We start from the raw sequence: 57,671 nt of genomic DNA on the forward strand, positions 1-57,671 counted from the left end.
CGAGCCGCTGCTCGAGGTCTCGACCGACAAGGTCGACACCGAGATCCCCTCGCCGGTGGCCGGGCCCCTGGTGAAGATCCTGGTCGGCGAGGACGAGGCCGCCGAGGTCGGCGCCCAGCTCGCGCTGATCGGCGCCGCGGGTGCGGCCGCCGCCGCGCCGGCTCCGGCCGCCGCACCGGCCCCGGCCGCCGCACCGGCGCCGGTTGCCGCTCCCGCTCCGGTGGCTCCCCCGGCGGCCCCGGCCGCCGCCCCGGCTCCGGTTGCCGCACCGGCCCCCGCCGCTGCTCCGGCGCCGGCTCCGGTTGCCGCACCGGCCCCGGCTGCAGCCCCGGCCCCCGCGGCCGCGGCTGCCCCGGCCGCCGCTGCGCCGGTCGCCGACTCGGGTGACGCCTACGTGACCCCGCTGGTCCGCAAGCTCGCCGCCGAGCAGGGCATCGCCCTCTCCTCGGTCACCGGCTCGGGCGTGGGCGGCCGGATCCGCAAGCAGGACGTGCTCGCCGCTGCCGAGGCCGCCAAGGCCGCTGCCGCCGCGCCGGCCCCCGCCGCTGCCGCCCCGGCCGCGCCGAAGGCCGCCGCCGCGCCGTCCCCGCTGCGCGGCCAGACGGTCAAGATGACCCGGATGCGCAAGGTCATCGGCGACAACATGCTGAAGGCCCTGCACGAGCAGGCCCAGCTGACCAGCGTGGTCGAGGTGGACGTCACCAAGATCATGTCGCTGCGCGGCCGGGCCAAGGACTCCTTCCTCGCCCGCGAGGGCGTGAAGCTGTCCCCGATGCCGTTCTTCGTCAAGGCCGCCGCCCAGGCGCTGAAGAGCCACCCGGTGATCAACGCCCGGATCAACGAGGCCGAGGGCACCGTCAGCTACTTCGACACCGAGAACATCGGTATCGCGGTGGACTCCGAGAAGGGCCTGATGACCCCGGTCATCAAGGGCGCGGGCGACCTGAACATCGCCGGCATCTCGAAGAAGACCGCGGAGCTGGCCACCAAGGTCCGCACCAACAAGATCACCCCGGACGAGCTGTCCGGCGCGACCTTCACCATCAGCAACACCGGTTCGCGCGGCGCCCTGTTCGACACCGTCATCGTCCCGCCGAACCAGGTCGCCATCCTGGGCATCGGCGCGACCGTGAAGCGCCCGGTCGTGATCGAGGCCGACGGCGGCACCGCCATCGGCATCCGCGACATGACCTACCTCTCGCTCTCCTACGACCACCGCCTGGTGGACGGCGCCGACGCCGCCCGCTACCTGGTCGCGGTCAAGGAGATCCTGGAGGCCGGCGAGTTCGAGGTCGAGCTCGGCCTGTAGTCCGTGACTCTCCCGCCCGGGTGACTACGTGAGCCCCGGTCCGCCTCCGCGGACCGGGGCTCGGTCGTTCTGTTGATCGGATAACGTGGCCAGCTCCGGGTGGTTGGGGTGGGAAGCTGCGTGGGGGCGGGAGGCTGCGATGGGCCGGCGCGAGCGCGTCACGGATCTGGTGGTGGTGCTGCCGGGGATCACCGGCAGCCGGCTGTACGACGTCGGCGGGCGGGAGGTCTGGGGCCGGTCCGGCTCGACCCTGCTGCGGGGAATCGCCTCCTTCGGGGCCGCGGTGCAAGGCCTCACCCTGCCGAGCGGCCTGGGGGACGGCCCGGCTCCGGACGGGGTGACGGCGCGCGGGCTGGTGCCGGACCTGCACGCACTGCCCGGGGTCAGCAACCTGGTGGACGGGTACACGGACCTGCTGGGTTGGCTGGAGCAGTCGTTCACCCTGGAGCTGGGCGCCAATTTGCTGGCCTTCGGGTACGACTGGCGGCTCTCCTGCCGCTACAACGCCGGGCGGTTGAAGTCGGTGGTGGAGCGGGCACTGGAGGAGTGGCGGGCCTCGGCGGTCGAGCGCCGTACGGCGAAGCTGGTCTTCGTCTGCCACTCGATGGGCGGTCTGATCGCCCGTCACTACGTGGCCTGTGGCGGCGGGGCCGAGCTGACCCGGCAGCTGATCACCCTGGGCACCCCGCACCGGGGGGCGCTGGACGCACTCGGACACCTGATGGGCGGGATGCGGAAGTTCGGGCTGGACCTGACGGCGTTCGCCCGCTCGCTCCCCTCGCTGCACCAACTGACCCCGGACTACGCGTGCCTGGGAGCCGGGGAGCTCAGCTACGCCCGCGAGCTGCCCGGGTTGCCGGGGATCGACGCCGAACTGCTGCACGACGCCGGACAGTTCCACGCCGAGATCCGCTCCGGCGTGCAGACCGGGTACGAGTTCCGGCCGGTGGTCGGGATACACCAGGCGACGCCGACCACGGCACTGGTCGAGGACGGCGGCCTGGTGCTGCTGGACAGCATCAAGGACCTGGACGAGGGCGGCGACGGGCGGGTCCCGCGACTGTCCGCGGGGGCGGCGGGAACGGCGTTCACCCCGGTGGACAAGCACGGCGCGCTGCAGAACAACCCCGGCGTGCGCGACGCCCTGCTGGGTTGGCTGGCCGCGGAGCCGCCCTCGCACCGGGCGGCCGAGGGGCCCGCGGTGGCCCTGCGGGTCCGCGCGCCGGAGCTGCTGAGGGCGGGCGAGCCGTGCGAGCTGGCGGTGGAGGCCGACGCCGACCAGGACTCGTTGCGCGTGCGCGTGTCGGTGGACGGCGGCCAGGAGCACACCCTGGGCAGCGGGGGCGGCGGCCGGTACTTCCTCGGCCTGGGCGAGTTGGCGCCCGGAGCCCACCGCGTGGTGGTCCGCGCCGAGGGCCGGGCCGGAGCGGTCACCTCGATGGTGCTGGTGATGCCGCGCGAGCGGTGACGGCGGAGCGGCTGGTGGTGCGACTCCGGGTAACCGCCCCTCCCCTTCGCAGGCCGGCTTCACCCATCCCAGCGAGCGCATGGCGCTCCCGCACGGCGCGTAGGCATGCGTTCGAGTGCGCGAGCAGCGATGCTGGGGGGCGTGATGTACGAGACCGACTTCTGGCAGATCATCGACGAGACCCGGGACGCCGCCGAGGGGGACCCGGAGGAGCAGGCTGACCTGCTGGTGGAGCGGCTGGGGCAGCTGACGCCGGACGAGGTGATCGACTTCGCGCGGTTGTTCGAGGCGCGGTTCCAGCGGGCGTACACCAGGGAGCTGTGGGGGGCGGCGCACCTCATGCTGGGCGGGGCGTCGGAGGACACCTTCGACTTCTTCCGCTGCTGGCTGATCGCGCAGGGGCGGGAGGTGTTCGAGGGTGCGGTGCACCATCCGGACGACCTGGCGGACCTGGTCCCCGACTTCGACGAGGAGGAGGACGGGGACGCCGAGGAGTTCGGCTACGCCGCGGACGAGGCGCACGAGCAGCTGACCGGGCTGCCGCTGCCGGACCTGGGGAACAACCAGCCGCGCCAGCCCGAGGGGAGCCCGTTCGACTTCGACGACCCGGCGGTGATGGCCGAGCTGTTCCCCAAGCTCTGGTCGCTGTACGGCGACTGACGGGGCGGGACGCTAGGCGGAGTCGACCGGCACCGCGACCCGCACTCCGGCGACCAGTTGCTCCAACACCTCGGGCTTCGGCGCCCGCGGGTCGTCGTCCACCGAGCCGACCAGCACCGTGCAGCCGTCGGGGCCGGGCAGCGCGACCAGCAGCACGAAGCCCTGGGCGCCCTGCGCGGCGGTGACGTGCCAGCGCACCGCGTACCCGGTGCGCCCGGCCGTGGTGAGCGGACCGCTGACCAGCTCCTGGTGGTCGGCCAGCGGGCCGAACAGCTGCGGGGCGTAGCCGGTCATGGCCTGGCGGGCGACCTGCTGCGGGTCGCGGCCTGGGGTGGGCACGGTGTTGACGGAGAAGTTGCCGCGCACGCAGCCACCGGGGGTGGCGCAGTCGTACGGGGTGGCGACCAGCAGCACCGAGGTGGCCTGGTCGTGCTTCTCGGAGGTCCAGCCGGACGGCAGCGGGACGCTCCAGCCGTGCGCCAGGTCCAGCACCGAACCGCCGTCCGGCGCGAGGGGGGCGGCGGAGCCGGCCGAGCCCGACGGCGGCGCGCCCGACCCCGACCCCGGCGGCGCGGCGGACGGCGCGGGGCCGGGCGTCGCCGGATCGCCCGAGGCCGGCGGCGCCGTGGCACGGGCGGACGGCAGCGGGTGTACCGGCAGCGGCGGGGCGGCGGCGGCCGTCGGGCGGCCACCGCCCTTGAAGGCGGCCACGCAGATCGCGGCCGTCACCATGACCAGCACGAGCGCACCCGCGAGGACCCCCAGGACCGCACCGGTACGCCTGGGCGCAGCGGGGACCGTCGGCACCGGCGGCGCCGCCATCGGCCCCGGCGCCACGAACTGCACGGCCGACACGGGCGGCACGGGCAGAACCGGTGCCGGCACCGGCACCGGGTGGTAGCCGTACCCCATCGGCTCCGGCACCGCCGGGTGCCCGTACGCCGGGGAGGCGTCGGAGAGCGGGCCCGGCGCCGGGTGGGCGGGGACCAGCGGCCGGCGCCGCTGGGTCCAGGCGCGCCCGTCCCAGAACCGCTCGTACCCCGACACGTGGGGGTCCGGGTACCAGCCGGGAGGAGTCGAGTTGCTCACGGCCCCACGGTATCGGTCCGGCCACCGCCCTTGACAGGTCGGGCGAGCCGTGTGGCCCGCCGGGGGCCGACGAACTGTCAGGATGGCCCCATGCGTATCGCAGTCACCGGTTCCACCGGTCTGATCGGCTCCGCCCTCGTCCGCTCGCTGCTGGCCGACGGCCACCAGGTGGTACGCCTGGTCCGCCGCAGCTCCGCGCTCGGCCCGCACCCCGACGGCTCCACCGCGATCGGCTGGAACCCGGCCCGCGGCGAACTCGACCGGGCCGGGCTGGCCGGCGTCGAGGCGGTGGTGCACCTGGCCGGGGCCGGGGTGGCCGACCGGCGCTGGACCGACGCCTACAAGCGCGAGATCCGGGACAGCCGGGTGCTCGCCACCCGCACCCTGGCCACCGCGCTGGCCGAGCTGGCGCAGCCGCCGGCGGTGCTGGTCAGCGCCTCCGCGGTGGGCTACTACGGGCAGACCGGCGACCGGGTGATCGACGAGAGCACGCCGGCCGGGACGGACTTCCTGGCCCGGGTCTGCGTGGACTGGGAGGCGGCGGCGGTCCCGGCCCGCGAGGCCGGGATCCGGGTGGTGCACCCGCGCACCGGGCTGGTGCTGAGCAACCGGGGCGGGGCGGGCGCCCGGCTCTTCCCGCTGTTCAAACTGGGGCTGGGCGGCCGGCTCGGGTCGGGGCGCCAGTACTGGAGCTTCGTCTCGCTCGCCGACGAGGTGGCCGCCCTGCGCTTCCTGCTGACGGCCGATCAGCTGGCCGGGCCGGTCAACCTGGCGGCGCCGAATCCGGTGACCAACGCCGAGCTGACCGCCGCGCTGGGGCGGGTGCTGGGGCGGCCGACGCCGTTCCCGGTGCCGGAGTTCGCGCTGAAGCTGGCGCTGGGCGAGATGGCCGTCGAGGTGGCGGGCAGTCACCGGGCGGTGCCGGCCGCGCTGCTCGCGGCGGGGTTCGAGTTCCGACACCCGGAGGTCGAGCAGGCGCTCCGGGCCGCGCTCGCCGACTGACCCGGGCAGCGCCGACGGGCCGACGCCTCCAGGCCGGCGGAGTCTCCCCCGAGCCGCCCCGCCCGCCCCCGCGCGCAGCCCCGGCGCACCCGGGCGGGCGCCAGGGGCGCACGGCAGGGCGCACGCCTCAGCGGCGTGCCCCCCGGGCGTGCCACCAGCGCAACGCGCCCCCTACGATCCGCGCCTACCCTCCTGCCTGATCAAGGTTCTGACGGGGCATCACCCCCTCGGACCGTCCCGGCACGCCCGCAGCCGTCTGCCGGCCGGAGCTCCGGGACCAGGGAGGGAGCTCGCCCGTGACCCCACAGGACATCACCCGCCGCAGCAGCACCGACGACCCCGACGTGGTCGTGGTGGGCGCGGGCCTGGCCGGCCTGACCGCCGCCCGGGCGCTGACCGACGCCGGCCTTCAGGTTCAGGTGCTGGAGGCGACCGAGCGGATCGGCGGCCGACTGGCCGGCCACCAGCTGGACGGCTACCGGCTGGACCACGGTGGCCTACTGCTCGGCACCGGCTTCCCGGAGCTGGGCCGCCGACTGGACCTGGACAAGCTGCGGCTGTGCCCGCTGACGCCCGGGGCACTGGTGCACAGCGGTGGCCGCCGCTACCGGGTCGGCGACCTGACGCGCCCGCCGGCCCGGCAGGCCACCACCCGCTCGGCCTTCGGCACCCCGCTGGAGAAGGCCCGGCTGGGCGCCACCCTGACCCGGCTGGCCGCCACTCCGGTGGACCGGCTGCTGGCCCGTCAGGAGACCACCACCGCCCGGGCACTGACCGAGCGCGGACTGCCGCCGCGGGTGGTGGACGGTTTCCTGCGCCCACTGCTCGGCGCCCTGCTCGGCGACCCGGCCCTGACCACCAGCAGCCGGATATCCGACCTGGTGCTGCGCAGCTACGCCCGCGGCCGCCTGTCACTGCCGGCCGAGGGCAGCGCGGCGGTGCCGGCCCAGCTGGCCGCGGCGCTGCCGCCCGGGGCGATCCGCACCGGGGTGCGGGTGACGGCGGTCGGCACCGACGGGGTGCAGACCGCCGAGCACGGGCGGATCGCCGCTCGCGCGGTGGTACTGGCCACCGACGCCCGCGCGGCCGCCGAACTGCTGCCCGGTCTGCGGCTGCCCGAGTTCCACCCGGTCACCACCTATTTCCACGCCACCGCCCAGTCGCCGCTGGCCGAGGCCGTGCTGCTGCTGGACGCCGACCGCGGGGCGGGACCGGCCGCGGTCTCCCACTCGCTGGTGCTCAGTCAGGTGCACCCCTCCTACGCCCCGGCGGGGCGCGCGCTGGTGGCCACCACCGTGCTGGGCCGGCGGGCCTTCGGGGCCGGCGGGCCGGCCGGACTGGAGAGCGCGGTACGGGCCCGGCTGACGGAGCTGTACGGGCTCGCCCCGCGCGAGTGGGAGTTCCTGAGCGTGCGCCACCTGCCGGAGGCCGTCCCGGCGATGCCGCCCCCGCACAACCTGCGCCGCTCGGTGCGGGTGCTGGCCGGCCTCTACGTCTGCGGGGACCACCGGGACACCAGCACCACCCAGGGCGCGCTGGTCTCCGGCCGCCGCGCCGCCGAGGCCGTCCTGCGCGACCTCGGGGTCAGCACCAGCCGCGCCGCCCCGGCCCGGGCCGCGGCCTGACCCGCCCGGGCACGGCCGGGACCACCGCACCGGCACGGACGCGGCCCCCGGCCTTCCGCCGGCACCGCGCCTGGCTCACAGCACCCCCGCCTGCCGCGCCGCCTCCTCGAAGGCGCGGGCGGCGGGGTTGCCGCGGTACGGGGCCAGCCGGCGGTGGAAGTCGCGCAGGTACTCCACGGTGCGGGCGGACCGCATCTCGCCGGCCGCCCGCAGCGCCTCGGTGGCGAGTGAGCAGGACTCGTCCACGTCCCCCAGGCCCAGACGGGCGGCGGCCAGCACGATCCGGCAGAACACCCGGCTGCGCGCGTAGGCCGCCGACCGCAGCCGCAGCGACTTCTCCGCGTGCTGGGCGGCCGGGCGCCACTGCTGCAGGTCGCGGTAGCAGTGGGCGAACTCGTCGGCCAGCTGGGCCTCGTCGAAGTGGCGTGCCCAGGAGGGCAGTTCGTCACCCGGGCGGGACAGCGCCAGCGACCGCTCGGCGCGCACCAGGGCGGTGGTGCAGGACCGTGCGTCGCCCAGCACGCCGTGGCCGCGGGCCTCGGCCGCGTGCATCAGGGCCTGCACGGTGGGCGGCCCCGCCGTCCCGACGCCCTGCTGGGCCACCCGGGCCAGCTGGATCGCCTCCCGGCCGTGGCCCAGGTGCACCGCCTGCTGGCTCATGGTGACCAGCACGTAGCCGCCGAGCGCCCGGTCGCCGGCCGCCTGGGAGAGCCGCAGCGCCTGCACGAAGTAGCGCTGGGCCAGGCCGTGCGCGGCGATGTCGAAGCTGGTCCAGCCGGCCAGCCTGGTCAGGTCGGCGACCGCCGCGAACAGCGCCCGGCCGATCTGCTCGCCGTAGCGGCCTCGCAGCATCGGCTCGGCCTCGCTCTCCAGGTAGCGGACCAGCGCCTGCCGGGCATGGCCGCCGCCGTAGGCGTTGTCCAGTGCACGGAACAGGTCGCCGACGGCACGCACGGCGGCGATGTCGCCGCGGCCGACCCGCAGGCCGCCGCGGTGCGGGCGCGGGCGCTCCTCGGGCCGGGACGGCGGCAGCTGGGTGGCCCGGCTGCCGGAGACCAGCGGGCGGCGGGCCTGCGAGGGGACCCGGCCGGACGGGATCGCGTCGGGCCGGTCGCCGAGCTCGGGGCCGGGGTCGAGCCGGGACAGCGGGCCGTCCGGCCCGGCCACGTGGATGCCGGCCGAGCCGTCCCGGGCCACCTGCTCGTCACCGCGGCCGATCAGCCAGTCGCGGCTGGGCACCACCAGGCCGGCCGGGGTGAAGGCGATCCGGCGCAGTTCGGACTGCGGGCCGGTGTCCTTGCGCCACATGCTGGCGACGATGTCCACCGCCTCCTGCGGGGTCTCGGCGAACTCCAGCCCGGCGTAGACCGGGGCGCAGGCGTCCAGGCCGATGTCCTGGGCGGAGAGCCGGCGGCCCAGTCGGCGGGTGAACACCTCGGCGATCAGCGCCGGGGTGGCACCGCGCGGCTGCTGGCCGCGCAGCCAGCGGGTCACGGAGGTCTTGTCGTAGCGCAGGTCCAGGCCGTGCTCCAGGCCTAGTTGGTCGACCCGGCGGGCCAGGCCGGCGTGCGAGAAGCCGGCCTCCTCGATCAGCGCGGCCAGCAGCGGATTCTGCGCGCGGGCCGGATCGAGCGCCGTGGCCTGGGCCGCCGGCCCGTCCGGATGGTGCTCGGCGAGCGCGACGGCGTCCAGCCGCTGCCCGGGCAGGGAGCTGCCGGGGCGCACCGGCTCGCTGAGCGGTCCGGGTTCGCTGTGCCGCCCGTGCGGGTCCAGCGGGTCGAGCGGACCATAGGTCGGGCTGTCGGTTGCAGGCCGTTGGGGCATGTCAGTCAACACCTCTCGGACGCCACGGCCCGGCCCCCCGGTGCCTTGCGCGACGCCCCTGTCGGGAATCGGCGTGAATGTAGCGAGCATTCGGGCGCTATGGGCGGTTCTGGCCTGCCAATCCTCCGAACGGGTGACGAGAGGGCGCCCGATCCGATGAAGACGGGGCGCTCGGGGTTTGGAAATATGCGACCCTTGACGTTTCACGCCTCCATGGGCGCGCGGTACACAGTTCGACCGCAGACTGTGGCGCCGGGCCACACTTCGTGCCCTTCCCGTCGAGCAGCCGGTTCTGACACCATGTCCGGCACCATGAACCACCCCGTGCCACCACCGCACCCGCCCGGGGACCCCGGCGCCGCCGCCGGGCTGCGCCGGCTGCTGGACCTGCTGGCCGGCGGCGCCGCCAGCACCGAGGACTTCCCCGCCGTGGTCGCCGAGGCCCGCCGGAGCGGCGCCGCCCCCGCCGTCCTCGCGGAACTGGACGAGGCCACCTGGCTGGCCCTGCGGGTGCACCGGACGCTGCGTCAGCACCGGCGCCGCGAGACCGAGTTGACCGCACTTTTCGACACCGCCACCGACCTGGCCGCCTCCCGCGACCTGGACGCCGTGCTGCGTGCGATCGTGCGCCGGGCCCGCAGCCTGCTGGGCACGGACACCGCCTACCTGACACTGCCGGACGAGGCGGCCGGCGACACCTACATGCGGGTCACCGACGGCTCGGTCTCGACGCTGTTCCAGAACCTTCGGCTGAGCCTGGGCGACGGCTTGGGCGGCCTGGTCGCCCAGACCTCCCGCCCGTACGCCACCCCCGACTACCGCACCGACGACCGGTTCCGGCACACCGGGCGGATCGACGCGGGAGTGCTGGAGGAGGGCCTGGTGGCGATCCTCGGGGTGCCGCTGCTGCTGGGCCACCGGGTGATCGGGGTGCTGTTCGCCGCCGACCGCTCGCCGCGCACCTTCTCGCCCGAGCAGGTGGCGCTGCTCTGCTCGCTGGCCGCGCACGCCGCGATCGCGCTGGACACCGCCAACGCGCTGGCCGAGACCCGGGCGGCGCTCGGCGAGCTGAACGCCGCCAACACGGTGATCCAGGCGCACGCGGCCGCCGTGCAGCGGGCCGAGCAGGCGCACGACCGGCTCACCGACCTGGTGCTGCGCGGGGCCGACGTGGCCGAGGTGGCCGCCGAGCTGGGCGCGCTGCTGGAGAGCGAGATCGCGGTGTACGACGCCGAGGGCCACCCGCTGGCCGGGCGGCCGGGCCCGCCGCAGCGGCTGGCCGAGGCGGTGGAGCGGTCCCGGGCCGAGGGGCGCTCGGTGCACCACGCCGGCGGCTGGGTCTGCGCGGTGCTGGCCGGCCAGGAGCCGCTGGGGGCGCTGGTGCTGCGCGGCCGGCCCGAGCTGGACGACGCCGACCGGCGGATCTTCGAGCGCGGCTCGGTGGTCACCGCGCTGCTCCTGCTGCTGCGCCGCTCGGTGGCCGAGGCGGAGAACCGGGTCCGCGGCGAGTTGCTCACGGACCTGCTGACCGCCCCCGAGCGGGACCCGGCCGGGCTGCTGGCTCGCGGCCGCCGGCTCGGGGTGGACCTGGCCCGCCGGCACCTGGTGCTGGTGGCCGAGACCGCGCCGGACGGGCGGGCCCGGCTGGCCGGGGCGGCCGCCCAGTACCTGTTCGGGCGCGGGCGCTCGGCCGGCTCGCGCGGGGTGAGCGCCGAGCACGCCGAGGCGGTGGTGCTGCTGCTGCCGGAGGACGGGTCCAGCCCGCCCGAGCAGACCGCCGCTGCCGCCGCCGAGCGGCTGGCCCGGCTGGCCGGGCAGCCGGTCACGGTGGGCGCCGGACGGGTCGCGGCCGGCCCCGTCGATCTGGCGGCCGCGCACGCCGAGGCGGTGCGGTGCGTGCGGGCGCTGCGCGCGCTGGGCCGCACCGGGGACGGCGCCTCGGCCGCCTCGCTGGGCTTCCTGGGCGTGCTGCTGGGCGACGGCCACGACGTGCACGGCTTCGTGGAGCGCACCCTGGGCCCGCTGCTGGCCTACGACCGGCGGCGCGGCACCGAGCTGGTGCGCACCGTGCGCGCCTACTTCGCCTGCGGCGGCAGCCTGACCCGGGCCAAGGACGAGCTGCACGTGCACGTGAACACCGTGGTGCAGCGGCTGGACCGGGTCGAGATCCTGCTCGGCCGGGACTGGAACCACCCGGACCGCTCGCTGGAGCTGCAGCTGGCACTGCGGCTGCAACTGCTCGCGGAGGGCTGACCCGTACCCCGATCGGACACCTGAACGACTGCCGAAGCCTCGGGCGTACAGTGGCAAGGTTGGCCGCGCACGGGCGGCCGGTGGCGAGGAGCAGCGGTGAGCGAGAACGTACGGTTCGTCCGGCTGGGGATCGGCGAGGGCCTGGTTCCCTACCAGGAGGCCTGGGAGGAGCAGCAGCGACTGCACGCCCTGCGGATGGCCGACCAGATCCCGGACACCGTGCTGCTGCTGGAGCACCCGCCGGTCTTCACCGCCGGCAAGCGGACCAAGCCGGAGGACCTGCCGCTGGACGACACCCCGGTGGTCCAGGTCAACCGCGGCGGCGAGGGCACCTGGCACGGACCCGGCCAGCTGGTCGGCTACCCGATCGTCAAGCTGCCCGAGCCGATGGACGTGGTGGCCTACGTGCGCCGGCTGGAGCAGGCGCTGATCCTGGCCTGCACCGACCTCGGGGTGGCGACCACCCGGGTCGAGGGGCGCAGCGGGGTCTGGATCCTCGGCCAGGAGCTGCCCGGCGCGGAGGTGGACCCGGCGCAGGTGGTCGACATCGGCAAGCTGACCCTGCGGATGGGACTGCCGCTGGGCATCGACCCGCGGCTGGCCGGCCCCGAGTACGCGCCGTCCAACGCCGGCCAGCGCGGCGACGACCGCAAGCTGGCCGCGATCGGCGTCCGGGTGGCCCGCGGCGTGACGATGCACGGCTTCGCGCTCAACTGCAACCCCGACATGACCTGGTTCGACCGGATCATCCCGTGCGGGATCCGGGACGCCGGGGTGGGCTCGCTCGCCACCGAGCTCGGCCGGGACGTGCCGGTCGCGGAGGTGGTGCCGGTGGTGGAGAAGCGGCTGGCCGAGGTGCTGGCCGCGCTGCCGGAACCGGCCGCGCACCGCTGACCCCGGCGGAGGCCGGGAATCTACCGGCCGGTAGTGCCGTTGCCCTGCGAATGCGGGGCCACCGCCCCCGAAGACCGAAACAAGCACAGGCGTACCCTGGGGGTACCCCGTCTACTTCTAGGAGCCGATGTGTCCGCTGTCGCACCCGACGGCAGGAAGCTTCTCCGCCTGGAGGTCCGCAACAGCGAGACCCCCATCGAGCGGAAGCCCGAGTGGATCAAGACCCGGGCAAAGATGGGCCCGGAGTACAACGCCCTGCACTCGCTGGTGAAGAAGGAGGGGCTGCACACGGTCTGTCAGGAGGCCGGCTGCCCCAACATCTTCGAGTGCTGGGAGGACCGCGAGGCGACCTTCCTGATCGGCGGCGACCAGTGCACCCGCCGCTGTGACTTCTGCCAGATCGACACCGGCAAGCCCGCCGACTTCGACGCCGACGAGCCGCGCCGGGTCGCCGAGTCGATTCGCACCATGGACCTGAACTACGCCACCATCACCGGCGTCGCCCGCGACGACCTGGCCGACGGCGGGGCCTGGCTGTACGCCGAGACGGTCCGCCAGGTGCACGCGATGACCGCCGACCGCGCCACCGGCCGCACCGGCGTCGAGCTGCTGATCCCGGACTTCAACGCCGTCCCCGAGCAGCTGGCCGAGGTCTTCTCGTCCCGCCCCGAGGTGCTCGCGCACAACGTCGAGACGGTGCCGCGGATCTTCAAGCGGATCCGCCCCGCGTTCCGCTACGAGCGCTCGCTGGACGTCATCACCCAGGCCCGCGCGGCCGGCCTGGTGACCAAGTCCAACCTGATCCTGGGCATGGGCGAGACCCGCGAGGAGGTCAGCCAGGCGCTGGCCGACCTGGTCGGCGCCGGCTGCGAGCTGATCACCATCACCCAGTACCTGCGGCCCTCGCTGCGCCACCACCCGGTGGAGCGCTGGGTCAAGCCGCAGGAGTTCGTCGAGCTGCAGGAGGAGGCCGAGGAGCTCGGCTTCGCCGGCGTGATGTCGGGCCCGCTGGTGCGCTCCTCGTACCGGGCCGGCCGGCTGTACCGGCAGGCGCTGGAGCACCGGGCGAACGCGGTCTGACCGCTCTTCTCCGACGCTCGATCCCTCGCTGATCGAGGTGGCGCGGGTCCTGGTCGGGTGCGACCGGGTCCCGCGCCTTCGTGTTCACGGTCCGTCCGGCGCTCGATCAGTACCCGTCCGGCGCTCGTCCGGCGCTGGTCCGGCACCAGCCCGGTACCCGTCCGGTACCCGTCTGGATCACGGTTCGGGCCGAATCCGGACCGGGCTTCGGTGTCGGCCCTCCCCGCCACGTACCATGACCCTCATGGCGAGGGAAACATCCGAGACTCCTGGGCGGCTCAAGCAGATCCGCCAGGCGTACATCATGACCAAGCAGGTCGACACCAAGATCGGCCTGATCATCGGGGGCGTCGGCCTCCTGACCTTCGGCGTGTTCCTCGCCCTCGGTTTCGCGATCGGCCACCCCATCTACCTGGGGATCCTGGGCTTCATCGTGGCCGTGCTGGTCGCGGCGGTCGTCTTCGGGCGGCGCGCCGAGCGGGCTGCCTTCGGGCAGATGGAGGGCCAGCCGGGCGCGGCGGCCGCGGTGCTCAACAACATCCGGCGCGGCTGGAGCAGCAACCCGACCCCGGTGGCGGTCACCCGCAGCCAGGACGCGGTGTACCGCGCGGTCGGCCGGGCCGGCATCGCGCTGATCGGCGAGGGCAACCCGAACCGGGTGCGCCCGCTGCTCGCCGCCGAGAAGAAGAAGATGGCCCGGGTGGTCGGGGACATCCCGGTGCACGACATCGTGGTCGGCAACGGCGAGGGCGAGGTCCCGCTGAAGAAGCTGCAGATCACCCTGATGCGGCTGCCGCGCGCGATCTCCCCGGCCCAGGTCACCGAGACCAACGACCGGCTGCGCGCGCTGGGCGACCTGCTCTCCAAGGCGCCGATCCCCAAGGGCCCGATGCCCAAGGGCGCCCGGCTGCCCAAGGGCGGCGGCCCGCGCTGAGGCGCCACTCCCCCACGAAGACCCGAAGGCCCCCGCCGTCACCGGTGGGGGCCTTCCTCATGCCGTCGTCCTGCATCCTGCATCCTGCCTCGGAGTGCGCGCCGGCACTGCTCGGATCCGCGTGCTCAGATCCGCACTTCCACCGTGCCGACCGCCTTGTCGTGCAGTCCGCGGGTGTCCCGGTCCCAGACCACGGCGGGCACCACCAGGCAGAGCAGGAAGGTGCGCAGCAGCGCCTGCGGGATGGTGGTGCGGCCGCCGTCCAGCCGGATCACCCGCAGGCCGAACAGCCGCTTGCCGAAGGTGGTCCCGGCGGTCGCCAGCAGCACCACGTTGATCGCGAAGAAGACCGGCAGCCCGTACAGGTTGGCCTTCTGCGCGTCGCCGTGGGCGAGCAGCCCGTAGGCGATCAGGTTGGCGATCCAGCCGTCGACGAAGAGCGCGCCGATCCGGCGGCCCGGGCCGGCCACGGCACCGGAGCCCTCGCGCGGGCGCCCGAGCCGCTCGCCGCGGTAGCCGAACTCGGCCCCCATCCGCTCGGCGGTCGCCTTCGGGCCCTCGAGCCACGATCCAAGTGCTTCTCTACTGTCCACGACAGCCACAGTAACCGTCCGCTCCCGGTCGGCCGGGAGCGGCTCCCCCCGCGAGTGAATCCTCGTCTCATCGTCCTGCCGTGAGGTCTAGACCACTTCTGCCCCAGCAGCCGCACCCCGACACGATTTGCCCAGCTTTGCCGGCGCTTGCCCGCCCCTGCTTAACATGGGGGAAACGATCGGGTCACCGACAGGAAACGACCCCTTCCTATCGTGAGCCCACCCTGGCCGGTGGGACGACCGGCCGGACGGCCGGTAGAGGAGGATTGATGTTCAAGAACGCCGAGGAAGTCAAGGCGTACATCGCGGAGCACGACGTCAAGTTCGTTGACGTCCGGTTCTGCGACCTGCCGGGCGTGATGCAGCACTTCGCGGTCCCCGCGGCGACCTTCGACCCCGCCGAGACGCTGATGTTCGACGGCTCCTCGATCCGCGGCTTCCAGGCCATCCACGAGTCCGACATGGCCCTGGTCCCCGACCTGGCCACCGCGCGGCTGGACCCGTTCCGCAAGGAGAAGCACCTCAACATCAACTTCTTCATCCAGGACCCGATCACCGGGGAGGCCTACAGCCGCGACCCGCGCAACATCGCCAAGAAGGCCGAGGCCTACCTCGCCTCCTCCGGCATCGCCGACACCGCGTTCTTCGGCCCCGAGGCGGAGTTCTACGTCTTCGACTCGGTCCGCTTCGAGACCAGCGCCAACGCCTCGTACTACCACATCGACTCCGAGGCCGGCGCCTGGAACTCCGGCTCCGCCGAGGGCGACGTGCGCGGCTACAAGGTCAAGTACAAGGGCGGCTACTTCCCCACCCCGCCGGTGGACCACTTCGCCGACCTGCGCGCCGAGATGTCGCTGGAGCTCTCCCGGGCCGGCCTGGAGGTCGAGCGCCAGCACCACGAGGTGGGCACCGCCGGCCAGGCGGAGATCAACTACAAGTTCAACACCCTGCTGCACGCGGCCGACGACCTGATGCTGTTCAAGTACATCATCAAGAACGTGGCCTGGCGCAACGGCAAGACCGCCACCTTCATGCCCAAGCCGATCTTCGGCGACAACGGCTCCGGCATGCACGTGCACCAGTCCCTCTGGGCCGAGGGCGCACCGCTCTTCTACGACGAGCAGGGCTACGCCGGGCTCTCCGACACCGCCCGCTACTACATCGGCGGCCTGCTCAAGCACGCCCCCTCGCTGCTGGCCTTCACCAACCCCTCGGTGAACTCCTACCACCGCCTGGTCCCCGGCTTCGAGGCCCCGGTCAACCTGGTCTACTCCCAGCGCAACCGCTCGGCCGCGATCCGGATCCCGATCACCGGCTCCAACGCCAAGGCCAAGCGCATCGAGTTCCGCGCCCCGGACCCGTCCTCCAACCCCTACCTGGCCTTCGCCGCCATGCTGATGGCCGGCCTGGACGGCATCAAGAACAAGATCGAGCCCCTCCAGCCGGTCGACAAGGACCTCTACGAACTCGCCCCCGACGAGCACGCCAGTGTCCCCCAGGTCCCCGCCTCCCTCGGCGCCGTCCTGGAAGCCCTCGAGGCCGACCACGAGTACCTGCTGGCCGGCGGCGTCTTCACCCCGGACCTGATCGAGACCTGGATCGACCTCAAGCGCACCGCCGAGATCGCCCCCATCGCCCTGCGCCCGCACCCGCACGAGTTCGAGCTCTACTACGACCTGTAGGAGAGCCTCTGACCTGCGCAAATGCAGATCAGCCTCTTGCGTCGGTGCAGGTCAGCGAGTCGCTGACCTGCACCGACGCCGTTCGGAAGGGAGCCCCCCGCAGCTTCAACCCGTCGTGATGTGCACCAGCGGTGCACCCAGATCGAACTCGGCGCCCACCACCGGAGACTCCGGCGCGGGCATCGCCCGCAACCCTGCTCCCGCAGCGCTCGGTAACCAGTTCCAGCGGAGGCTCGCCCCGTGGCTTCGCCACGGCACTCACGGCTGCTGGCAAGCGGCGCGGGTGGCGCCAGCGGCCTGGAGCACGTCGGCGCCCCAGCGCTGACCATGGATGACGGGGTCACTGTCGATCCGGAGGCCTCCAGCAGTTTGCCTCGATCACTCTGACTCACGATCACCAAGCCGCACTGCCGCCCGCCTGGCGCACCCTGCCCACACACGGATATTCCGGACGCCATCGTCCACATCGATGACATCGAAAACGGCGCCCTCCATGCAAGTGGCAACGCACTGTGACCCTCCGACGCGGAGCACGAGCCTCGAGCACCGCCGTCCACCTACCGGCGGTGCTCAGCCAACGAACGGGGCGACGAGGCGCATCGGAGTACGTGCCACGCCTAGTGCCCGCTCCGGGAAACGCGGTCCGGCCGTGTAGTACCTGGCGCGAGTACGACCGACCGGCTCAAGAACCTGAGCGGTGACCAGCTCACGCAGATCCCGCTGTGCCTGCTGCACACTCAGCCCCTCGGCGTGTTCATAACGCGAGCGTCGCACCCGGCCGGACATGGCCACGTCGTGTAGAGCCGTTACCACCCGCTCGTCCATGCCGGCCGCCTCGACAAAGTCCGCAAGCAGGCTCCAGACCTGCCCGGACCTGTCCAGGCGGCCTTGCACGGTCTGCGCCTGCTGGTGATAGGCGGTCAAGTTGAAACGAACCCACCCGGAGACATCCTGGTCGGGCAGGTATTCGGAGCCTCGGCGTCCCAGTTCCCGGTAGTACTCCCAGGTGTTACCCGGGCGCCCCAACCAGGCCTCGATCGAGGAGAACTCCGGGGCGAGGACGCCCTCACGGGCGATCATGAGAGTCTGCAGCGAGCGCGACATCCGACCGTTCCCGTCGGCCCAAGGATGGATCGACACCAGGTGCAGATGCGCCATCGCGGCTCGCACCAGCGGGTGAGCCTCGTCACCGTCATTCAGCCAGTCCACCAGCTCCTCCATCAACGACGGAACATCCCCCGCGTCAGGCGCGGTGTAAGCGGCGATACTCGGATCGCGGGCATCGGTCACGTACACCGGTCCACGGCGCCACTGGCCGGCTGGCTTCCGCACAGTGTGACGGTGGCCCTGCAGCATCCAGTGCAGCCCGTTGACCAACCCCTTGCTGTAGGAGAAGTCGTCGACGTCGTGCAAGGTCTGGATGTACGTCATCATCCGCTGGTAAGCGAGCGTCTCCTCGCGATTCTCTTCTGACACCTCCACATCGCGCTCGCCCTCCAACAGGTCCTCAACATCGATGGTGGATACCTTGAAGCCCTCGATGGAGTTCGAAGCCGCCACTGCATCGGCCGTCAGGTATTTGCGCAGGCCCTCTGTCCACTTGGCCGGGGCCGTACGCACCTGGTGCCGCAGCGCGAGGCGCATGCGCTCGATCTCGTCGAGTACCCGCTCGTCGTCGACAGCAAGGGAAGGCGTAGGGAAGAGCATGTATCGACGATAGGATGACGCAATCATTACGTCAAGCCGGATCGGCCAGGTGCTCGACGACGTATTTGTGCACGTCACCCAGTCCTCCGTCCGCGTCCCAGTCGATTCAGTTCAGCAGCCGCTGGATCCGGTCCGAGCTGCCAAAGAGTGATCGCCCCGCGTGCGCCTCCTCGACGCGACCCAGATCCCCGACCACCCGCCGCGAGTCATCGTCGGCTACATCAGCGTGCACCTGACCAACACCAAGTCGTCGGGCTGACAGGCGACGGCGGGCCCGGGCCACCGTCGCCTGTCGCCGCGCACCCTCCAGGCATGCGGCCAAACCCGGCCTTTCTTCCGACCATCAACCGTCACGACAGCCTGTAAGCGACCCTCAAGATGGCTCGGCACCACCCCGCAGCGGCGTCCTCACGGACACGGCCACACCCGTTGCGAGCCACTCACAGTGTGCACCGGTTGTGCACCGGCCCCCCTGCGGACGTCCATCTGTGCAGGTCAGGTCATGTTCATGCATTACTTCGACCTGAGACCCCTCTGAGCTGCGGGAACGCGGTTCGATCTCGCATCGTTTCCGCAGGTCAGACACCTTTCTGACCTGCGGAAACGCTGTTCGGACCCTTCATCGACCGTCTGACGGCTCGCGATGCGACATGGGAGTGAAACGGAGAACGGGCGCGCTGAGCCCCACCAGCTTCTCCTCGACGTCAGTTCTGGTCGGGGCGGTGCCACCCCGCCTGCTACGGCCGGTCAGCGGTGGACGCGTTGAGCACGTCCGTGTCCCTGCCCAGGGCTGTGGTCTGCTGCCTTGTGGTGACCTCGGGCTCGGCGGACCGGTGGGGCTGCGGGACTGCGGCTGCGGCTGCGGCTGCGGCTGCGGCCTTCCGGCCGGGGCGCGGTGCGATCGCGGCGCAGGCGATGGCGGCGACCAGCAGAATCGCCGCGATGACTTCCATCGCCGAGGTGAAGCCGGACATGAAGGCGTCGCGGACGGCGGCGGCCAGCGCGGGCCCCTGGGCGCCGAGGTGGGCCGCGACTTCGAGTCCGCCGGCGGCGGAGTGGTGCACGGTCTGGGCGGCCTGGGCGGGCAGGCGGGACAGGTCGTCGGGCAGTGCGGAGCGGTAGTGGCTGGAGAACACCGAGCCCATCAGCGCGATGCCGATCGCGGAGCCGACCTCGCGGGCGGTGTCGTTCATGGCCGAGGCCACCCCCTGGCTGTCGGGGCCGAGGGAGTCGACGATGGAGCTGGTGCCGGTGGCACTGGTCAGGCCGATGCCGGCCCCGGCGAGGACCAGGGCGCCGAGGAAGGGCAGGTAGCCGCTGTCGGCGTGCAGGCGGGTCAGCCAGAACATGCCGCCGGCCAGGAACAGCAGGCCCGTGGGCATGACCGCCTTGACACCCAGGCGCTTGGCCAGGCGCGGTGTGACCACTGAGGTGGGCAGGACGACGGCCGCGACAGGTATCAGTGCGACCGCACTGTGCAGCGGGCTGTAGCCGAGGATCAGCTGGAGGAACTGCAGACCGACGAAGAAGAACCCGAAGACGGCCATGAACTGGACCAGGATCGCCAGCGTGCCCGCGCCGAAGCCGCGCAGTCCGAACAGGCGCGGGTCCAGCAGCGGATGGCGGCTGCGCAGGCCCAGGAAAACGTATGCGCCCAGCGCCACCACGGCGACCGCGAACGCGGCGAGGACCGCCGGGCGGGTCCAGCCCCGGTCGTTGCCCTCGATGATCCCGGGGCGTCCGACAGAAAGGGGACGCCGCCGGCGAGTTGGACCCCCGCATGGGCCTTGACGTCGGCCGGGATCGCCGGGCTCCGCTCGACGGTGGTGAGGAAGGACGCCGTGAGCGTGGCGATCATGATCGACCCGGCCAGTGCGGTACCGATGGAAGCACCGAGGTTGGTGACAGTGTTCTGGATACCGCCGACGTCGGCGCTCTGGTCGTCCGGCACGGCGGACACGGTGACCGACCCGAGCTGGGAGGCGAGCGCTCCCATGCCGCCTCCGATCAGCAGGAGGGGGATGGTGACGATCTCCGCTCCCGCGTCGGTGTCGAGGGCCGCCAGCAGAACGACGGCGCCAAGGAGCATCGAGAGGACTCCGAGCCGCACCACGCGGCGCGGCGAGACGTTCGGGAGCAGGCGAGGGATCGCGATCGCGGCGGCCAGGAGCGTCACGGAGAGCGGCAGGATGCGGACCCCGGTCACGGCATCGGCCTGACCACACACGAACCGCCCTACATGGTCGAGGGCGAGCAGCAGCACCTCGTCCCCGGCATGTGCTTCTCCATCGAACCGGGCATCTACCTCCCCGGTCGCTTCGGAGTCCGGATCGAGGACATCGTGACCGTCACCGAGACCGGCGGTCGCAGGTTCAACAACACACCACGCGACCTGACCGTCGTCTCCTGACTCCGACCGCCCTCGCCGTGCATCTGGAGAATCATGGGTGCCTCTCCGGGGCTGGGCAGACGGCCTCCGACAGATCAACTCGACCGCGCGTCCTACGCCGGGGTCAGGGCCAGCAGGGCCAGGTCGTCGGCGGCGGTGGCGCCGTGGGCGCTCACGTCCTCGGCCAGGAAGGAGACGAGTTGCTCGGGGGTGACCGCGGCGCGGGCCTGGAAGCGGGTGGCGAGGCGGTCGGTGAGGGGGTAGAACCGGCCCTCGGCGTCGCGGGCCTCGGTGAGGCCGTCGGTGTGCAGCAGCAGGGTCTGGCCGCCGGCCAGCGGGACGGTGGCCGGCGCCACGGCGGGGTGGGCCCGCAGGTGGCCCAGGCCGAGCGGGAGGTCCTGGCGGCAGTGGACGGTCCGGACCATGCCGCCGTCCAGCAGCACCGGGTCGAGGTGGCCCCGGTTGACCACCGTGACCGCGTCGCCGCCGGCCCGGTGCTCGACCAGGAGAGCAGTGACGAAGAGCTCCTCGTCCCCGCTCTCCAGGGCGCCGCGCCGCACCTGGCGGTCCAGGAGCTCGCCGAGCTCGGTGAGGTCGGCGACCTCGTGGGCGGTGGCCCGGAAGGCGCCGAGCAGGTCGGCCACCGTGCGCACCGCCTCCAGGCCCTTGCCCCGGACGTCGCCCAGCAGTACCCGGGTGCCGAACCTGGTCTGGCACACCTCGTACAGGTCGCCGCCGATCGCCACCTCGGCCTGGGCGGCCCGGTAGCGGCCGGCCGCGTGCAGCTGGCCGACCTGCTCGGGCACCGGGTGCAGCACGGTGCGCTGCAGCGCCTCGCTCACCGTGCGGGCCCGCACCAGGAACCGGGCCTGCCGGATCCGCTGGTGCGCCAGCAGCACCCCGGCCAGCGCGGCGAGCAGGGTGGAGAGGTAGACCCACAGGTGGTGGTGCTCGTAGAGGTGGCCGGCCCGCGCGGCCAGCAGCAGCTGCAGCACCAGGGCGCCCACGCCGGAGGCGGCGGTGGCCGCCGGCCCGAAGCCGAAGGCGACCAGCACGGGCAGCGCGGTGAGCAGGAAGCCGGCCGCGGTGGCCTGCGGGAAGGCCACCTCGATCACGAAGTCGAGCAGGACCAGCAGGCTCGGGAGCCAGCGCACCCAGTGCGGGGGAAGGCCGACCTCGCGCTCGGACATGTCGGCCCTCCTCGGGAGCGGTGGTTCGGTGGTGCCTTGGAAGTCTCCATGGTCACCCACTGCGGCCCCGCCCGGCCGATGGCGTTCGGCCCGGCCGGGCGGGACCTTGGTCCTGTTCAGCCGGCCAGGAGGAGGGGGAAGGACTCGAAGCCGCGCAGCACCAGCCGGGCCCGGCGCACCGGCTCGCCGGCCCGGGCCAGGGTGGGGAACCGGTTCAGCAGCGCGGGCAGCGCGGTGGTGGCCTCCAGCTTGGCCAGCTGCGCGCCCAGGCAGTAGTGCACGCCGCCGCCGAAGGAGAGCGGCTGGCTGTCGGTGCGCAGCGGGTCGAAGACGTCGGGGTCCACGTACCGGGCGCCGTCCCGGTTGGCACCGCCGAGCAGCAGGAAGAGCCCGCCCTTCTCCGGCACCGGCACCCCGGCCACGCTCAGGCCGGCGGCCAGCGGCACCCGGGTGGTCAGCTGCACCGGGGACTCGTAGCGCAGCACCTCCTCGGTGAACGAGGCCGGCGCGATCCGCCCCGTGCGCAGCCCGTCCAGCGTCCACGGGTGCCGGAACACCAGGTCCAGGCCGTTGCCGAGCAGGTTGGTGGTGGTCTCGAAGCCGGCCACCAGCAGCAGCACCAGGTTGGCCAGCAGCTCCTCGTCGCTGAGACGCTGCTCGGCTCCGTCGACCACCTGGACCAGTGCGCTGACCAGGTCCTCGCGCGGGTGGGCACGGCGCTGCGCGGCGAGCTCGGCGAAGTAGCCGCGCAGCTCCTCGGTGGCCTCGTCGGCGGCGGCCAGCTCCTCCGAGCCGGCCAGCACCTCCAGCGCGACCGTCAGGTCGGTGGCCAGCGCGCGGAACCGGTAGCGGTCCTGCTCGGGCACGCCGAGCAGCTCGCAGATCACCCCGACCGGCAGCCGGAAGGCGAAGGTGTCCATGAAGTCCACCGGCGTGCCGCCGGCGCCGAGTTCGGCCAGCTCGTCCAGCATCCGGGCCACTGCCGCCTCGACCGCCGGGGCCAGCAGCGCGATCCGGCGGGCGGTGAAGACGGAGGCGATCAGCGAGCGCACCCGGGCGTGGTGCGGGGCGTTGGTCCACAGGATCGAGTTGCTGATCGTCACCAGTGAGCTGTGCTCGGCGAAGGTCGGCTCGAACGCCTCGTGGTGCTCCCGGGCCGGCACGCCGAACTTCGGGTCGCGCAGCAGCTGGTGGACCGTCGCGTAGTCGGTGGCGAGCAGCATGTCGTCCCAGACCGGGACGGCCGGGCCCAGCTCGCGGGCCCGCCGGTAGAGGGGGTAGGGATCGGCCGCCGCCTCGGGCGACATCAGCGCGTTGATGATCTCGGTACCTTCGTCCATGCCCCAGACAACCGCCGCCCGCCACGGCAGAGTTCCCGTACCTGGCGGTACTCCTGCGTAGGCTGGCGGCATGGAGATCTGGATCAACCCGAGATGCACCAAATGCCGGGTGGCGCTGACCGAACTGGACGCGGCCGGCGCCGAGTACACCGTGCGCCGCTACCTGGAGGACCCGCCCTCGGTGGCCGAACTGACCGATGTCCTGGAGCGGCTCGCGCTCGACCCGTGGGACATCACCCGGCTCGACGAGGCGGTGGCCAAGGAGCTGGAGATGCGCGGTTGGGGCCGCACCGCGGCGGACCGCCCGCGCTGGCTGGAGGCGCTGGCGGCGCACCCGATCCTGGTGCAGCGCCCGATCATCACGGCGGACGACGGGCACGCGGTGGTGGCCCGCACCCCGGAGGCGCTGCGCTCGGTGCTGCCCTCGTGAGCAAGGCGGGCGCGGCGGGGGCAGCGGGCACGGCGGGGGCGGCGGCCACCACCGAGCCGCCCGGGACGACGACCTGGATCGCCTTCCTGCGCGCCGTCAACGTGGGCGGCCGGGTGGTCAGGATGGAGCGGCTGCGCGAGCTGTTCGGCGAGCTCGGGCTGACCGGGGTCGGCAGCTACATCCAGAGCGGCAACGTCTTCTTCCGGGGCGAGGCCGGGCTGGACCGGGCCGCCCTGACCGCCAGGCTGGAGCAACACCTGGAGCAGGCGCTCGGCTTCCCGGTCCCGGTGCTGCTGCGCACGGTGGACGAGGTGGCCGCGGTGCTGGCCGCCGAGCCGTTCGCCGGCGTCGAGGTCACCCCCGAGGTGCGGCTGAACGTGGTCTTCCTCTCCGAACCGCTGCCGGCCGGCCTGGCGCTGCCGGTGACCTCGCCCAAGGGCAACCTGGAGCTGGTCTCGGCCACCGCGGGCGAGGCCTTCGTGGTGTGGCGGATCGTCAACGGGCGGCCGCCGAGCGGAACCGACTCGGTCTTCGGCAAGGAGTGGCGGGGGCACGGCACCAGCCGGTTCCTGCACACTCTGGAGAAGATCCTGGCGGCGGCCCGCAAGGGCGCCAAGTGACGCGGCGCCAGGCGGCGGGTCGTCAGACGGCGGAACGTCAGGCAGCGGGAGGGCGGGCGCCGGAGCGCCAGGCGGCAGGACCTCAGGCAGCGGGACGGTCGGCGACCCGGTAGCGGGCGCCGTCCGGCGTGCGGACCAGCAGCCCAGCGGTGACCAGGTAACGGCGCAGCGCCGGATGGTCGTCGTGCACGGTGCGCAGCGCCTCGTTCACCTCGGGCTCGGTGTAGTCCCGATGCGGGGTGAACAGGGTGTCGGCCAGGTGGACCAGCAGTTGCTCGCGGCGGGCCTGCTTGCGCGGGACGGCCACCAGGCGGCCGTGCGAGAAGAGTGAGGAGACGTCGGACATGCCCCCACCCTGACCGCCCACCGCCCGCCGCGGCAACGGGTTTTCACCGGGCGGCGGGCGGCAGCGCCGTGCTCAGCCGATCAGCCGGTCAGCCGAGCGGCGACCGCGGTGAGCAGGCCCAGGTTGTCGGCGGCCAGCGGGCCGGCCGCGCTCCGTACCGCGGCCGGGTCGGGCTGCTTCGCCGAGGCCGAGGGCGAAGCAGCGGCCACCAGGGCCGCGGCGTCCTTCTGCATCGCACCCAGGGTGTCCTCCACGCTGACCGGCAGCGTCGGCAGGCCGCGCTGCAGCGGACCGCCGCTGAGCACCTGGACCGGCACCGCACCCGGACCGCCGGCCGCGGGCACGGAGGGTGCGCCCGGCAGCGAAGGAACCGCCGCACCGGACGGTGCGCCCGGCAGCGAAGGAACCGCCGCACCGGACGGCGCGCCCGGCAGCGAAGGAACCGCCGCACCGGACGGCGCGCCGGACACCCCGGGCGCCGGCAGGGTGCCGGGCACGGCCGGCAGCGGGGCGGCCGGCGGCAGCGCGGCCTTGAGCTGGTCCGAGGCGGTGCCCAGGTCGGCCAGCTTCGCCTTAAGCGCGGCCGGGTCCGCCGCCGCACCGCCGGCCGGGCTGCTCGCGGCGGCCAGCTCGTTCACCTTGGCCAGGACGGCGCCGAGCTTGCCGGTGACGTCCAGCGTCTTGGCGGCGTCCGGCATCGCGACGGCCGGGCGCACGGCCGTCGGCTGGTCGGGGGTGGCACCGCCGGCGGCGATCCCGGTGCCGGTGGCGATCACGCCGCCCAGGGCGGTGGTGAGCAGGACCGTGGTCCATCTGCTGTGCATGGGGTGGGTCTTCCTTCCAGTGGTTCGGAGCCGTTGACGGCCTGTCTCCACCTTGGGCACCCCCGGTGACCGGTCGCGCGGCCGAGTGGTCCGAACGTGGGTCGGCTCCGGCGCGCCGCGCCACCGGCCTACGCCGGAAGTCGACCGACGCACCGTCAGCCGCCCCGCCGGGACGACGCACCGCCAGCCGCCGGGCCGCACCACGCACCCCCCGACCGTGGCGCCGTCAGCCGACGCCCCGTCAGTCGCCGGCCGGCGCCGCTCCCCACAGCTGCTCGGTGCACCGCGCGTAGACCGCCTGCCAGTGCGGCCACTGGCGCGCCGTCAGGTCGTCGCACTCGGCCAGCAGTGCCTGCACCTGCTCCTCCGCCACCCCCTCCAGCAGCCAGGCCAGGGCGTCCGGCGCGCTCGGCCCGTCGGCCAGCCGCAGCAGGTCCAGCAGCTCGCCCAGGGTGCCGACCCGGGACTGCGGGGAGAGCAGCCCGGCCATCACCGGCAGCACCTGCTCCTCCTCGATCCGCAGGTGGGTCTCCAGGCGCGCCGTCAGCTCCTCCACCGCGTACGCCACCGGCCAGGCGCTGGCCGGGTCCCGGGTGGCGACCCGCATCAGGGTGGTGGTCCGGGTGAACGAGTGGTCCAGGTTGTGGTGGTCGTCCTCCAACCAGTTGACCAGCAGCCGCAGCTCCGGGGCGAAGCGGCGCAGCAGCGGCCAGAGCCGCACGTCCTCCTGCTCGTGGTGGCAGGTCAGCATCGCGGTGAGGAAGTCCCAGTGCCGCTGCAACGCCTCCGCACTGGCCTCGTCCCCGGGCTGCAGCAGGCGCAGCGCCGTGGGGATCCGGACGAGGTCGCGACGGAGCGCGGCGTGGACGAGTCGCAGGCCGGCGAATCGGACGGGTCGCACGGCCACCGCCGGCTCACTGGGGCCGCGCTGGGCGGGGACGGACAGCAGTTCGGGCTGCATGGCACTCTCTTTTGGACTGTCATGACGGGCTCGGGGACACCGGCTGCCCCTCGTGATCACCAGGAGGGGGAAGCCGGTCTCCAATGTGCTGACAGTCGATCAGAGTCGAATCAATACCCGATTGCCGTGCAGGTCACAGCGGTGCACCGGACAAAACGGGCAGCCGGCGGGGGCGCGCCGGGCGGTCAGGGGGCGGACGGGCCGGCCATGTTCCGGGTCAGCCACTCCAGGGTGTCCGGGATCATCTTCTTGAAGTGCGAGGTGAGGTGCTTGCCGCCGGGCTGCTCGTAGTAGTCGATCTTCGTCGGCGCCGCCGCCTTGGCCACCCAGGCCTTGACCAGCTTCACCTCGTCCGGCGTGGCCCCGCCCGCGGTGGCCAGCATCCGCACGTCGGCCTTGCCCTGGCCGACCAGCACGTCGGGGCTGTTGGCCAGCCGGTCGGCCTCGTGGCCCTTCCAGAACGAGGAGTCGGGGTTGAAGTAGCCGTCGATCGGCACCGCGGCCTTGAACTGCTCGGGATACTCCAGTGCCAGCTTGGCGCTGCAGAACGCGCCGGTGGAGGCGCCCATCAGGCCCCAGCCGTCCCGGCTCTTCAGGGTGCGGAAGTTGGCCCGGACGAAGTCCGGCACGTCCTGGCTCATCCAGGTGCCCATCTTGGGCTGGCCCGGGATGTCGCTGCAGTCCAGCGTCTGGCTCTCGTTGGAGACCAGGTTCTGCACCGGCATCACCATGATGAACGGGTGCGCCTTGCCCTGCTTGACCAGGTCCTCGTCGGCCACCTGGATCGGCAACTGGTCGTCGGTCCAGGTGTTGTAGCCGTTGCTCTGGCCGCCGGCGTACAGGGTGAGCACCGGGAAGCCGTAGTCGGCGTACTTGGGGTCGTTGTACTCCGGCGGCAGCCAGACCCAGACCTTGCCGCTGACCCCGGACTTCTTGCCGTTCAACGTGGTCATCATGATCGGGCCGGCCGCGGTGTCCCGGGCCTTGGTCAGCGCGGCGGCCGGGCCGGTGGGCATCAGCACCTTCCCGTCGGCGCTGGGCGAGGCGGACGCGCTGGGCGTCCCGGAGGCGGTACCGGGGCTGGCAGCGGCCGAGGCGCCGGGTGAGCCGGCCGCCGGGAGCCCGGCCGCCTTTGCGTCACTACTGCTCGAACCGGAGCCGCACCCGGCGAGGGCGGCGGCCAGCGCCAGCACGGCGGCGGCGGACAGGGCTGAGCGGGGACGGACGAACGGCGGCTGCACGGCGACACTTCCGGTGGGGTGGGATCGGGGCGCACCCGTCCCCCTCGGGGCGGCGCGCGGTGTGGTCGATCCTATGACGTGGCCGGGAGCTGCCATGGTTGCCACCGGGTGGCCCAGCGCCCAATCTTTGGTACTGATTCGGCAAAGTCCCGCCGATCGGCGGGGGCCCACCGGCGGGGGCGCGTCCACCGACGGCCCGTCAGTTCCACCCGTTGGACGGACGGTCAGGGCAGCAGCCCGAGGGTGGTGAACGGCTCGGTGATCACCCGTTCCAGCACCGGCACCGCCGAGGAGCGCACCATGGTCCGGGAGCCGAACTGGGCCGGCACGATGTCCGCGGCCACCCCGGCGCCGCGCTGGCTGCGTCCGGCCACCTCGGCGCGCAGCTCGTCCAGGTACTCCTCGGCCACCAGGATGCCGCCGGCCAGCACCACCCGGCTCGGGTTGAGCAGGTCCACCAGGGTGGCGACGCTGCGTCCGGCCCGGCGGGCCCGCCGGCTCAGCAGCTGCTGCGCCACCTCGTCTCCGGTCCCCGAGCCGGCCGGGCGGGCCGCGGCCACCAGCCGCTCCAGGTCCAGCGCGGGTCCGGCACCGGGCTCCGGCGCCAGCACCCCGGCCCGGCGGGCCTCGGCGATCAGCGCGGTGTCGCCGGCCGCGGCGCTCAGACAGCCGGTGCCGCACTGCGGGCAGCGCACCGCCGGGTCGTCGGTGGCGAGCAGGTGCTCGATGCCGCCGGCCGCCGCGCCGGGGCCCCGGTGCACGGTGCGGTCCACCACGATGGCCGCGCCCAGCACGTTGCCGAGGTAGACCAGCACGAAGTCGTCCACCTCGCGGCCCACCCCGAACCAGAGCTCGGCCCGGGCGATCGCCCGCACCGTCTGCTCCAGCAGCACCGGGCCGGGCAGCAGGCCGGCCAGCTCGGCGAGCAGCGGCACGCCGCGCCAGCCCAGCGGGCCGTGCTCGACCACCAGGCCGCGCTCGCCGTCCACCCAGCCGCCGATGCTGACCCCGGTGCCGAGCAGCCGGCGCCCGTCCAAGCGCTCGTCCAGGAAGGCGCGCACCCCCTCGGCGGCCTGGGCGGCGATCCGCTGCGGCGTCAGGTCGGCGGCGGCGCGCCCGTGGCTGTGCTCGCGCTCGGCCAGGATCCGGCCGTCGAGCGAGACCAGGCCGTAGGTGGTGCGCAGCGCGCCGATGTGCACGCCGAGCGCCACGGTGCGCTCGGGATCCAGCCGCAGCGGCACCCGGGGGCGGCCCTGGGTGGGTTCGACCGGGGCCAGCTCGCCGAGCAGGCCGGCGCCGATCAGGGCACCGGTGAGTTTGGTGACGCTCGGCGCGGACAGTCCGGTGTGCCGGGCGATCTCGGCCCGGGAGACCGGGCCGTAGGCGAGCACCGCCCGCAGTACCGCGGAGGCGTTGCCCTGCCGCATGGACTCGCCCCGCTGGCCGGCGGTGATCAGTCCCTGGGGCTGCTGCTTGGTCACGGTCTCCTCGCCTCCTGCGCGGCACTCTACCGCCCGGCCCGACCGGTCAGTTCTGCGCAAATCCGGCGCCGGGGCGCCCGGTGGCCCGGCGCCGGCTCCGGAACTCCCGACAAGGTCGGCGGCACGACTCGCCCGCCGCCCGGTGGGCTCCTACCAGTGACAGCGCCCGGCGGGCCCGGAGATCATCGAGCTCCTCCATCCCCTCCCCGAGGAGCACAGATGCCGCAGATCGCCGTCGTCACCGGAGCCGGAACCGGCGTGGGCCGGGCCGTGGCCGTCGAGCTGGCCAGGGCCGGCTGGCAGCTCGCGCTGGCCGGGCGCCGGGCCGAGCCGCTGCACGAGACCGCCGCGCTGGCCGCGGAGCACCCGGCGGCCTCCGGCGCCGCGGTGATCCCCACCGACATCACCGACCCGGCCGCGGTGGACGCCCTCTTCGCCGAGGTGGCCGAGCGGTTCGGCCGGATCGACCTGCTCTTCAACAACGCCGGCAGCTTCGGCCCGGCCGTCCCGGTGGAGGAGCTGGCGGTGGCCGACTGGCGCGCGGTGGTGGACCTCAACCTCACCGGCACCTTCCTGTGCGCGCAGGCGGCGTTCCGGCAGATGAAGGGCCAGCGGCCGCAGGGCGGGCGGATCATCAACAACGGCTCGATCTCCGCGCACGTGCCGCGCCCGCACTCGGTCGCCTACACCGCCACCAAGCACGCGGTCACCGGCCTGACCAAGTCGCTCTCGCTGGACGGGCGCCCGTACCGGATCGCGGTCGGCCAGCTGGACATCGGCAACGCGGCCACCGACATGACCGCCGCGATGAGCGCGGGGGTGCGCCAGGCGGACGGCCGGATCGCCGCCGAGCCGACCATGGACGTGGCGGACGTGGCCCGCACCGTGCGGCACATGGCCGAACTGCCGCTGGAGGCCAACGTGCAGTTCGCCACCGTGCTGGCGACCGCCATGCCGTACATCGGCCGCGGCTGACCCGGTCCACCCGCGCCGACCAGTGCGTTTACGTCAGACTTGACGATATTTGACATCCCGTGTTTGATCGGGTGCGACACTGGTACCCAGGGGGCGGGATGGCACTGGTCGGCACCTCCGGCGCGCTCGAACTGCGCCATCTGCGCTCCTTCCTGATGGTGGCCCAGGAGCAGAACATCACCCGCGCCGCGGCCCGGCTGCACCTGGCCCAGCAGGCGGTCTCGGTCCAGATCCAGCAGTTGGAGCGGGCGCTGGGCACCGAGCTGCTGGTGCGCGGCTCGCGCGGGGTCACCCTCACCGCGGCCGGCCTGGAGCTGGCCGCCGGGGTGCGCAGCGTGGTCGGCGAGCTGGACAGCCTGACCGAGCGGGTCCGCTCGCGCGCCGAGCAGGCCGTACCGGCCCCGGCGCCGCCGCCGCACCCGAGGATTCAGGAGAGCGCGCGCCGCCGCCCCGGCACCAGCCGCGCCGCGACCGGCAGACCGAGCAGCGCCAAGGCCTCCTGATAGGCCGTCATGGCCTCGTCCTGGCGCCCCAGTTCGACCCAGGAGTCGCCGAGCCGGCGCCAGATCGCCGCCACCGACCGGTCCTGGTCCCCGGCCCGGCCCAGCAGGAGCCGGCAGCGGCGCAGCTCGCTCTCCCCCAACTCCGCCGCTCCGGCCAGCAGCTGGGCCCGCCCGTGGACCAGCGCCACCGCCGCCCGCTCGCGCCACAGGTCGTCGCTGGCCCCGTCCAGCAGCTCCCGCCCCTGCTCGGCCCACTCCAACGCCTCGACCGGGTCGCCGAGTTGCACCAGCACCTCGCCCAGCAGGCAGACCACGTCCAGCACCTCGCAGAGTCGGGCACTCTCGCGCAGGATGCCGAAGGCGGTGCGCAGCAGCTCCGCGGCGACCGCCGGCCGGCCGCGGGCGACCATCACCACCGCCAGGTTGGTCCGCAGCATGCCCTGGTGGCGGGCGTTGTCGGCCTCCGCCATCAGCGCCAGCGCCCGCTCGGCGAGCTCCAGCGCCTCCTCGTAGCGGCCCTGTTCACGGGCGATCAGCGAGCTGTTCCACTCCACCGCGCCGAGCGCCACCCGGGAACCGGTCTCCCTGGCCAGCGGCATCAGCTGGTCGGCCAGCAGCTTGGCCGAGGTCAGGTCGCCGCGCATCACGTAACAGCTCATCAGGGTGGAGCCGAGCTGCAGGTGCTCGTCCAGCGGCGGCACGTCGGCCGCGGCCAGCTCGCGCAGCGCCCGCTCGCCGAAGTCCACGCTCATCGCCTGGTCGCCGACGTCCCGGTAGCTGCGACACAGCGCCACCGCGAGCAGCGCCCACTCGGCGCTGCCGACGGCGGTCGCCGGGTCGGCCAGCAGCTCGCGGTAGTGCGGGATCGCCTCCTCCCGCCGGCCCAGCTTCTCCAGCGCCCAGGCCTGCCCGCACCGGGCCCGGCGCCGGGTGGCCGGATCGGCCGGCGGGTCGGCCGCCAGCACCTGCTGGAAGATCGCCAGCGCCTCGCCGTCACCACCGTTGCGCAACGCCAGTTCGGCGAAGGCGGTGTCCAGTCGGAGCGTCACTGCAGTCCCCCCTACGGTTTGCCCCAGGCTACCCCGCAGGATCCCGGCCAACCATGGGGGCGGGCACCCGGGTCGCCGCCCCAGGCTGCTCACCGGTCCACTGTGGCACCGCAGTTGTCGGTACTGCGTCAGCTCGGGGCCCCGGGCCGCGTCAGCTCGGGACCCTGACCCGCGTCAGCTCGCGGCCGGGTGCAGCACCGCGGGCAGCGGGGCGGCGCCCGCCAGGCCGGCGGCGGCCAGCCCCTGGCGGTAGGCGTTCATCGCGCTGTCCGGGCTGCCCTGGCCCAGCCAGACGTCGCCCAACGCCCGCCAGGTCTCGGCCAGGTCGCGCCCGCTGGCCAGCCCGTGCTCGCCCGACTCCAGCAGCCACTCCACCCGGCGCAGCGCCTCGGCCGCCTCGGCCGGGCGGCCGGCCAGCCGGCGGGCCTCCCCCAGCTGCAGCCAGGCCCAGAGCGCGATCCCGCTCGGCCCGTCGCCCGCCAGCGCCAGCGCCCGCTGCGCGTGGGTGATCCCCGCCTCGACCTGGTCCAGCATCAACTCGGCGCGGGCCAGGTTCAGTTCGCAGGCCGCCAGGTCGAGGCCGGCCAGCTGCCGGGTGGCCGGGCGCAGGTACTCCTTGGCCAGCGCGGGCTCCGGCACCGCCTCGTCCAGCAGCAGGGCGCCGTAGCCGGCCCGCAGCAGCCCGAGCCGGCGGCCCAGTTCGTCGGCGAGCGGCAGCGCCAGCGCCCGCTCGTTCAGGGTCAGCGCCAGCGCGGTGTCACCGGCCAGCTGGGCCCGGCGGCCGGCGGCGCGGAAGGCGGCGGCCCGGGCGGCCGGCTCCGGGGCCGGCGCGGCCCAGGGCAGCAGCCGGTCGGCCAGCTCGCGGGCCGGGGCGGCCAGGCCGGCCCGGCGGTAGGCCTCGATCAGCGCCACCCCGAGGCCCAGGTGGTCCTCGGTGACGGTCGCCTCGAACACGCCGTCCAGCGCGGCCAGCGCGGCCGCCCCGACCGTCACCGCACTGGTCGGCTCGCCCGCCAGCAGGTGGCAGCGGCAGCGCGCCGCCTCGACCTGAAGCCACTGCGTCGAGCCGGGGCCGGGGCCCTGCTCGCGGGCGAGCGCGTGCAGGTCGGCCAGCGCCTCGGCGGGGCGGCCCAGCTGCTCCAGCGCATCCGCCCGGGCCAGCCGGGCCCGGCGCACCGTGCCGGCGGCCGCGGTCGGCTGCTCGGCCAGCACCTGGTCGCAGCCGGCCAGGGCGGCCGGGTACTGCCCGTCGCGCAGCGCGAGTTCGGCCACCGTCAGCTGCAGCAGCAGCTCCCGCTGCCGCTCGCTCTCGCGGTCGCTGTGCTCGCCGGTGCGCAGGTACTCGACGGTGCAGCCGAGCACGCCGGCCAGTCTGCGCAGGATCACCGGGGTGACCGGTCGCTTGCCGGACTCCAGCAGCGACAGGTAACTGACCGACATTCCCTCACCGGCCAGGTCGCTCTGCTTGAGCCCGCGCTCGCGGCGCAGGTCACGCAGGCGTCGGCCGATCTCCGTGGTGGCGTCCTGCGCGGATTCCATGCCCGTCCTTGCGTTCGATCGTTCCGGCACTACCCGGCACCGCTGCTGACTTGACTCCATTGTTTACAGGATTGACAACGGCTCTCCAAGTACTGGGACGTACTCGGTGACCAAAACGAGGCATCAGGGCCCGGGAGCCGTACGGCTCCCGGGCCCTGGGGTGCGGGGCGCCGCTGAACTACTGCTGCACGAACACCGCAACGGTACGGGCGGGGACTATGAAAGACCCGGAATCCGTCTGGAACCGGGACTGCCGCACGACCGGGTCACTGCCCGACGCCTGCACGGGGTGCAGCTGCCAGTTGCCGCCCGCCAGGGCCGGCAGCGTCTGGGTCCGGCTGTCCGGGGTGGCGTTGAAGACCACCACCAGGCCCTTCTCGGCGCCCGGCAGCCCGGTGCCGTCCAGCCGCATGGTGATCACCCCGGGGACCTCGCCCGCGGTGCCGGAGAGCGGGAAGCCCACCCGGCGCTGCACCTCGGCCGCGCTGCTCAGGGCGAACAGCGGGTCGGTCCGGCGGATCTGCAGGAACTGCTCGTACTGCGCGGCGGCCGCCTGCTGGTCGGCGCAGCCCACCGCCAGCCGCGGGTCGTCCAGCAGCTGCTTGGCCACCGGCCACAGCGCCTGGTTGTCGGCGGCCCGCGGCAGCCCGTGCGCCCAGCCGTTGCCGTCGCAACCGCCCCGGCCCGGCCAGTGGATCGCGTTGAACCAGTCCCCCGAGTCGTAGGAGTTGCTGTCCAGCGACTTGGAGCGGAGCAGGTCGCTGCCGGCCACCGCGAAGCCGGGGCCCTGGCCGAGCACGGTCAGCGACAGGCCGAGCGCCTGCATCCGGGCCCGGTCCGCGGCCGGGGTGGCGGCGGGCAGCTTGTAGGCGAGCGCGTCGAACAGGTCGAGGTTGTCGTGCGCGTCCAGGTACTCCACCGCCTCGCCGGGGGCGGCCGCGTAGCCGGTGGGCGAGCCGTTGTAGTCCACGCCCGCGCCGGTGACCGCCCGGCCGCCGGAGTCGGTGAAGCGGTAGCCGGCCAGGTTGCCGGTCAGGCCGACCTTGATCTGGTCCATCTGGTGCAGCAGCGCGGCCCGCTGCTGGTCGGCGGTGCCGTTGGCCGGGTCGCCGTTCGGGTCGGTGTACAGGCCGGAGGCGAAGCCCTGCTGCGGAGCGGAGGAGAGCATGAAGTTGCCGCCGCGCCCGGCGTCGCGCAGCCGGTCGTTGAAGGTGGCGATCCCGGTGCCGGCCATGTGCTGCTGGGTGGCCTGCTCGAACCGGGCGTCGTTCGCCACCACGCCGAAGTTCCAGCCCTCGCCGTACAGGAACTCGGCCGAGCCGTCCACGCCGTCGTGCTGGACCGTCAGCTTGTGCAGCGCGGACTGCACGTCGAGCATCGTCGACTTCGGGTCCAGGCCCATCAGGTCGAACCGGAAGCCGTCCACCTTGTACTGCCGGGCCCAGGTGGTCACCGAGTCGACGATCAGCTTGTTCATCATCGCGTGCTCGGGCGCGGTGTCGGCACAGCAGCTGTCGGTGGTCACCGCGCCGTTGTCGGCGAGCCGCTGGTAGTAGCCGGGCACCACCTTGTCCAGCACCGAGGCGTCGGCCTGGCCGGCGGCGGCGGTGTGGTTGTAGACCACGTCCAGTACCACCCGCAGCCCCGCCTGGTGGATCGCCTGCACCATCTGCCGGAACTGGGTGGTGCGCCCGGTCCCGGTCGGGTCGGTGGCGTAGGAGCCCTGCGGCACCGTGTAGTGCCGCGGGTCGTAGCCCCAGTTGTAGGCGTCGGTGGCGGCCACCTTGGCGACGCAGGCCTGCTGCTGGTCGCTGTCCCCGGGCAGCGCGGCCAGGTCGCAGGGCGGCAGCTGCTGCTGCGCGGTGGGCGGGACGGAGGAGTTATCGAAGGTGGGCAGCAGGTGGATCGTGGTGATCCCGGCCTTGGCCAGCTCGCGCAGGTGGGTCATGCCGGCCGACTGCGACTCGGTGAAGGCCAGGTAGCTGCCGCGCTCGGCGGCGGGCACGCTCTGGTCCGCGGCCGAGAAGTCGCGCACCTGCAGCTCCTGGATCTGCTGCTGGACCCCGGGGATCGCGGCGGGCAGCTGCTGCTGGTCCCAGCCGGCCGGCTTGGTCGAACGGTCCGTCAGGTCCGCCACCAGGCTGCGCCGCGAGTCCGGCGAGAGCGCCACCGAGTAGGGGTCGGTGACCGTGTTGACCACGACCTGCTGGACGCTCGGCGCCCAGACCTTGACCTGGTAGGTGTAGTAGCGCCCGTCCAGCTCCGCGCGCGGGGCGGTCAGCGACCAGACGCCACTGGCCTCGTCGCGGTGCATCGCCACGGTCCGCGGAGTACCGCCGGTCGGAGCGTCGTACAGCTGCACCGCGACCTGCTGCGCGGTCGGTGCCCAGAGGGAGAGGGTCACCTGATGGCCCCACGGCCACCACCAGGCCCCGGAGCCCCGGTACACCGGGCCGAGCTGGGCGCCGGCCGCGGCGCCGGCGTAGTCCGCGTCGAGCACCCCGGCCAGCTGCACGCCGGTGGCGGCCAGCAGTGCGCCGTTGGGCAGGTGCTCGGTGAACAGCACCTGGTCGCGCAGTGCGGTCGGGATCCGGGACTGGTCGCGGCGGTCAACCGTGAAGGCGCGGTAGCCGGCCAGGTTGGGGTACTTCTGCTTCTGCTGCGCCGTCAGGCCGCCGGCCACGGGGTTCAGCCGCAGCCAGTACCCGGGCTTGCTCAGCACGCCCTTGGCCACGCTCAGTCCGCCGGCCGGGTCGTAGACGAGCTGGGCGCTGGTGCCGCCGGCCAGCGCCGCGTCCCCGGCGCCGTATCCCGCCGGGACCGCCACGGTGGTCGCGTCCAGCCACTGCGCCTTGGCGGTGCCCGGGTCCGTCTGGGCACTGGTACTCGCCACCTGCGGCAGCAGGTAGCCGGACTGGCCGCCGATCACCCAGGTCTCGTGGCCGTAGGTCGCGAAGTCCAGTGACTGGTCGTCGGGCAGGTCCTTGGTGTCGCCGTTGTGCAGGATGTAGCTCAGGCTGGTCGCCCCGGCGGCCAGCGGGACTTCGAAGACCTCGCCGAACGCGTCCTGGCGGGCCGGCGGCAGCGGGTGGCTCCAGTCGGTGGGCGTGGCCGCGCCGGTCCAGTCGTGCAGCCCCCAGCCCGCGTAGTTGCCGTCCGCACGGTGGTAGTGGATCACCGCGGTGTTCGGTGCCGGGGTGCTGGTCGGCCCGGGGTCGCTGGTGTAGACGGTCGGGTCGCCCTCCTTGACCCAGACCTCGCCGGTGGCACCGATGTCGATGTGACGATCCGTCGACACGTCCTTGGTGCCGTTGTTCTCCACGATGAAGCCGACGTCGGCGGCACCGCTGTTCAACTTCACGTAGGCGAAGGCGCCATAGGCGTCCCGGCCGGTGAACGGGTGCCCGGCGGGCCAGCTGGTCGACTCGCCGTCGGCCAGGTCGCCCCAGGCGTACAGGTTCCAGCCGTCGTAGGCGCCGTCCTTGCGCTGGTAGTGCACCACCGCGTACGGCCGGGCCGCGGCGGTCGGCGGGGCCGGCGGGACGGGGGTGCCGGTGCTGAAGGACGAGGTCGCCGCGCGCAGGTGGCCGGCGTCGTCCTGGACCACCGCCTTGAGCCGCACGGTGGTCCCCGGCGCGGTGCCGGCCAGGTCCAGCGTGGTCCGGTCGACGCCGGAGTCCGAGGTGCCCAGCAGCTTCCAGGGGCCGTCGCCGATCTGCGCGGCGTAGCCGACCCGGTGGAAGTCGCCGCCGGGCACGGTGGCGCCGAGCACCACCTGGCCGGTGGCGCCGTCGGCCGGGGTGTCCAGGGTGAGCGCGGGTGCGGCGGCGGACGGCGCGAGCTTGCCCGCGGCCTTGAACACCACCGAGGCCAGCGGCGGCACCGTGACGGTCACCTTGCGGTCGGCGCCGCTGGCCAGCCGGGCGCCGGTGGCCGGGTAGAGGCGGTCGAAGCCCATCCCGGCCGAGAAGGTGTCCAGCGTGACGGTCTGCGCGGTGCTCGCGTTGTTGACCGCCACCAGGTACTCGACCTGCTGCTTGGCGTCGATCCGGGAGAAGGCATAGACGCCGGGCCCGTCGGCCGCGTACCGCTGGACCTGCGCGCCGTCGGCCAGGGCCGGGTTGGCGGCGCGCAGCTTCGCCAGGCCCGCGATGCCCTGGTAGAGCGGGCCGTCCTGCCCGTAGCGGTCCGCCGCGCCGGGCTGGCCGCCGATCACCGGGTCGCTCGCGTAGGAGGGCGTCCGGGTGGCGAACAGGTCCTGCCGGGCGTCCTTGTCGCCGCCGGCCCCGGTGAAGCCCTGCTCGTCGCCGTAGTAGACCACCGGCTGGCCACGGGTCAGGAACTGCAGCTGACTGGCCAGCTGGTCCTTCGCGAGCAGGGTCGCGTCGGCGGCGCCGGGGTTGTCGGTGCGCAGGAAGGAGCCGATCCGGCCCATGTCGTGGTTGCCGGTGAAGGTCGGCAGCTCGTAGGCGTTGCTGTCGGCGCTGGTGTAGCGGTAGTCCTGCGCGTACAGCTGGGCCAGGTCCTGCGCCGAGCCGCCCTGCGAGGCGTAGCGGCGGGCCGCGTCCTGGAACGGGAAGTCCAGCGTGGCCTGCAGCTTGCCCTTGGTCACGTAGGGCGAGGTGACGGCGGGGTCGGCGGAGTAGACCTCGCCGAACATGAAGAACCGGTCGTTGCCGTGCGCGGCCGCGTAGCTCTTCAGGGCCGGCGCCCACTGCTGCCAGAACGCCATGTCGACGTTCTTGACGGTGTCGATCCGGAACCCGTCCACCCCGGTCTCGCGCACCCAGGTCCGGTAGACGTCCTCGAAGCCCTTCACCACCCGGGGGTTCTGGGTGTCCAGGTCGTCCAGGCCGGAGAAGTCGCCCTCGGTGCCGGACTCGCCGGCGAAGGTCGAGTCGCCGCGGTTGTGGTAGAGCGCCGGGTCGTTGAGCCAGTCCGGCTTCTTGGCGCCCGGCTCGGTCACCACGGGGGTGTAGGGGAAGGAGTCGGCGGTCAGGTCGGGGTAAGTGGCACCGCCCCCCGCGGCGTTCGCGTCGGCGGCCGCGGTCTCGTCGACCGGGGCGCCGTCGCGGTCCAGCGTCGGGTAGGCGCCGGTGGAGCGGTACGCGTGGCTGCCCTCGGCCTGGTCGATGACGTCGGCGGTGTGGTTGGTGATGACGTCGAAGAACACCTTGATGCCGCGGGCGTGCGCCTTCGCGATCAGCTCCTTGAGCTGGTCGTTGGTGCCGAAGTGCGGATCGACCTGGGTGAAGTCGGTGATCCAGTAGCCGTGGTAGGCCGCCGACGTGTCCGCCCCGGTGCCCTGCACCGGCTTGTTCTTGAAGATCGGCGCCATCCAGATGGCCGTGGTGCCCAGGTTCTGGATGTAGTCCAGCTTGTCGATCACGCCCTGGAGGTCGCCGCCGTGGTAGTAGCCCTTGTCTCCGGGGTCGAAGCCGTTCTGCAGCCGGGTGCCGGTGATGCCCCCGGTGTCGTTGCCCGGGTCGCCGTTGGCGAACCGGTCCGGCAGCACGAAGTAGTACTGCTCGCGGGTCAGGTCGTGGCGGTCGGCCTGGCCGGCCACCGCCTTGTCGGAGGGCGGTGGCGGCGGGCCGGCGGCGGCGGCCCGCGGGGTGACGGTGGCGAGCGCGGCCGCGGTGAGCGCGGCGGCCAGCAGCACCCCCGCCGGGCCTGTCCTCGGTCTGACGCCGTTCTTTCGGGTGGTGCTCCTGCGGGCAGGGCGGAGCGGAACAGCGGCCACAGCGGCTCCTTGCCGGGCTCGTCGTCGTCGGGTTGCTGGACGCTAGCGTGCTGAAAACACTTTCAGCAAGATGCGGAAAGGCCATTCACGGCCTCCAGTCCCCCATACCCCGGCCCCCCTGCCTGCCGGTGGCCCCGCCTCGCACCCGGGATTGCGAACGCGTAACAATGGAACGCATGTGTGTCCCTCCGACGCGCCGTACCCGCGCGTTCCGCCGCGCCTCACCCGTCCTGCTCGGGGAGGATGCCCTAGGCCTGTGGGAGGACTGCCGGTGAAGAATCCACGACCAGAGGATGATCGGACGGCCACAGATCGTCTGGCAGACTTCTCGTCCATGGGGGAACCGACCGAGATCCAGACGCCGGGCCGCGATGACGCGGCCCTCGGCCGCACCGGTGGTTCCGTCCAGGACCAGGGCGGTTCTCCGGCCCGGGCGGTGGACGGATCCGGTGGCAGTACCGCGCTGACCGGCGCCGGCTCGCTGCGGCGGCGGATCATGGCCCAGCGGCTGCGGCCCGCCCGGCCCCGGCTCTGGTTCGAGCTCGGCCTGATCGGCCTGAGCTACTGGCTCTACTCGCTGGTGCGCAACGCGGTTCCGGAGCAGGCCCTGATCGCCCAGCAGCACGCGGACTGGGTCTGGCACCTGGAGCAGAGCCTCGGCGTCGCCGTCGAGCGCTCGGTCAACCACGGCGTCAACTCGGTCACCTGGCTCATCGTCGGGATGAACTACTACTACGCGACGCTGCACTTCATCATCACCATAGCGGTGCTGGTCTGGCTCTACCGCAGCCATCCGGGCCGGTACGCGGCCAGCCGCACGGTGCTCTTCGTGACCACCGGGTTCGCCCTGGTCGGGTTCTACTTCTTCCCGCTGGCCCCGCCGCGGCTGGCCGGCTACGGCTTCGTGGACACCGTCGCGATCCACCACACCTGGGGCTCGCTCGCCTCGGGCGCCGGTGCCAGCGTCTCCAACCAGTTCGCCGCGATGCCCTCGATGCACATCGGCTGGTCCACCTGGTGCGGGCTGACGATCTTCTTCCTGGCCGAGCGCCGCTGGGTGCGGGCGCTGGGCCTGCTCTACCCGGCGGCCACACTGGTGGTGATCGTCTCCACCGCCAACCACTACTGGATGGACGCGGTGGGCGGCCTGGCCTGCCTGGGCGTCGGCTTCCTGGCCACCCGGCTCGTCTACCACCGCTGGGCCTACCAGTTCCCGCAGATCCCGGCCTCCTGGCAGACCCACCTGCCCGAGCAGCGGCTCACCGCGGTCGGCGCCGGGCACCGGGACTGACCCGCCCGCGGCTCCACGCCCGGCACACCTGCCGCACTCGCCGCACCCTCCTCACCCGTAGAACAGCCGCTCCACCACCGCCCGGGCCCGCCGGGTGGTGCGCCGGTAGTGGTCCACGAGCTCGCCGCTGTGCCCCGCGCCGTACCCCAGGTACCGGGCCAGGCCGGCGAGCTCGCGCGGTTCGTTCGGGAAGCTGTCCCCGGCCCGCCCGCGCACCAGCATCACCGCGCTACGCACCCGGGAGGCCAGCACCCAGGCCGCGTCCAGCACCTGCGCGTCCTCCTGGGCCAGCAGCCCGGCATCGGCGGCGGCCAGCAGCGCCTGCCGGGTGCGGGTGGTGCGCAGTCCCGGGACCTGGTGCCCGTGCTGCAGCTGGAGCAGCTGCACCGTCCACTCGACGTCCGCCAGCCCGCCGCGGCCGATCTTGGTGTGGGTGGTCGGGTCGGCCCCGCGCGGCAGCCGCTCGCGCTCGATCCGGGCCTTGATCCGGCGGATCTCCAGCAGGTCGCCCTCCGGCACCCCGCCGACCGGGTAGCGCAGCGGGTCGATCAGCTCGCGGAACTGCTCGCCGAGCTCCGCGTCCCCCGCCACCGGCTCGGCCCGCAGCAGCGCCTGGCTCTCCCAGACGTGCGACCAGCGGGCGTAGTAGGCCCGGTAGGAGCCCAGGGTGCGCACCAGCGGGCCCTGCCGGCCCTCCGGGCGCAGGTCCGCGTCGACCAGCAGGGCCGGCTCGGTGGCCGGCACGGCCAGCAGGGTGCGCAGCTCGTTGCAGACCCAGCGGGCCGCGGCGGTGGCGTCGTGCTCGGTCTGCGGCACCGGCTCGTGCACGAAGAGCACGTCGGCGTCCGAGCCGTAGCCGAGCTCCCGGCCGCCGAAGCGGCCCATCGCGATCACCGCGATCCGGGCCGGCAGCGCCTCGCCGTGCCGCTGCTCCCAGTCCGCGGTGCAGGCGGCCAGCGCGCCGGCCAGGGTGGCCGCGTTCAGGTCGGTCAGGGCGGCGGCGGCCGCCTCCAGCGCCTGGGCGGGCTCGTCGCCGAAGCGGCCCAGCAGGTCGGCCGCGGCGGTGCGGAACAGCTCGCGGCGACGCACCGAACGGGCCGCCGCCACGCCCTGCCCCGCGCTCGGCGCCCGGCCCACCGCGGCCCGGATCTCCTGTTCCAGCACGGCCCGCCCGCGCGGCACCAGGCCCTGCGGGTCGCCCAGCATGGCCACCGCCTCGGGCGCGCGCAGCAGCAGGTCCGGGGCCAGCCGGCCGGCCGAGAGCACCCGGGCCAGGCCCTCGGCCGCCGCACTCTCGTCCCGCAGCAGCCGCAGGTACCAGGGGGTGCGGCCGAGCGCGTCGGAGACCTGGCGGAAGCCCAGCAGGCCCGCGTCCGGGTCGGCGGAGTCGCTGAACCAGTCGAGCAGCACCGGCAGCAGGGTGCGCTGGATCGCCGCCTTGCGGGAGACCCCGGCCGCCAGTGCCATGAGGTGGCGCACCGCCGCCGCCGGGTCGGCGAAGCCCAGCGCCCGCAGGCGGGCCTCGGCGGCCTGCGGGCTCATCGCCGGGGTCCCCGGGGTGAGCGCCTCGCCGGCCGACAGCGAGGCCACCGCCGCCAGCAGCGGGCGGTAGAAGAGCTTCTCGTGCAGCCGCCGTACCTCCAGCGCGTGCCGGCGCCACTCGCGCTCCAGCGCCGCCACCGGGTCGGCCCGGGTGTCGTCGTTGATCATCGTGGTCAGCGAGCGGGCCAGCCGGCGCAGGTCGGCCTGGTCGGTGGGCATCAGGTGGGTGCGGCGCAGCCGGAACAGCTGGATCCGGTGCTCCAACGAGCGCAGGAAGCGGTAGGCGGCGTCCAGCGAGGCGGCGTCCGCGCGGCCCACGTAGCCGCCCTCCGACAGCGCCCGCAGCGCCGCCAGGGTGTTGCCGCTGCGCAGCGCCGGGTCGGTGCGCCCGTGCACCAGTTGCAGCAGCTGCACCGAGAACTCCACGTCGCGCAGGCCGCCGGGGCCGAGCTTGAGCTGGCGGTCCAGCTCGCCGGCCGGGATCGCGGCCACCACCCGGCGGCGCATCTGCTGCACGTCGGCGACGAAGTTCTCCCGGGCGGTGGCCTGCCAGACCATCGGGGCCAGCGCCGCCAGGTAGGCCTGGCCGAGCTCGGCGTCGCCGGCCACCGGCCGGGCCTTCAGCAGCGCCTGGAACTCCCAGGTCTTGGCCCAGCGCTGGTAGTAGGCCAGGTGGCTGGCCAGGGTGCGCACCAGCGGGCCGTTGCGGCCCTCCGGGCGCAGGTTGGCGTCCACCGGCCAGATGGTTCCCTCCCGGGTGGTGTCCGAGCAGAGCCGCATCATGGCCGCCGCCAGCCGGGTCGCGGCGCGCAGCGCGCGCTGCTCGTCCACCCCCTCGCGGGCCTCGGCGACGAAGATCACGTCCACGTCGGAGACGTAGTTCAGCTCGCGGCCGCCGCACTTGCCCATGCCGATCACCGCCAGCCGGCAGGCGTCGGCGGCGTCCGGCTCCTGCTCGGCGGCGATCTGCAGTGCGGTGCGCAGGGTGGCGCCGGCCAGGTCGGCCAGTTCGGCGGCGGTCTGCTCCAGGTCGGAGGAGCCGCTCAGGTCGCGGGCGGCGATGGTGAGCAGGCAGCGGCGGTAGCCGGCCCGCAGCGCGTCGGCGGGTGCGTCCTCGCCCGCCCGCACCCGCTGCTCCAGCTGGTGGCGGAAGTCCTCGGCCCCGGGGTGGATGTCGCTCAGCTCGAAGGTGTCCAGCGTGTGCCAGTCCCGCGGGTGGGTGGCCAGGTGGTCGCCGAGCGCGGCCGAGGCACCGAGCACGCCGAGCAGGCGGTCGCGCAGCGGCTTGGCGGTGGTCAGGGTGTCGCGCAGCACGTGCCGCTCGTCCTCGTCGAGCGCCTCCAGCAGGGCGGCCAGTCCCAGCAGCGCCAGGTCCGGGTCGGCGGTGGCGCCGAGCGCGTCCAGCAGCACCGGGTCGTCGGCCAGTCCGGCCAGCGCGGGGGCGGCCAGCCGGCGCACCGCCGCCTCGGGAGCGGTGAAGCCCCGGCGGACCAGCCGGTTCTCGGGCCTGCTGATGCGGCTGCCACCGGCCGTCATGCGGGGCTCCTCCCTGCTGGTCTGATGATCAGTCGGATCCTAGGCGCTCGGGGTCATCGTTCCCGGTCGCGCGCAAGGGACGCGCCCGGTGCCGGGGATTCACTACCGCCGCCCCGCCCCCGGCGGTGCGGGGACGGGGCGGCGGCGGGTCGGCCTGAGCGGCCGTCAGCCGCTGTCGGCGCTGTCGTCCAGGTTGATCGCCACGAAGGCGGCTCCCAACTGGTAGCCGTCCAACGTGGTGTTGAACCGCATCCGCAGGTTGGTGTCGCCCGCACGCATCAGCTTGGACACGTCGAAGACCGCCAGGTCCTGCCCGAAGGTGTTGTCGTAGTTCGGGTTGCGGGTGAACTGGTCGGAGGCGAACGGCGAGCTGATCGTCGAGTTCATGATGTCGTTCGCCGGGTGCCGGTCGTCGCTGATCTGCGTCTCCGGACCGTTGGTGGTCTTGATGGAGAGCGTGTCACCGGTGTATGTGCGGTCGCCGTCGTAGCCCACGTAGCCGAGCTTGGCGAACAGCTTGTCCTTGGCCGGGGTGTGGAAGCCGTTGACGTCGATGTCGATCGCCGGCGAGTTCGGCAGTTCGACCTGGAAGCCGTCCCACACCTGCAGGTGCCGCATCGGCTGGTTGCAGTCCTCGGTCGCGACCACCAGCGTCCAGCTGCCCCAGCTGTGCGGCGCGATCACCGTGTCCAGGTCGGCCACCTCGTAGGTGCCGCCGCCGGCCGCCTTGACGATGTCGGTCACGTCCGCGGAGGCCTGGTAGGCCGTCTCCTGGGTCGTGTTGATCTGGCCGATGTCGCCCTGGGCCGCGATGTCGCGGAACTCCGAGTCACCCGGGGCCTTGAAGTAGACCTCGTCCACCTGGGTGATCGGCAGCACCGTCTTGCCGATGCCGCGGGTGGCGCCCCAGTACAGCCGGGCGAACTTCACCGTGGCGGAGTCGGGCAGCGTCAGCGAGGCCGAGGAGGACGAGTAGATGTCGTCGCCGAGCGGGCCCTTGCGGCCGGGCGGCTCGATGTTGACGTACCGCATCTGGTAGTTGTTGTCGAAGATGTTCGGTCCGACCCCGTTGCGCGCGTCGGTGCACGGGGCGGTCCCCGCCTTGACCGGTGCCTTGGTCTCGTCGCAGGTCAGCAGGGTGTTGCCGATCCGGGTGATGTTGCCCTGCATGTCGGCTTGGAACCGGGTGGTGAACGGGATCGGGTGCTCGCTCAGCACCGGCGCGTTCGGGTCGTCGCGGTGCTCGGCACCGGCGCTGCCCCGCTCGGGCGCCGCCGCCGGGAGCGCCCCGGCCGCGGGAATGAACAGGAACTGGGCAGCCGCTGCGGTCGTCGCGGCGATCGCCACGGCACAACGGCGGACCAGCGTGCGCGCGCGCGTGGCGCGGCCTGCGGTGGTGGACATGACGGCCTTTCAGGTCGAACCCGGATCGGGCGCTGACACCCCGTCGACCGGGGCTGCCTCCCATCGCAGCACGTACTCTCTGCACCCACCCAGTTACGTTCCGCCAACAGTGCGGCCGCGTGCGGCCAACGTCGGAACAGCCGCACCAACGGCCGCACCTCACAGCCGGCGCGGACCGACGCCGTCCTCGGCGAGGGCGTCGCCGGGGTTCAGCAGCGCGCAGGCCTTCATCGACAGGCAGCCGCAGCCGATGCACCCGGTGAGCTCGGCCTCCAGCCGTTCGATGGTCAGCCGGCGCTCCTCCAGGCGGCGCTTCCAGCCGCGCGAGGCGCGCTGCCACTCCTGGTGGCTCGGCGGCCGGTCCAGCGGCACGTCGGCGAAGGCCTCGCGCAGGTCCTGCAGCGGGATGCCGATCCGCTTGGCCACCGAGATCAGCGCGACCCGGCGCAGCATGTGCCGGGGATAGCGGCGCTGGTTGCGCCCGTCGCGCTCGGAGGCGATCAGGCCGAGCTCCTCGTAGAACCTCAGCGCCGACACCGCTGCACCGGTCCGCGCGCTGACCTCGCCGATGGCCAGCCAGTCGTCCGGGGCGGCCCGGCTGTCGCCCGGCTGATGGGTCATCACTGCCTCCTGTTGACCTCAAGTTTAGTTGAGGCCCTACGGTCGGCTGCGCCAGCACGGCGAACAGACCGGAGAGGACCGCAGCCCGATGACCTTTGTGATCGCCCTGCCCTGTGTGGACGTCAAGGACAAGGCCTGCCTGGAGGAGTGCCCCGTCGACTGCATCTACGAGGGACAGCGGATGCTCTACATCCACCCGGACGAGTGCATCGACTGCGGCGCCTGCGAGCCGGTCTGCCCGGTCGAGGCGATCTACTTCGAGGACGACACTCCCCAGGAGTGGCGGCCCTTCACCACCGCGAACGCCGAGTTCTTCGACGACCTGGGCTCCCCGGGCGGCAGCGCGAAGCTCGGCCTGATCGAGCACGACCACCCGATGGTGGCGGCCCTGCCGGTCCAGGACCCCGTCTGACCGCAGCACGAACGGGCCCGGTCGCGGTGGCGTGCACGCCACCGCGACCGGGCCCGTCGGGGATCGACCTGCGGTTACAGCACCTGGAGGTTCTTGCGCAGCTCGAAGGGGGTGACCTCGGAGCGGTACTCCTCCCACTCCTGCTTCTTGTTCCTGAGGAAGAAGTCGAAGACGTGCTCGCCCAGGGTCTCGGCGACCAGTTCGCTGCGCTGCATCAGGTCGATCGCCTCGCCGAGGTTCTGCGGCATCGGCTGGATGCCCATGGCGCGGCGCTCGGCGTCGGACAGCGCCCAGACGTCGTCGTCGGCGCCGGGCGGCAGCTCGTAGCCCTCCTCGATGCCCTTCAGGCCGGCCGCCAGGGTGACCGCGTAGGCCAGGTAGGGGTTGCAGCCGGTGTCCAGCGAGCGGACCTCGATCCGGGTGGAGCCCTGCTTGCCCGGCTTGTACATCGGCACCCGGATCAGCGCCGAGCGGTTGTTGTGGCCCCAGCAGATGTACGACGGGGCCTCGCCGCCCGCGCCGGCGGTGCGCTGCGAGCCGCCCCAGATCCGCTTGTAGGAGTTGACCCACTGGTTGGTCACCGCGGCGGTCTCGGCGGCGTGCTTGAGCAGGCCGGCGATGAAGGAGCGGCCGACCTTGGAGAGCTGGTACTCGGCGCCGGACTCGTGGAAGGCGTTGCGGTCGCCCTCGAAGAGCGAGACGTGGGTGTGCATCCCGGAGCCGGGGTGCTGGGAGAACGGCTTGGGCATGAAGCTGGCGTGCACGCCCTGCTCCAGCGCGACCTCCTTGGTGACCAGCCGGAAGGTCATGATGTTGTCCGCCGTGGACAGCGCGTCGGCGTACCGCAGGTCGATCTCCTGCTGGCCCGGGGCGCCCTCGTGGTGCGAGAACTCCACCGAGATGCCCATCGACTCCAGGATGGTGATGGCCTGTCGGCGGAAGTCGTGGCCCACCCCGCGCGGGGTGTGGTCGAAGTAGCCGGACTGGTCGGCGGGCTCGGGCACGCTGCCGTCCCCGGGCAGGTTCTTCAGCAGGAAGAACTCGATCTCCGGGTGGGTGTAGAAGGTGAACCCCTGGGCGGAGGCCTTCTCCAGGGTGCGCTTGAGCACGTACCGCGGGTCGGCGAAGGACGGCGAGCCGTCCGGCATCAGGATGTCGCAGAACATCCGCGCGGTACCCGGGGTCTCCGAACGCCAGGGCAGTATCTGGAAGGTGGTCGGGTCCGGCTTGGCGATCATGTCCGACTCGTAGACCCGGGCGAAGCCCTCGATCGCCGAACCGTCGAAGCCGATGCCCTCCTCGAACGCCTGCTCCAGCTCGGCCGGCGCCACCGCCACCGACTTCAGGAACCCCAGCACGTCGGTGAACCACAGCCGGACGAACCGGATGTCACGCTCTTCGAGCGTACGAAGCACGAACTCCTGCTGCTTGCCCATGGGGACAGTCTCACCTCTGCTCTTTACGTTCGTGTTACGCACCACGCCGCCCTCGTCGGACGGTCCGTCGGATGTGCGAACGACTGGTGCCCATCATCCACCCGGACCCCCATAGCGTCAGAACGACGATTAGACTGCGGGCATGGCGAACCTGCGACTTGCCCTGGCCCAGACCGACCCCCGGGTCGGCGACATCGCCCACAACCGCGAGCAGGTGATCAGCTGGTCCAAGCGGGCCGTGGCAGCCGGTGCCCGGCTGGTCGCCTTCCCGGAGATGTCCCTGACCGGGTACCCGGTGGAGGACCTGGCGCTGCGCGCCTCCTTCGTCGAGGCCTCCCGGGCGGCCCTGGTCGAGCTGGCCGAGCTGCTGGCCGCCGAGGGGGCGGGCGAGACGCCGGTGGTGGTCGGCTACCTGGGCCGCTCGCCACGCACCGGCGCGCCGCAGAACTGCGCCGCGGTGCTGCACCGCGGCCGGGTCGCCACCCGGTTCGCCAAGCACTTCCTGCCCAACTACGGCGTCTTCGACGAGTACCGGTACTTCGAGCCGGGCGACCAGCTGCCGGTGCTGCGCCTGGACGGGGTGGACGTGGCGCTGGCCATCTGCGAGGACATCTGGCAGGAGGGCGGCCGGGTGGCGGCGGCCGGCCAGGCCGGTGCCGGGCTGCTGCTGACCCTCAACGGCTCGCCCTACGAGCGGGACAAGGACGACCAGCGGCTCGAACTGGTCCGCCGCCGGGCCGCCGAGGCGGGCTGCGCGCTGGCCTACCTCAACATGGTCGGCGGCCAGGACGAGCTGGTCTTCGACGGCGACTCGGTGGTGGTGGACGCGGCCGGCCGGGTGCTGGCCCGCGGCCCGCAGTTCGAGGAGAGCCTGCTGGTCCTGGACCTGGAGCTGCCGCAGGCGCACAGCGAGCTGGTGGACGGCACGGTGCTGGCCGACGGCCTGGCCCTGGTCCGGGTGGACCTGGGCGGCGCCCCCGCGCCCGCGCCCGCCGAGCCGCTCGTCCCGGCCCCGGCGCCGCGGCTGGACGACCTGGCCGAGGTGTACACCGCGCTGGTCACCGGCACCCGCGCCTACGTGCGCAAGAACGGCTTCGAGTCGGTGCTGATCGGCCTTTCGGGCGGGATCGACTCGGCGCTGGTGGCGGCCGTCGCGGTGGACGCGATCGGCGCCGAGCACGTGCACTGCGTCTCGATGCCCAGCCGCTACTCCTCCCAGCACTCCAAGGACGACGCGGCCGAGCTGGCCCGGCGCACCGGGCTGAACTTCCGCACCGTGTCGATCGCCCCGATGTTCGACGCCTACCTGGGCGCGGTGGAACTGACCGGGCTGGCCGAGGAGAACCTGCAGTCCCGGCTGCGCGGCACGCTGCTGATGGCGATCTCCAACCAGGAGGGCCACCTGGTGCTGGCCCCGGGCAACAAGAGCGAGCTGGCGGTGGGCTACTCCACCCTGTACGGCGACTCGGTGGGCGCCTTCGGCCCGATCAAGGACGTCTACAAGACGCTCGTCTTCGAGCTGGCCGCCTGGCGCAACGCGGTGGCCGCCGAGCGCGGCGAGCTGCCGCCGATCCCGGAGCACACCATCCTCAAGCCGCCCAGTGCCGAGCTGCGGCCGGACCAGGTGGACACCGACTCGCTGCCCGACTACCCGCTGCTGGACGCGGTGCTGACCCGGTACGTGGAGGGCGACCGGGGCCGGGACGCGATCGTGGCCGAGGGCTACCCGGCGGACGTGGTGGACCGGGTGGTGCGGCTGGTGGACGTCGCGGAGTACAAGCGCCGGCAGTACCCGCCGGGCCCGAAGGTCTCGCCGAAGAACTTCGGCCGGGACCGCCGACTGCCGATCACCAACGCCTGGCGCCGAGGCTGACCGGGCCTCGGCCGACCTGCCACCGGCCGAGGCCCGGTCAGCCGAGGCCCCGTCAGCCGACGGGCGGTCAGCGGTGGTACTGGTAGGCGGCGGCGATCGCCCGGTGGTCGCTGCCGTCGGCCGGCAGCACCCAGGAGTCGGTCGGCTTCATGCCCCGGCTCATGATCTGGTCGATCCGGGCCATCGGGAAGTCGGCCGGCCAGGAGAACCCGAAGCCGGAGCCGGCCGAGCCCTGGGCCGAGCGCAGCTGCGCGGTGACCGGGGCCAGGCTGCGGTCGTTCATGGTGCCGTTCAGGTCGCCGAGCAGCAGCACCTGGGCCAGCGGCTCGGCGGCCACCGCCTGCCCGAGCGCCTGGGCGCTGGCGTCGCGCTGCCCGGCGGTGAAGCCGTCGTCGAACTTCACCCGGACCGAGGGCAGGTGCGCCACGTACACCGCCAGCGGGCCCTGCGGGGTGGCCACCTGGGTGCGGAAGGCGCGGGTCCAGCCGATCCTGATGTCCACCACCCGGGTGTCCCCGACCGGGTAGGCGGACCACAGGCCCACCGTGCCCTCCACCACGTGGTACGGGTACTTGGCGGCCAGGCCCGCCGTGTAGGCGGGCAGCGCCGTGCCGGTCAGTTCCTCCAGCGCCACCAGCTTGGCCCCGGAGCCGTTGAGCAGTCGCAGCGTGCCGGGCATGTCGGAGTTGTCCGCGGCCACGTTGTGGTTGAGCACGGTGAAGCTTGAACTGCCACGGGCGCCCGGGCCGCTGCTCTTGTCGGTGAGCAGGCTGCCGAAGAGCAGGAACCAGAGCGTGGTCGGCACCAGCAGCGCGACCAGCGCGGTGGCCGAGCGGCGGCCCAGGGCCGGCACGAGCAGGACCGGCACGCCCAGGCCCAGCCACGGCAGGAAGGTCTCCAGCAGGCTGCCCAGGTTGCCGAAGGTGTTGGGCAGCGTGCGGTGGCAGCCGAGCAGCAGGGCCAGCAGCAGCGCCGCCCCGGCGAGCACCCAGCCGCGCCGCCAGGTGGTGCTGCCCCGGCGGTCCCGGCCCCAGGTCCAGCGGCCGGGCGCGGCCGACTCGCCGGGCCCCGGCGGCGCGGCGCCGTCGGCTGCGGCGCCGTCGGCTGCGGCGCCGTCGGCTGCGGCGCCGTCGGCTGCGGCGCCGTCGGCCGCGGTTGCCTCGTGGGCCTGGGTCATTCGGGGATCCCCCTGCTGCTCGCCGTCACGGTCGGTGCCGGGCGGATTGTCCCGTCATGTTGGGATTTTTCCGCTCAGCCTATGCCGGTACGGACGCCCGGGTGGGGGTGCGGGGTTCCCGCTTGGGCCGGTTCGGTGACCTCGGGGCCGGGACCGCGCAGTCCCTCCAGCAGGGTGTCGACGATCCGGGCCGACAGCTCGGGGTCGTCCAGCGGGGAGTCGTCGTAGATCACCGAGCGCAGCAGCATCGGGCCGACCAGCATCTCGGCGAAGAGCACCGGGTCCACGTCCGAGCGGAACTCGCCGCTGGCCATGCCGCGCCGGACCACCTCCCAGAGCAGCACCCGGCGCTCGTGGATCACCCGGTCGTAGTAGATCGCCTTGAGGCCGGGCAGCTGGTGCAGCTGCTCCAGCGCGACCTTGAGCACCCAGCGGGAGCGCTTGGCCAGGCCGCGCCGGCGCATGTGGTCGATCAGCACGATCACGTCGTCGCGCGCGCTGATCCCGGCCAGCGGCGGGGTGGGCTCCTCCAGCCGGGCGATCACGTCGACCAGCAGCGCCTCCTTGTTGGGCCAGCGCCGGTAGATGGTGGCCTTGCCGACCCCGGCGGCCTGCGCGATGCCCTCGATGGTCAGGTCCGCCAGGCTGCCGCCCTCGGTCATCTGGCGCACCACCGCGTCGCAGATGGCCTTCTCGGCCGCCTCGGAACGAGGGCGCCCCCGCCGGGGCGCCGCGCACGGCGGCTCCTCGGCGGGGGCCAGGATCGGGGTCTGTTCGGCTGCCATGGCCCTATTCTCCTTCGCCAAGATCAGGCCTTGGCCGAGGGGACCGGCTCGGCGGCGTCCGCCGGGGCCGGGGCGGCCGGGACGGCGCCCTTGCCGGGCAGGAAGAGCCAGGCCAGCAGCGCACCCGCCACGGTGATCACCGCGGACAGGCCCGCCACCACGTGCATCGCGTGGATGAACGACTCGTAGGCGGGCTGGACCAGCGCCTGGCCCTTCGGTCCGGCCTGCCCGGCCACCGCCAGGGTGGCCTCCAGCGACTCGCCGGCCTTGTCCCGGGCCGCGGCCGGCAGCGTGGAGAGCTTGTCCGAGATCCCGTCGCGGTAGACGGTGGAGAGCACCGCGCCCAGCACCGCGACCCCCAGCGAGCCGCCGACCTGCCGGAAGGTGTTGTTGATCGCCGAGCCGGCGCCGGCCTTCTCGCGCGGCAGCGAGCCCATGATCGCCACCGTCACCGGCGGCATCACGTGCGCCATGCCGGTGCCCATCACGAAGCCGGTCACCTCCAGCACCCAGATCGGGGTGGTCTGACCCAGCAGCAGGTAGCCGGCGAAGGCGACGGCGATCAGCGCCATGCCGCCGGTGCAGGTGGCCCGCACGCCGAGCTTGTCCACCACCAGCCGGGCCCTGGGCGCGAACGCCATCTGGGCCACCGCCAGCGGCAGCATCAGCGCGCCGGAGGCCAGCGCGGAGTAGCCGCGCACGCCCTGGGTGTAGAAGACGCCGAAGAACGAGACGCCCATCAGCGCGAAGAAGACCACGCCGACCACCGCCACCGAGGTGGAGAAGACCCGGTTGCGGAACCAGCTGATGTCCAGCGCCGGGGCACTGACCCGCTTCTCGTAGAGCACGAAGGCGGCCAGGGCGAGCACGCCGACCAGCACCGGCACCCAGGCCTGCGCCTTGGTGAAGTCGGCCAGCTCGCCGCCCTTGATGATGCCGTAGATCAGCGCGACCAGGCCGACGATGGACAGCAGCACGCCGACCGGGTCCAGCTTGCCGGGGCGGGGGTCCCTGGAGTCCGGGACCAGGACGAACATCGCCACCAGCGCGACGGCCACGATCGGCACGTTGATCAGGAAGACCGAGCCCCACCAGAAGTGCTCGATCAGCAGGCCGCCGGTGATCGGGCCGATCGCGATCGCCAGGCCCACCGCACCGGCCCAGATGCCGATCGCCTTGGGCTGCTCCTTGCGCTCGAAGACGTTCATGATGATGGCCAGCGTGGCCGGCATCACGAAGGCGCCGCCCAGGCCCATCACCGCGCGGTAGCCGATCAGCTGGTCGGGGCTGGTGGCCAGCGCCGAGAGCAGCGAGCCGAGGCCGAACACCAGCATGCCGCCGAGCAGCGCCTTCTTGCGGCCGAACCGGTCGCCCAGCAGCCCGGCGGTGAACAGCAGGCCGGCGAAGACCAGGGTGTAGGAGTTGATCGCCCACTCGAGGTCGCTCTGGGTGGCGCCCAGGCCGATCGGCTTCGGGGTCGCGATGGTCTTCATCGCGACGTTGAGGATCGAGTTGTCCAGGACGACCACCAGCAGCGCCAGGATCAGCGTGCCGAGGATCGCCCAGCGGCGGCGGTGGATCGCGTCCGGCACGCGTGGTGCCGTGTCGGGTGTTGCGGTGGTCATGCGTCTGTTCCCGTCCGTACGAGGAGGTGCTGGCGGCTGACGGGATCATGTCCGAGACGGGAGCGTCTCGAAATCCCCCGGCGCCGACTCTACTCGCTTTTACGATACGAGACGTACCCGTATCGCAAAGTCTGGGCAAAGCTCCCCCGGCACGGCCGGAGCCCGGGAGGTGCTTTGCGGCGTCGGCGTCTTTGCGCGGACGGCGGGCCGTGCAAGCATGGACGCAGATCCGGGGACGCCGTACGGCGCCACGAGACCACGACGCATCAGGAGCCTGTTCGATGAACGCTTCTCAGTCTTCGCCTGCCCCCACCGCCGCCAAGCCGGCCGAGGGGCACTCCCTGTACGGCGGAGTCACCAACCGCCGGGTGACCGTCCGCGACCTGGCCGCGGCCAAGCAGCGCGGGGAGCGGTGGGCCATGCTCACCGCCTACGACGCCCTGACCGCCAACGTCTTCGACCAGGCCGGGATCCCGGTCCTGCTGGTCGGCGACTCGGCGGGCAACTGCCACCTCGGCTACGAGACCACGGTGCCGGTCACCATGGACGAGATGGTGATGCTCTCGGCCGCCGTGGTGCGCGGCACCGAGCGCGCCCTGGTGATCGGCGACATGCCGTTCGGCTCCTACCAGGAGTCCCCCGCGCAGGCCCTGCGCAACGCCGCCCGGCTGATGAAGGAGGCCGGTGTGCACGCGGTCAAGCTGGAGGGCGGCGAGCGCAGCGCCCGCACCATCGAGTTGCTCACCGAGGCCGGCGTGCCGGTGATGGCGCACATCGGCCTGACCCCGCAGTCGGTGCACGCCCTGGGCGGCTACCCGGTGCAGGGCCGCGGCGACGAGGCGGCGCACAAGCTGCAGCGCGACGCCAAGGCGGTGCAGCAGGCCGGCGCCTTCGCCGTGGTGCTGGAGGCGGTGCCGGCCGAACTCGCCGCACAGGTCAGCGAGTCGCTGGCGGTGCCGACCGTCGGCATCGGCGCCGGGGCCGGCTGCGACGCCCAGGTGCTGGTCTGGACCGACATGGCCGGGATGACGGCCGGCCGGGTGCCGAAGTTCGTCAAGCAGTACGCCGACCTGCGCGCGGTGCTGGGCCAGGCCGCCCGCGAGTACGCCGACGAGGTGCGCGAGGGCAGCTTCCCGGCGCCCGAGCACACCTTCAAGTAGGCCGAGGCAGCCCGTGACAGCGGGCTGACAGCCGTCTGACAGCGGACCGGTGGCGACGCCGGTCCGCTGTCGGCGTCCTGACGGCGGCCCCGGGCAGTCTGGACGCATGACAACGCAGACCGCCATCGCCCCGCAGCGCGCGGGGCAGCCGCACCCGGTGGACCGGGTGAACGCCGTCGAGGCCCGCGGCATCGTGAAGCAGTTCGGCACCACCAAGGCCCTGGACGGGGTCGACCTGACGGTCCGCCAGGGCACCGTGCTCGGCGTGCTCGGCCCCAACGGGGCCGGCAAGACCACCCTGATCCGGATCCTGTCCACGCTGGTCCGCCCCGACGCCGGCACCGCCGTGGTCGGCGGCTACGACGTGCTGCGCCAGCCCAAGCAGCTGCGCCGCACGATAGGGCTCACCGGCCAGTACGCCTCGGTGGACGAGCTGCTCTCCGGCACCGAGAACCTCTACCTGATCGGCCGCCTGCTGGACCTGTCCGCCAAGCAGGCCAAGGCCCGCGCCGCCGAGCTGCTGGAGCGCTTCTCGCTCACCGAAGCGGCCGGCCGTCCGGCGAAGACCTACTCCGGCGGGATGCGCCGCCGGCTCGACCTGGCCGCCTCCATGATCGGCCACCCCAAGGTGCTCTACCTGGACGAGCCCACCACCGGTCTGGACCCGCGCACCCGCAACGAGGTCTGGGCCGAGGTGCAGCGGATGGTCGTCGAGGGCGCCACCGTGCTGCTCACCACCCAGTACATGGAGGAGGCCGAACAGCTCGCCTCCGACCTGACCGTGATCGACCGCGGCCGGGTGATCGCCAACGGCACGGTGACCGGCCTGAAGGCCCAGGTGGGGGGCCGCACGCTGCGCATCACCCCCGACCGTCCGGCCGAACTGCCCGAGATGGTGCGGGCCCTGACCGAGTGCGGGATCACCGGCGGCCACGCCGACCCGGACGGCCGGCTGGCCGTGCCGATCACCGACGAGGAGCTGCTGACCGCCGTCATCGGCGTGCTCGGCACCCGCGGCTTCACGGTGGCCGCCATCGACACCGAGGTACCCAGCCTGGACGAGGTCTTCCTCGCCCTCACCGGCCGGCAGGCCGCCACCGCCGAGGAGAGCGCGCGATGACCACCACCACCCTGACCCCCGCCACCCGTCCGGCGCCCACCGCGAGCACCGCCGCGGACACCCCGACCCGGGTCCGCGACCACCTGCGCCACATCGGCGCGCTGACCCGGCGCAACATCATGCGGATCAAGGCCGACCCGGAGTCGATGTTCGACGCGGTCCTGATGCCGATCATCTTCACCCTGCTCTTCGTCTACGTCTTCGGCGGCGCGGTCTCCGGCAGCCAGCAGGCCTACAAGCAGTGGCTGATCCCCGGCCTGCTCGGCACCACCGGGATGAACCTGGCGATGGCGGTCGGCACCGGCCTCAACACCGACCTGCAGACCGGGGTGATGGACCGGTTCCGCACCCTGCCGATCGGGCGCTCCTCGGTGCTGGTCGGCAAGATGCTGGCCGAGGCCTGCCGCGGCCTGGTCTCCTACACCGTGCTGGTCTGCTTCGCGCTGCTGCTCGGCATGGACTTCAAGACCGGCCCGCTCGGCGTGCTGGCCGCGGTCGGCCTGTCGCTGCTGTTCGGCATGGCGCTGGTCTGGGTTTCGATGCTGCTCGGGCTGGTGCTCAAGAGCGCCCAGGCGGTCCAGGGGCTCGGCATGCTGGTGCTGATGCCGCTGCAGTTCGGCAGCTCGATCTTCGCGCCGACCGCCACCATGCCGGGCTGGCTGCAGGCCTTCACCAAGTACAACCCGCTGTCCAACCTGGCCGACGCCTGCCGCAACCTGATCAACGGCGGGCCGCTGACCCACTCCGTCACCCTGGTGCTGCTCTGGTCGCTGGCGATCACCGCCGTGACCGCACCGCTGGCGGTCAGCCGCTTCCGCAAGCGGACCTGACGCCGGGTCAGAGCGCGTCGACCACCTCGTCCAGCAGGGCCGTGACCTCCTCCCAGGAGAGGTCGCGGCCCGCGGCGTACAGCCGCTCAGCCTCCTCGACCGGGCACAGCCGCAGCATCAGCTGCTCGCGGGCCCGGCGCAGCTCGCCCTCCAGGAAGCCGCCCTGGACTCCGGTCCGCGCACTGTGCGCCCCGATCAGCAGCCCGGCCAGCCGCACCAGGGCCTGGTCCCGGCCGCGTTCGGCCAGCAGCAGCAGGCTGCTGGCCATCACCGGCAGCATCAGCAGGGTGAGGTGCTCGGCGAAGGCCGAGACCGCCCCGGGCAGCGCCCGCAGTCGGCACAGCCCTTCGCGCAGGGCCGGGCCGGCCTCGTCCAACCGGCCCGCCTGGGCCAGCGTCACCGCCTCGACGCTGCCGACCAGCGCGTCGGTCAGCCCGGAGGCGCCGAGGCCGAACTGGATCCGGGCCGCCTTCAGCGCCGCCACCTCGGCCAGCGCCGCCTCGTGCTCGCCGCGGAAGGTGTACAGCCCGGCCAGCAGCGAGTGGCCGAAGAACTTCGCACCCTCGTTGACGTGCGCGCCCTCGGCTGCCAGCGCCAGGCCCTGGCGGATCAGCCGCTCCCCCTCCACCTGGTCCTGGTCCAGCACCGCCTCGCCCAGGCGCAGGGTGAGGATCGGCACCTCCTGGGGCGCGCCGAGCTCCTCGGCCAGCTCGATCGCCCGGCGGTAGGAGGCGGCCGCGCCGACGTTGTCGCCGGCGAACCCGGCCGTCTCGGCCTGCGCCGCCAGCGACTCGGTCAGCCCCCAGCTGTCGCCCAGCCGGGAGTAGATCTCCAGCGCCTCGGCCCCGTCCGCCCGGGCCCGCTCCAGCCCGCCGAACCGGTCGTTGGAGATCTTGGCGCGCAGCTGCAGCGCCCAGGCCAGCTCGCTCTGCCGGCCGTAGCGGCGGCAGCCCGCCACCGCGTCGTCGAGGATCACCAGCATGTCCTCGGCCCGGCCGGCCAGGAAGCAGGCGAAGATCCGCAGCATCGGCACGTGGGTGTAGGTCTGCGGCAGGCCGTCGTGGTAGGCCTGGATGATCCGCGGGGCGCGCACCAGCGTCGCCTGGTCGGCCATCACCGCCAGGTCCCCCTCCATCCGGGTCAGCAGGTTCAGGATCCAGGCCTGCCGCCGGGCCTCCTGCAGCACCGGGTCGGGCCACGGCAGCGGGTACGCCAGCGGGTCCTGCTCCACCGGCTCGGGGGCCGGCGCGTGCTCGCCGAACGGGTCCGCGCCGAGCGCGCAGACCCGGTCCGCCCAGTCGGCCGCCTCGGCCCGGTAGTCGCGCAGCATCCAGAACCAGGCCATGCCCAGCAGCAGCGCCAGCGCGTCCGGCTCCCGGCCGTCCGCCACCGCGTGCCGCAGCGCGGCCCGCACGTTGTCCTGCTCGCGCTCCAGCACGGTGAGCAGGTGCAGCTGGCGGGAGCTGTGCACGTGCTGGGCCGAGTCCCGGACCAGTTCCCGAAAGGCCGTCAGGTGCCGCAGCCGGGTGCCCTGGTCGCCGGCCTCGGCCAGTCGCTCGGCGGCGTACTCGTGGATCGTCTCCAGCATCCAGTAGCGCGGCGGCCCCGCCTGGTTCAGCCCGGCCACCACCAGCGACTTGTCCACCAGTGAGAAGAGCAGCTCGGCCACCTGGCCGGAGCGCACCAGCTCGCCGTCGGCGCACACCAGCTCGGCGTGCTCCAGGGTCCAGCCGCCGGCGAAGACCGCCAGCCGGCCCAGCAGCGCGCGCTCGCGCGCGTCCAGCAGCTCCCAGCTCCAGTCGACCACCGCGCGCAGCGTCTGCTGACGGGGCAGCAGCACCCGGCTGCCACCGGTCAGCAGCGCGAACCGGCCGTCCAACCGGTCGGCCAGCTGACGGGGCGTCATCGAGCGCAGCCGGGCCGCGGCCAGCTCGATGGCCAGCGGCAGGCCGTCCAGCCGGCGGCAGATCTCGGCGCAGGCGGCCGGGTCGTCCTCCGGCTGGAAGCCGGGGCGGGCGGCGGCCCCGCGCTCGGCCAGCAGCCGCAGCGCGACCGGGTCCGGCAGCGGCTCCACCGGCAGCACCGACTCGCCCGGCACGCCGAGCGGC

Annotated in this window: 43 protein-coding genes and 1 pseudogene (1 of these 44 running past the window's edge); 21 read left to right on the forward strand and 23 right to left on the reverse strand. The window is 73.3% G+C overall.

Annotation, left to right across the window (positions count from 1 at the left end; translation table 11 throughout):
• From sucB to C7C46_RS17640, 3 genes are all read left to right on the forward strand, one after another.
• Positions 1–1,309: 2-oxoglutarate dehydrogenase, E2 component, dihydrolipoamide succinyltransferase (gene sucB, locus C7C46_RS17630; protein ID WP_110670773.1), on the forward strand; the 1,309-nt coding region annotated here is incomplete at its 5' end.
• 139 nt (positions 1,310–1,448) lie between these two features.
• Positions 1,449–2,777 (forward strand): esterase/lipase family protein, encoded by a 1,329-nt coding sequence (locus tag C7C46_RS17635; RefSeq protein ID WP_110670774.1) that lies wholly within the window; start codon positions 1,449–1,451, stop codon positions 2,775–2,777.
• A 144-nt stretch (positions 2,778–2,921) separates the two neighbouring features.
• The gene (locus C7C46_RS17640; RefSeq protein WP_110670859.1) at positions 2,922–3,437 is read left to right on the forward strand and encodes a DUF4240 domain-containing protein; all 516 of its coding nucleotides are present in this window, start codon (positions 2,922–2,924) and stop codon (positions 3,435–3,437) included.
• Between the two features lie 12 nt (positions 3,438–3,449).
• On the opposite strand, the gene C7C46_RS36590 is transcribed toward C7C46_RS17640, so the two are convergent.
• On the reverse strand, positions 3,450–4,526 hold the full coding sequence (locus C7C46_RS36590) for a DUF2510 domain-containing protein (RefSeq protein ID WP_146259111.1): 1,077 nt from the start codon (positions 4,524–4,526) through the stop codon (positions 3,450–3,452).
• 90 nt (positions 4,527–4,616) lie between these two features.
• Between C7C46_RS36590 and C7C46_RS17650 the strand changes: the two genes are divergently transcribed.
• Together C7C46_RS17650 and C7C46_RS17655 are read left to right on the forward strand one after the other, a co-directional pair.
• The gene (locus C7C46_RS17650) at positions 4,617–5,528 is read left to right on the forward strand and encodes a TIGR01777 family oxidoreductase (RefSeq protein WP_110670776.1); all 912 of its coding nucleotides are present in this window, start codon (positions 4,617–4,619) and stop codon (positions 5,526–5,528) included.
• Between the two features lie 296 nt (positions 5,529–5,824).
• On the forward strand, positions 5,825–7,153 hold the full coding sequence (locus tag C7C46_RS17655) for an NAD(P)/FAD-dependent oxidoreductase (protein ID WP_245984479.1): 1,329 nt from the start codon (positions 5,825–5,827) through the stop codon (positions 7,151–7,153).
• A gap of 75 nt (positions 7,154–7,228) precedes the next feature.
• Here the strand turns inward: C7C46_RS17655 and C7C46_RS17660 are convergent, their stop codons facing one another.
• Positions 7,229–8,977, reverse strand: coding sequence for an NsdA family TPR-like regulatory protein (locus C7C46_RS17660; RefSeq protein ID WP_245984480.1), 1,749 nt, complete (start codon positions 8,975–8,977; stop codon positions 7,229–7,231).
• 312 nt (positions 8,978–9,289) lie between these two features.
• Between C7C46_RS17660 and C7C46_RS17665 the strand changes: the two genes are divergently transcribed.
• The 4 genes from C7C46_RS17665 (at position 9,290) to C7C46_RS17680 (ending at position 14,138) form a co-directional block, all read left to right on the forward strand.
• Complete coding sequence (locus tag C7C46_RS17665) at positions 9,290–11,230, forward strand: helix-turn-helix domain-containing protein (protein WP_110670862.1); 1,941 nt, start codon at positions 9,290–9,292, stop codon at positions 11,228–11,230.
• A gap of 96 nt (positions 11,231–11,326) precedes the next feature.
• Positions 11,327–12,124, forward strand: a complete 798-nt coding sequence (gene lipB, locus C7C46_RS17670; protein WP_110670778.1) for a lipoyl(octanoyl) transferase LipB — start codon at positions 11,327–11,329, stop codon at positions 12,122–12,124.
• 129 nt (positions 12,125–12,253) lie between these two features.
• Complete coding sequence (lipA, locus tag C7C46_RS17675; protein ID WP_110670780.1) at positions 12,254–13,204, forward strand: lipoyl synthase; 951 nt, start codon at positions 12,254–12,256, stop codon at positions 13,202–13,204.
• Between the two features lie 244 nt (positions 13,205–13,448).
• Positions 13,449–14,138 (forward strand): DUF4191 domain-containing protein, encoded by a 690-nt coding sequence (locus tag C7C46_RS17680; RefSeq protein ID WP_110670782.1) that lies wholly within the window; start codon positions 13,449–13,451, stop codon positions 14,136–14,138.
• A gap of 125 nt (positions 14,139–14,263) precedes the next feature.
• On the opposite strand, the gene C7C46_RS17685 is transcribed toward C7C46_RS17680, so the two are convergent.
• Entirely contained in the window at positions 14,264–14,731 is a 468-nt protein-coding gene (locus tag C7C46_RS17685; protein ID WP_110670784.1) for an RDD family protein, read from the reverse strand.
• 269 nt (positions 14,732–15,000) lie between these two features.
• Here C7C46_RS17685 and glnA point away from each other — a divergent pair, with 269 nt between their 5' ends.
• On the forward strand, positions 15,001–16,413 hold the full coding sequence (gene glnA, locus C7C46_RS17690) for a type I glutamate--ammonia ligase (RefSeq protein WP_110670786.1): 1,413 nt from the start codon (positions 15,001–15,003) through the stop codon (positions 16,411–16,413).
• Positions 16,414–16,983: 570 nt separating this feature from the next.
• Here the strand turns inward: glnA and C7C46_RS17695 are convergent.
• The gene (locus C7C46_RS17695; RefSeq protein WP_110670788.1) at positions 16,984–18,120 is read right to left on the reverse strand and encodes a Fic family protein; all 1,137 of its coding nucleotides are present in this window, start codon (positions 18,118–18,120) and stop codon (positions 16,984–16,986) included.
• 737 nt (positions 18,121–18,857) lie between these two features.
• Entirely contained in the window at positions 18,858–19,784 is a 927-nt protein-coding gene (locus C7C46_RS36595) for an MFS transporter (RefSeq protein ID WP_245984481.1), read from the reverse strand.
• Between the two features lie 353 nt (positions 19,785–20,137).
• On the opposite strand from C7C46_RS36595, the pseudogene C7C46_RS37720 reads away from it, so the two are divergent.
• Positions 20,138–20,530 (forward strand): annotated as a pseudogene (locus tag C7C46_RS37720) (M24 family metallopeptidase); the annotation flags it as partial.
• A gap of 92 nt (positions 20,531–20,622) precedes the next feature.
• On the opposite strand, the gene C7C46_RS17715 reads toward C7C46_RS37720, so the two are convergent.
• Both C7C46_RS17715 and C7C46_RS17720 read right to left on the reverse strand, forming a co-directional pair.
• Positions 20,623–21,699, reverse strand: a complete 1,077-nt coding sequence (locus C7C46_RS17715) for a PP2C family protein-serine/threonine phosphatase (RefSeq protein WP_110670790.1) — start codon at positions 21,697–21,699, stop codon at positions 20,623–20,625.
• A 116-nt stretch (positions 21,700–21,815) separates the two neighbouring features.
• Positions 21,816–23,039: a cytochrome P450 gene (locus C7C46_RS17720; protein WP_110670793.1), complete on the reverse strand. Its 1,224-nt coding sequence runs from the start codon at positions 23,037–23,039 to the stop codon at positions 21,816–21,818.
• A 70-nt stretch (positions 23,040–23,109) separates the two neighbouring features.
• On the opposite strand from C7C46_RS17720, the gene C7C46_RS17725 reads away from it, so the two are divergent.
• Both C7C46_RS17725 and C7C46_RS17730 read left to right on the forward strand, forming a co-directional pair.
• Positions 23,110–23,469, forward strand: coding sequence for an ArsC/Spx/MgsR family protein (locus tag C7C46_RS17725; protein ID WP_110670795.1), 360 nt, complete (start codon positions 23,110–23,112; stop codon positions 23,467–23,469).
• Entirely contained in the window at positions 23,466–24,089 is a 624-nt protein-coding gene (locus C7C46_RS17730) for a DUF1697 domain-containing protein (RefSeq protein WP_110670802.1), read from the forward strand. The genes C7C46_RS17725 and C7C46_RS17730 overlap by 4 nt, the downstream gene beginning before the upstream one ends.
• 82 nt (positions 24,090–24,171) lie before the next feature.
• Here the strand turns inward: C7C46_RS17730 and C7C46_RS17735 are convergent, their stop codons facing one another.
• From C7C46_RS17735 to C7C46_RS17755, 5 genes are all read right to left on the reverse strand, one after another.
• Positions 24,172–24,435 carry a DUF2087 domain-containing protein gene (locus C7C46_RS17735; RefSeq protein ID WP_110670804.1) on the reverse strand — a complete coding sequence of 88 codons (264 nt, stop codon included), beginning with the start codon at positions 24,433–24,435 and terminating at the stop codon, positions 24,172–24,174.
• Between the two features lie 80 nt (positions 24,436–24,515).
• Positions 24,516–25,259, reverse strand: a complete 744-nt coding sequence (locus tag C7C46_RS17740; protein WP_110670806.1) for a hypothetical protein — start codon at positions 25,257–25,259, stop codon at positions 24,516–24,518.
• Between the two features lie 241 nt (positions 25,260–25,500).
• Positions 25,501–26,220: a hemerythrin domain-containing protein gene (locus tag C7C46_RS17745; protein ID WP_110670808.1), complete on the reverse strand. Its 720-nt coding sequence runs from the start codon at positions 26,218–26,220 to the stop codon at positions 25,501–25,503.
• Between the two features lie 185 nt (positions 26,221–26,405).
• Positions 26,406–27,461 carry an alpha/beta hydrolase gene (locus tag C7C46_RS17750; protein WP_281278559.1) on the reverse strand — a complete coding sequence of 352 codons (1,056 nt, stop codon included), beginning with the start codon at positions 27,459–27,461 and terminating at the stop codon, positions 26,406–26,408.
• Between the two features lie 224 nt (positions 27,462–27,685).
• Positions 27,686–28,942, reverse strand: coding sequence for an ROK family transcriptional regulator (locus C7C46_RS17755; RefSeq protein WP_110670812.1), 1,257 nt, complete (start codon positions 28,940–28,942; stop codon positions 27,686–27,688).
• Positions 28,943–29,161: 219 nt separating this feature from the next.
• On the opposite strand from C7C46_RS17755, the gene C7C46_RS17760 reads away from it, so the two are divergent.
• Both C7C46_RS17760 and C7C46_RS17765 read left to right on the forward strand, forming a co-directional pair.
• Entirely contained in the window at positions 29,162–29,917 is a 756-nt protein-coding gene (locus tag C7C46_RS17760; protein WP_110670814.1) for an SDR family oxidoreductase, read from the forward strand.
• A gap of 98 nt (positions 29,918–30,015) precedes the next feature.
• Positions 30,016–30,420, forward strand: coding sequence for a LysR family transcriptional regulator (locus C7C46_RS17765; RefSeq protein WP_110670816.1), 405 nt, complete (start codon positions 30,016–30,018; stop codon positions 30,418–30,420).
• Here C7C46_RS17765 and C7C46_RS17770 read toward each other — a convergent pair.
• From C7C46_RS17770 to pulA, 3 genes are all read right to left on the reverse strand, one after another.
• Positions 30,345–31,469, reverse strand: a complete 1,125-nt coding sequence (locus C7C46_RS17770) for a tetratricopeptide repeat protein (RefSeq protein ID WP_110670818.1) — start codon at positions 31,467–31,469, stop codon at positions 30,345–30,347. The two genes, C7C46_RS17765 and C7C46_RS17770, sit on opposite strands and share 76 nt — an antisense overlap.
• 174 nt (positions 31,470–31,643) lie before the next feature.
• The gene (locus C7C46_RS17775) at positions 31,644–33,008 is read right to left on the reverse strand and encodes a helix-turn-helix domain-containing protein (RefSeq protein ID WP_181442400.1); all 1,365 of its coding nucleotides are present in this window, start codon (positions 33,006–33,008) and stop codon (positions 31,644–31,646) included.
• Positions 33,009–33,186: 178 nt separating this feature from the next.
• Positions 33,187–38,670 carry a pullulanase-type alpha-1,6-glucosidase gene (gene pulA, locus C7C46_RS17780; RefSeq protein ID WP_245984482.1) on the reverse strand — a complete coding sequence of 1,828 codons (5,484 nt, stop codon included), beginning with the start codon at positions 38,668–38,670 and terminating at the stop codon, positions 33,187–33,189.
• Positions 38,671–39,085: 415 nt separating this feature from the next.
• On the opposite strand from pulA, the gene C7C46_RS17785 reads away from it, so the two are divergent.
• Entirely contained in the window at positions 39,086–40,042 is a 957-nt protein-coding gene (locus C7C46_RS17785; protein WP_245984483.1) for a phosphatase PAP2 family protein, read from the forward strand.
• Positions 40,043–40,093: 51 nt separating this feature from the next.
• On the opposite strand, the gene C7C46_RS17790 is transcribed toward C7C46_RS17785, so the two are convergent.
• The 3 genes from C7C46_RS17790 to soxR all read right to left on the reverse strand — a co-directional run bounded on the left by C7C46_RS17790 (position 40,094) and on the right by soxR (position 45,145).
• Positions 40,094–43,120, reverse strand: coding sequence for a bifunctional [glutamine synthetase] adenylyltransferase/[glutamine synthetase]-adenylyl-L-tyrosine phosphorylase (locus C7C46_RS17790; protein WP_110670824.1), 3,027 nt, complete (start codon positions 43,118–43,120; stop codon positions 40,094–40,096).
• A 165-nt stretch (positions 43,121–43,285) separates the two neighbouring features.
• A complete protein-coding gene (locus C7C46_RS17795; RefSeq protein WP_110670826.1) occupies positions 43,286–44,524 on the reverse strand; it encodes a hypothetical protein in 1,239 nt (412 codons plus the stop codon).
• 159 nt (positions 44,525–44,683) lie between these two features.
• Positions 44,684–45,145, reverse strand: a complete 462-nt coding sequence (gene soxR / locus C7C46_RS17800) for a redox-sensitive transcriptional activator SoxR (protein WP_110670827.1) — start codon at positions 45,143–45,145, stop codon at positions 44,684–44,686.
• A gap of 88 nt (positions 45,146–45,233) precedes the next feature.
• On the opposite strand from soxR, the gene fdxA reads away from it, so the two are divergent.
• Positions 45,234–45,557, forward strand: a complete 324-nt coding sequence (fdxA, locus tag C7C46_RS17805; RefSeq protein ID WP_110670829.1) for a ferredoxin — start codon at positions 45,234–45,236, stop codon at positions 45,555–45,557.
• Positions 45,558–45,631: 74 nt separating this feature from the next.
• On the opposite strand, the gene C7C46_RS17810 is transcribed toward fdxA, so the two are convergent.
• A complete protein-coding gene (locus C7C46_RS17810; RefSeq protein WP_110670831.1) occupies positions 45,632–46,993 on the reverse strand; it encodes a glutamine synthetase family protein in 1,362 nt (453 codons plus the stop codon).
• 142 nt (positions 46,994–47,135) lie between these two features.
• On the opposite strand from C7C46_RS17810, the gene C7C46_RS17815 reads away from it, so the two are divergent.
• Positions 47,136–48,866 carry an NAD+ synthase gene (locus C7C46_RS17815; protein ID WP_110670833.1) on the forward strand — a complete coding sequence of 577 codons (1,731 nt, stop codon included), beginning with the start codon at positions 47,136–47,138 and terminating at the stop codon, positions 48,864–48,866.
• Positions 48,867–48,933: 67 nt separating this feature from the next.
• Here the strand turns inward: C7C46_RS17815 and C7C46_RS17820 are convergent, their stop codons facing one another.
• From C7C46_RS17820 to C7C46_RS17830, 3 genes are all read right to left on the reverse strand, one after another.
• Positions 48,934–50,043 (reverse strand): endonuclease/exonuclease/phosphatase family protein, encoded by a 1,110-nt coding sequence (locus C7C46_RS17820; RefSeq protein WP_110670835.1) that lies wholly within the window; start codon positions 50,041–50,043, stop codon positions 48,934–48,936.
• Positions 50,044–50,117: 74 nt separating this feature from the next.
• Entirely contained in the window at positions 50,118–50,828 is a 711-nt protein-coding gene (locus tag C7C46_RS17825; protein ID WP_110670837.1) for a TetR/AcrR family transcriptional regulator, read from the reverse strand.
• Positions 50,829–50,851: 23 nt separating this feature from the next.
• Complete coding sequence (locus tag C7C46_RS17830; protein WP_110670839.1) at positions 50,852–52,453, reverse strand: MFS transporter; 1,602 nt, start codon at positions 52,451–52,453, stop codon at positions 50,852–50,854.
• Between the two features lie 281 nt (positions 52,454–52,734).
• On the opposite strand from C7C46_RS17830, the gene panB reads away from it, so the two are divergent.
• The 3 genes from panB to C7C46_RS17845 all read left to right on the forward strand — a co-directional run bounded on the left by panB (position 52,735) and on the right by C7C46_RS17845 (position 55,563).
• Positions 52,735–53,613, forward strand: coding sequence for a 3-methyl-2-oxobutanoate hydroxymethyltransferase (gene panB / locus C7C46_RS17835; RefSeq protein WP_110670840.1), 879 nt, complete (start codon positions 52,735–52,737; stop codon positions 53,611–53,613).
• Positions 53,614–53,719: 106 nt separating this feature from the next.
• On the forward strand, positions 53,720–54,733 hold the full coding sequence (locus tag C7C46_RS17840) for an ATP-binding cassette domain-containing protein (RefSeq protein WP_110670841.1): 1,014 nt from the start codon (positions 53,720–53,722) through the stop codon (positions 54,731–54,733).
• Positions 54,730–55,563 carry an ABC transporter permease gene (locus C7C46_RS17845; RefSeq protein WP_110670842.1) on the forward strand — a complete coding sequence of 278 codons (834 nt, stop codon included), beginning with the start codon at positions 54,730–54,732 and terminating at the stop codon, positions 55,561–55,563. Before C7C46_RS17840 ends, C7C46_RS17845 begins: the two co-directional genes overlap by 4 nt.
• Before the next feature lie 7 nt (positions 55,564–55,570).
• Here the strand turns inward: C7C46_RS17845 and C7C46_RS17850 are convergent, their stop codons facing one another.
• Positions 55,571–57,671: the 3' portion of an AfsR/SARP family transcriptional regulator gene (locus tag C7C46_RS17850; RefSeq protein WP_110670843.1), read on the reverse strand. It continues 1,229 nt past the right edge of the window; only the last 2,101 of its 3,330 coding nucleotides appear in the window; the start codon falls outside the window, past its right edge; it ends in the stop codon at positions 55,571–55,573.

The sequence above is a fragment of the Streptomyces tateyamensis genome (genome assembly GCF_003205575.1).
GTDB lineage: Bacteria > Actinomycetota > Actinomycetes > Streptomycetales > Streptomycetaceae > Kitasatospora > Kitasatospora tateyamensis.

Bases quoted from the DNA above. Each gene is read 5' to 3' on its own strand.
- C7C46_RS17635 (WP_110670774.1), top strand. From the start codon at position 1,449: ATGGGCCGGCGCGAGCGCGTCACGGATCTGGTGGTGGTGCTGCCGGGG.
- C7C46_RS17640 (WP_110670859.1), top strand. From the start codon at position 2,922: ATGTACGAGACCGACTTCTGGCAGATCATCGACGAGACCCGGGACGCC.
- C7C46_RS17650 (WP_110670776.1), top strand. From the start codon at position 4,617: ATGCGTATCGCAGTCACCGGTTCCACCGGTCTGATCGGCTCCGCCCTC.
- C7C46_RS17660 (WP_245984480.1), bottom strand. From the start codon at position 8,977: ATGCCCCAACGGCCTGCAACCGACAGCCCGACCTATGGTCCGCTCGAC.
- C7C46_RS17665 (WP_110670862.1), top strand. From the start codon at position 9,290: ATGAACCACCCCGTGCCACCACCGCACCCGCCCGGGGACCCCGGCGCC.
- C7C46_RS17680 (WP_110670782.1), top strand. From the start codon at position 13,449: ATGGCGAGGGAAACATCCGAGACTCCTGGGCGGCTCAAGCAGATCCGC.
- glnA (WP_110670786.1), top strand. From the start codon at position 15,001: ATGTTCAAGAACGCCGAGGAAGTCAAGGCGTACATCGCGGAGCACGAC.
- C7C46_RS17695 (WP_110670788.1), bottom strand. From the start codon at position 18,120: ATGCTCTTCCCTACGCCTTCCCTTGCTGTCGACGACGAGCGGGTACTC.
- C7C46_RS17715 (WP_110670790.1), bottom strand. From the start codon at position 21,699: ATGTCCGAGCGCGAGGTCGGCCTTCCCCCGCACTGGGTGCGCTGGCTC.
- C7C46_RS17720 (WP_110670793.1), bottom strand. From the start codon at position 23,039: ATGGACGAAGGTACCGAGATCATCAACGCGCTGATGTCGCCCGAGGCG.
- C7C46_RS17725 (WP_110670795.1), top strand. From the start codon at position 23,110: ATGGAGATCTGGATCAACCCGAGATGCACCAAATGCCGGGTGGCGCTG.
- C7C46_RS17735 (WP_110670804.1), bottom strand. From the start codon at position 24,435: ATGTCCGACGTCTCCTCACTCTTCTCGCACGGCCGCCTGGTGGCCGTC.
- C7C46_RS17740 (WP_110670806.1), bottom strand. From the start codon at position 25,259: ATGCACAGCAGATGGACCACGGTCCTGCTCACCACCGCCCTGGGCGGC.
- C7C46_RS17745 (WP_110670808.1), bottom strand. From the start codon at position 26,220: ATGCAGCCCGAACTGCTGTCCGTCCCCGCCCAGCGCGGCCCCAGTGAG.
- C7C46_RS17760 (WP_110670814.1), top strand. From the start codon at position 29,162: ATGCCGCAGATCGCCGTCGTCACCGGAGCCGGAACCGGCGTGGGCCGG.
- C7C46_RS17765 (WP_110670816.1), top strand. From the start codon at position 30,016: ATGGCACTGGTCGGCACCTCCGGCGCGCTCGAACTGCGCCATCTGCGC.
- C7C46_RS17775 (WP_181442400.1), bottom strand. From the start codon at position 33,008: ATGGAATCCGCGCAGGACGCCACCACGGAGATCGGCCGACGCCTGCGT.
- C7C46_RS17785 (WP_245984483.1), top strand. From the start codon at position 39,086: ATGGGGGAACCGACCGAGATCCAGACGCCGGGCCGCGATGACGCGGCC.
- C7C46_RS17790 (WP_110670824.1), bottom strand. From the start codon at position 43,120: ATGACGGCCGGTGGCAGCCGCATCAGCAGGCCCGAGAACCGGCTGGTC.
- C7C46_RS17795 (WP_110670826.1), bottom strand. From the start codon at position 44,524: ATGTCCACCACCGCAGGCCGCGCCACGCGCGCGCGCACGCTGGTCCGC.
- soxR (WP_110670827.1), bottom strand. From the start codon at position 45,145: ATGACCCATCAGCCGGGCGACAGCCGGGCCGCCCCGGACGACTGGCTG.
- fdxA (WP_110670829.1), top strand. From the start codon at position 45,234: ATGACCTTTGTGATCGCCCTGCCCTGTGTGGACGTCAAGGACAAGGCC.
- C7C46_RS17810 (WP_110670831.1), bottom strand. From the start codon at position 46,993: ATGGGCAAGCAGCAGGAGTTCGTGCTTCGTACGCTCGAAGAGCGTGAC.
- C7C46_RS17815 (WP_110670833.1), top strand. From the start codon at position 47,136: ATGGCGAACCTGCGACTTGCCCTGGCCCAGACCGACCCCCGGGTCGGC.
- C7C46_RS17820 (WP_110670835.1), bottom strand. From the start codon at position 50,043: ATGACCCAGGCCCACGAGGCAACCGCGGCCGACGGCGCCGCAGCCGAC.
- C7C46_RS17825 (WP_110670837.1), bottom strand. From the start codon at position 50,828: ATGGCAGCCGAACAGACCCCGATCCTGGCCCCCGCCGAGGAGCCGCCG.
- C7C46_RS17830 (WP_110670839.1), bottom strand. From the start codon at position 52,453: ATGACCACCGCAACACCCGACACGGCACCACGCGTGCCGGACGCGATC.
- panB (WP_110670840.1), top strand. From the start codon at position 52,735: ATGAACGCTTCTCAGTCTTCGCCTGCCCCCACCGCCGCCAAGCCGGCC.
- C7C46_RS17840 (WP_110670841.1), top strand. From the start codon at position 53,720: ATGACAACGCAGACCGCCATCGCCCCGCAGCGCGCGGGGCAGCCGCAC.
- C7C46_RS17845 (WP_110670842.1), top strand. From the start codon at position 54,730: ATGACCACCACCACCCTGACCCCCGCCACCCGTCCGGCGCCCACCGCG.